The organism is Actinophytocola sp. (genome assembly GCF_035634895.1).
Classification (GTDB): domain Bacteria; phylum Actinomycetota; class Actinomycetes; order Mycobacteriales; family Pseudonocardiaceae; genus Actinophytocola.
On the sequence record NZ_DASQCC010000210.1, the window covers coordinates 55227 to 110914 of the forward strand.

Here is a 55688-nt window from a genome sequence, read left to right on the forward strand (position 1 = left end):
GGTGGCCGACGCGGGCGCGGTGACGATCACGGTCACCGACCAGGGCCCGGCGCCGATGGAGCTGCGCAGAGCCGGTCAGCCGGCGCCGGCCAGGGAGGACGCCGGCGGGCGTGGGCTCGCGCTCGTCGCCGGGCTGGCCGATGCGTGGGGCAGCCGGCACGACCGCCACGGCCACCACATCTGGTTCACCCTCGGCCTGCTGGCGGACCCACCGCCCACCCGGCCCACCGAGCCGCCGCCGTCCTGGCCGGACCCGGACGTGTCGCGCTGGCTGCTGCACCTGTCGGCGGCCGACGAGCTGCCGCTGTCGGTGGCGGTGACCGAGCTGGTCCGGCGCCTGTGCGACGTGCTGGGCGCGGCAGGCGCGACCGTGCTGCTGGAGACCGGGACCGGCACCGAGGTACTGGCCGGGTACGGCAACCGGACCAGGGACGCGGTGGTCGTCACGCCGCTGCCGCTCACCCCGCCGAGGACCGGCCGGCTGGTGGTGCACGGCGACGAGTCGCTGGTCTCGCGCACCTCGTCCGACCTCGCCCAGCTCACCGCGCTGCGAGTCACGCTCGCCGTCGAGGCCGACCAGCAGCACAGCGCCGACCGCGAGCGCTGGCTGTGGATGACCTACCTGGCCGAGGCCACCGAGATGTTCTCGAACTCCCTCGACGTGCGGCTCGCCGCGGCGATCGTGCCGCAGGTGCTGGTGCCACGGCTCGGCCGCTGGTGCGCGCTGCACCTGCTCGACCAGCGCGGCCGGCTCAACCTGCAGGCGCTGACCCATGTCGACGAGGACGTGCTGGGTGTCCTGCGGGACGAGCTGGCGCCACTCGCCGAGCCGGACGGCGCGCTGGGCGTGCTGCTCGCGGACGGCGCCGACGCCGCGGCGCTCGGCTCGCCGTTCGACGGTGTCGCCATGCCGCTGCGGGTCGGCGGGCGGCCCCTCGGCACGATCAGCGTCGGTCGCCCGTCCGACCGCGCGCACCGGCCGGAGGAGATGCTCATCGTCACCGAGCTGGTCCGGCGGGCGGCGCAGGCCATCGACAACGCGCAGCGGGACAGCGCGCACGTCGCGACGTCACAGGCACTGCAACAGGCGCTGCTGCCCAGGGCGCTGCCGCAGGCCGCGGGCATCGAGTTCGCGGCGGCCTACCTGCCGGAGAGCACGGGCGCGGACGTCGGCGGCGACTTCTACGACGTGCTGGCGCTCGGCCCGGACCGGTGGCTCGCGGTGGTCGGCGACGTGTGCGGCAAGGGTCCACGCGCGGCCGCCCGCACCGGGCTCGTGCGGGACGTGCTGCGGGTGCTGCTGCGGGACGGCCAGCCACTCGAACGGACCTTCGACCTGCTCAACGAGATGATGCTGGAGGCGGGCGACCCGTCGCAGTTCGCGACCGTCGCGCTCGCGATGATCACCCGGCAGCGCACCGACCCGGCGTCGGTCGACGTGGAGCTGGTGCTGGCCGGGCACGAGCAGCCGGCACTCGTCTACTCCGACGGCAACGTGTCCTACCTCGGCACCCACGGCAGCGCGGTCGGCCTGGTGCGCAAGTTCGCGGTGCACCCGACCCGGCACGTACTGCTGGCCGGCGACACGCTCGTGTTCTACACGGACGGGGTCACCGAGCACCGGCGCGGCGTGGAGCTGTTCGGGCAGGGCAGGCTCGCCAAGGCGTTGCGGCGGGCCGGCAACCGCACCGCGGACGGGCTCATCACGGCCGTGCGGCAGGCGGTCGAGGACTTCTCGGTGGAGCCGCATCGCGACGACATCGCGATCGTGGCGGTGCGGGTGCCCCCCGACGAGAAGAACGGCCGGCTGCCATAGGCTCTCGGCCGTGTCCAACCCAGTCGAGCTGCGGACCGAGCGGCCGGCGCCGAACTGCGTCGTCCTGTCGGTGCTGGGTGAGATCGACCTGGTCACCGTGCCGGGTCTGGAGACAGCCATCGCGGAGCACGTGGCCGCCGCGCCCGTGCTCGTGATCGACCTGTCCGAGGTGACCTTCTTCGGCTCGCTGGGCCTGACCGCCCTGCTGCGCGCGACGACCCTGGCCGCGGACCGGGGCACCCGCCTGCTGCTGGTCATCGGTGACCGGGTCCGGCGCACGATGGAGGTCACCCAGACCGCCTCGCTGTTCACCCTGCACGACTCGGTCGAGGATGCGTTGAACTCCTGTTAGAAAACTTTGCCTCGACGGTGTTTCCGTCCGACGATGTGGGGTAGTCCCGATCGGCGAAGTAGGCAGGGCCGGCACGGCTCCGCCGTTGAGACGTGGGGGGTCACCATGCTCAGCCACGACGAGGACCGCGAGCTCAGAGCGATCGAGCAGTGGTTCGAACAGTCGGATCCGCGCCTGTCCAGGATGTTGCGTGAGCATGAGCCACCGGAACGCAAGCGGCAACGCAAGGCGGGCCGGATCGCCGTCGACCTGACGGGCGGGCTGCTGCTGGCCTTCGGCATCGTGGCCGCCGCGGTGATCCTGATGGTGCTCGGCGTGCTCGTTCTGGCGGCGGGCGCGTGCCTTCATCTGGCGGCACGCGGGTGAGCGGAGCGCGACCGTAGGACCACGGCCGGCAACCGCTCTCGGCGCCTGTTCGTAGGCAAGAATGGTGGTCATGGATCTCCGCATCATGACCGAGCCGCAGCAGGGCGCCTCCTACGACACGCAGCTGGCGCTGGCCAAGGCGTCCGAGGCCGCCGGTTTCAGTGGCTACTTCCGCTCCGACCACTACCTGACCATGTCCGGCGACGGCCTGCCAGGGCCGACGGACGCGTGGGTCACGCTGGCCGGGCTGGCCCGCGAGACGTCCACGATCCGGTTGGGGACCATGCTGACCGCGGGGACGTTCCGCCTGCCCGGCGTGCTGGCGATCCAGGTCGCGCAGGTCGACCAGATGTCCGGCGGGCGGGTCGAGCTGGGCCTTGGCGCGGGCTGGTTCGAGGCGGAGCACCGGGCGTACGGCATCCCGTTCCCGTCCGCGCGGCTGGGCCGCCTGGAGGAACAGCTCGCGATCGTGACGGGCCTGTGGTCGACCCCGCCCGGCGAGACCTTCAGCTACGACGGGAAGTACTACCAGCTCACCGACTCCCCCGGCCTGCCGAAGCCGGCCCAGTCCCACGTCCCGATCATCGTCGGCGGCAACGGCCCGACCAGGACCCCGGCCATCGCGGCCGCGTACGCCGACGAGTTCAACGTGCCGTTCCAGCCGGTCGCGAACACCGCGGCCCAGTTCGGCCGCGTCCGGGAGGCCGCGGCCGGCCGCGACCTGACCTACTCGGCGGCGGTCACCACGTGCGTCGGCAAGGACGACGCGGAGGTGGCCCGCCGCGCGGCGGCCATCGGCCGCGAGGTCGACGACCTGAAGACCAACGGCGCCGCCGGCACCCCGGCCGAGGTCGCCGAGAAGCTGTCCCAGTTCGCCGAGGCCGGCGCGTCACGCATCTACCTACAGCTGCTCGACATGACCGACCTGGACCACGTCGACCTCATCGCGTCGGACGTCCGGCCACAGCTGGGTTAGGCAGCGTCCAGCGCCCGCAGGAACGGTGGCATCAGGAGCGCCGCGGGACCTCTGCGGTACAACGCGGCCGGGCGTCCCGTGGCGGCCATACGGAAGTCACCGGTCGACTCGAGTAGCCCTTCCGCGCGGGTGAGCTTGCGCCGGAAGTTGCTGGGATCAAGGCTGATTCCCCAGATCACCTCGTAAACCCGGCGCAACTCGCTGATCGTGAACGGCTCCGCGCAGAACACCGTGGCAATGCTCGTGTACTCGAGCTTGGACCGAGCGCGTTCGAGACCGTCCCGCAGGATCGCCCCGTGGTCGAACGCGAGCGTCCCCTCCCCCAGGGCCTCACACACGGGCACCCAGTAGGCCTCCCTGGCGTCGGTACCCGCGACCGGCGCCGGGAGGTCGGCACCCAGCGCCAGGTAGGCGGAAGTGACCACCCGACCTCTCGGGTCCCGATCCGGGTCGCTGTAGGTCCGCAGCTGTTCGAGGTGCAGGCGGCTACCGTCGAGGTTGGTCTCCTCCCGCAGCTCGCGAAGTGCCGCCTGGTCCAGGGTTTCCCTGCCGCGCAGGTAACCACCGGGCAGCGCGAGCCTGCCTCGGTACGGCTCGTTGCCCCTTTCCACCAGCAGCACCCGCAACTCGTCCCCGCGGACGGTGAAGATCACCAGGTCGACCGTCAACGACACGACGGCAGGATCACTTGTCATGCACACCCCCTAAAAGTCGCATTGACCTAAAGCCCTGTCCCTACTTATGGTCAGTACGACCTAAAGCTATCAGGGTTCCTTGGGGGCAAGGTGACAGCAACACTGAAGATCCCATTGAAGGTCCCATCACCGACGAAACCACCGACCGCAGAACCTGACCAACATTCCCAGCTGACGGCGACGCGCCACCTTTGCACCGCTGTACACATGGATCGACCCTTCCGGAACCTCGTGATCCGGAAGGTGCACAACGACTCCCGGCGGCGGGTCGCGCCGTCGTACGGGTTCGACCTCGTGCCGGTCGTGCGACAGGCGTGGCGGGCGTGGCTGCTCGAGGTCGGACAGCACACCGCCGCACTCGCGGTACTGACCGCGGGACTCGTGTCCCACCAGGTGCTCGCGGTTGTGATGGTGCTGTGCGCGTGCGCCACGTACGTCCTGCTGATCATCGGAGTCCGAAATCTCGCTGCCTTCCTTCGAGTCCGCGCGGCGAACGAGGCGACTCGTTGGTCGGACAGGCAGAACCAGCTGCCCCGCGAGGATCAGGAAAAACGGAAGCGGCGGTTCAAGGCCTCGTCCGCTGGCTGCGCCATGCTCGTCCTCGCGCCGTTCTTCGTGGCGAGGAAGCTGGACACGACGCCTCACGCGGCCATGCCGGCAGCGGTCGTTCTGGCGAGCGCGCTCCTGTTGTGCGGGGTGCTCGCCGGCGTCATCCGCCAACTCCAGCTCAACGCGAACCACCACGCGCGCTCGCTTCGGCCGCCGAACCTCACGCGTAGGGAGGAAGCGATCGACGAGCAGCAGAACCACACATGCGTCGCCTATCTGCGACCACCCCACAGGAAGGACGCGGACCTGATCGACCTCATGCTCGACCAGAAAGGCTCGTCCTCACCGTTCGTGGGCAGCGGCACGCTCGTCAACCGCTGGCTGCCGCCGACGACGGTCCAGCTCATCCGACCTGATCCGTTGAGCAATGGCGCGCTGGCGCAGCGCGAGCACCTCACGCCACCGTTCAGGGCACACGAACTGGTCGACTGTCTGAGGTCGGCACTCAGGCAGCTCACCCACGACACCGGAACCGAGAACCTGCCCGGACTTCGGGTACGCGACCGGCTGTACGTGCCCGAGTCCGATATCTCGGCGGACCGGACGCTGCTGGGTGGTGACGCCGAAACAATGATCAACGAGGTGATCGACGACCCGCGGTATCCCGCGCATCACTTCCTCGAGACGAGTGTGCCGATCGCAGGTGGTGAGCTCGTCATGACTGTGCTGATCCGGGTGAGTTTGAAGGGGCGCTGTCTGAGTCTCGACGTCGCGACCTGCGCACTGACCAGGACACCACAGCGCTTCCAGGTCATTGACCGGTACGCGGAGCATGGTTTCGGCGCCGTGGTCCGAGCCGCCGTCCGGGACCTGTTCAGGCAGCCCGGCAACGTTCTGCGTATGTGGCGACTGGTCGAGGCCCCGGTCGTGGCGGGCCGTGCCTGGTGGGCGATCAAGGACCGCACTCACAGACCACGCCGTCGCATACCGGTCTGTGCACGCGTGGCGGTCCGCGAGTCCGTGGCCGACGACTGGCTGAACGCGCAGTTGGACGAGACGACGATCTACGACCACATGAAGATCATCGAACAACGCATTCTCCGGATCGTGGTCGACTTCCTCAGAGCACACGACGTCGACACGTCCGATTTCGAGCGGCAGGCCATGAACATCATCAGCAGCGGCGTCCTGAACATGGGCCATCACAACAACAACATCGTCGCCAACAACGAGATCAAGTCGACCACCAACGTCACGACCGGCAGCCAGCCGAAACCGCGGACAGCCACGAAGGAGCCGTCGACATGAACGTGTACAGCGGCATAACGAGCATCGGCGACGGCAGTACCAGCGTCGTCACCGGCAATGAGGTGGACTCAAGGGTGTACGTCGGGCATGCGGAACCCACCGAACCCGAGCCTGCGGACGCGGGCGACAAATGGCACTTCGGAATCGTCACCGTGCTGGCCGAGGAGACACGGGCCGTGCTGGACGTTCTCGAGCTGACCGATGACGGTGCAACCGGGCAACGGTTCTACACGGGCCGGCTCGACGTGCCCGGCGGCACCGTCAACCTGGTGGTTACCCAGCCGTCCGTGCAGGGGCAGCGAGCGATCGCTCCCGCACTGACCAACCTGCGGGACCGGTACGACCCGGCCGTCATCGCGCTCGTCGGGATCGGGGGCGGAGTCCATGGTCGGGTCGCACTGAACGATGTCGTGGTCGCCACCCGCGCTGTGTACTACGAGGGCCGCAGGCTTCTCCCTGGTCGGACACTGCGGCGTGGACAGGAGCTCCAGGCGCCGTCGGTGATCACACACTCCGTGAACGCCTTTTTCACCGCTTCGGGCGAACCGGCGAGGCTGTCGGAGGCGTTCAATGTGTACAACGGGTTGATCGGCACTGGAGAAGCGGTGATCGCCGACGCGGAGAGCGATATCCGTCGCTATCTCAGCTATTACAACGAAAAGGTCATGGTCGTCGAGACGGAGGCCGGTGGGCTGGCCCAGTTCTGTCATGACGCCACCACACGCTCGGGCGCGCCGGTCGGCTGGGTGGTGGTCCGCGGGATCTCCGACCACGCGGACGTGGCCAAGAACGAACAGCACCATGACTCCGCAGCTAAGAACGCGGCGCAGACCCTGCGGTACCTGATCCCCTACATCCGGCCCCGACTGTGAGTCGGCCCAGGGGGTCGGCGGCGGTCGGGGACGGGTGGCATGTCGGGATCGTCACCGTTCTGGCAGGAGAGACCGGTGCGGTGCTCGACGTGTTCGGGATTGCCGGTGGGCGGCGGTTTCACACCGGGCGGATGGCGGTGCCCGGGGGCGTGACCTACCTGGTCGCCAGTCCGCCCGCCGGGCCCGGGGGTGTGTTCGCCGCGCTCGGCGGGCTCTGCGCGCGGTACGACCCGGCCGTCGTCGTGCTCGTCGGTGGTGGGCACGATCATCCGACCGCCGCCAACGACGTCCTGGTCACGGGTGGGCGGGAACCCGTCGACGGGGCGGTGACCACGTTCTTCGCCGCCGCCGGGGAACCCGCCGCGCTGCCGGGTTTTGGTGGAACCGTCCCCTTTCGGGTCCACCGAGGGCTCACCGGGGACGACGATCTCCCGCGATTCTGCGCGTCCGCCACCACCCGGCGCGGCAAACCCCTTGCCTGGGCGGTGATCCGCGGCGTCACCGGGGACGCCGCGGATCGGAATGCCGCGCAGACGTTGCGGTACCTGATTCCTTACCTGCGGCCGCGGTTATAGCGTGCCCGCCGCCACGGTGAGGATCGCGCGGACCTGGTTGATGATGTCCAGCTGGTTGGCCTCGAAGGTCGGGTCGGTCAGCTCCGTGGTGTTGCCGGCGCCGAACTCCAGCACCGGCGTGTGCACGTGGCCGCCGGGAATGCGCAGTCCCAGGGCGTCGCGGAGCAGCGTGGCCCGGTACGCGATCTCGTTCGACAGGTAGTTGCCGCCGCCGCCCGCGCGGGCCACCGAGCCTGGGGTCGGGCCGGTCGGGGAGGCCACGGGAGTTGTCTGGCCCGCGGGGATCTCCGTGACGTCCGTGTGGTCGAACACGGGGAAGCGGCCGGTCTGCGCGGCGACGATCGCGGCGTAGGGCAGGGTGGTCGGGACGAACTCGGGGGCCGGCGTCACCGTCGGGACCCCGGCGGGGATGGGGATCACCTCGGTGCGGGACAGGTTGTCGTTGTCCGGGAAGCCGCCGCGCCAGCGGCCGTTGTACCGCTCAACGTCGAACCTGCCGACGCGGCCCTGGCTCACGGTCGTGAACATGTCCACGTGCGGCAGCACGGGCGCGAACGTCCGCTCCACCACGCCCGCCGCGAACGGGTCCCACAGCACCGGGAACATCGCGGTCTCGATGCGTGCCCGGCCCGCCGGTGTGTCGATCACCGTGCCGTCCAGTGCCAGGGCGGTGGCGCCGGACGGGTTGCTGCGCCGGATGTCCACGTCGAGCTGGAACGGGTCGAAGCCGCTCACGAGGATCCGCAGCGTGTGCCCGGGGTAGCGGATCGAGTCCTGGCCCCGGGACGACTGCTCCAGCACGTCGACCAGCCGCGCGCGTGCGTCGGCGTTCAGCGGGAACCTCGGCGTCCACTGCCGCAACGCCTTCGTCAGCTGTAGTCGTGCCCAGTACAGCGGCCGGTCGTCGGTCACCGGCAGTGTGCCGGCCGGCAGGCGGCCCTGTGCCCGCGCGACGGCCGCCGCCCACAGTGCGCGGCCCTGTGCCTTGATCGCGAGCGTCGCGACGTGGGCGTTCGGCAGGGCACACAGCGACGGCGTGAACAACCGCTCGAACCGGTCGAAACCACTGCGCTGCAACACTTCCTGCGGCTTGGGTTGGGTGAGTCGCTGTTCTTCGACGGTGAGTGGCACGGCGGCATCCGCGCAGGTGGGGGTCGCGGCGGCGGAGGCGGTCGACACGAGCGTGCCGGCCAGTCCGAGCAGGGCGGCCGCGAGCAGGGTGCGGGCTCTCATGTCGGCCATCCTCGCGAGAGCCGGCGCACCCGGCAAGGTTTCCCGGCCAACCGCGCGAGGCGAAACATCCCCACGGCGCGCCGCCGGGACTCCCGGACGGTCACACCTCATACTTGATCTTCGGACGACCGAAGAGGGGGATGCGGCCGATGATGGGGCGCACGCACGCGCTGACCGGCTGGTGCGCGGGTCTTGGGGTAGCACAGTTCGTTGGCCTCACATCGATCGAGCAAGCCGTGCTGTTCGCCGTCACCACCTCAGGGTTCGCGCTGTTACCCGACCTCGACCACCCGCACGCGCGTGCGTCGAAGCTGCTCGGCCCGCTCTCCCGCGCGCTGTCGTGGCTGCTGCGGCACGCGTCCGCCCTGATCTACCAGATCACCAAGGGTCCACGGGACGAGCGCCGCAGGGGCACCCACCGGCACCTGTCGCACACGATCCTGTTCGCGGTGGGGCTCGGGTTCGCCGCGAGCGCCGGCACGGAGGCGGGCGGCCCGTACGCGGTCGCGGCGGTCGCGGTGCTGGGACTGCTGCTCGCGGAGGACGCGCTCGGCGACTGGATGCTGGTCGTCACGGCGGTCGGGGTGGTGTGGTGGCTGCGGGTCGCCGGGCCCGATCCGCTCGCGGAGTTGGGGCACATGTCCGGGATCATGGGCATCGCCGTCGCGGTCGGCTGTTTCACGCACTGCCTCGGCGACGCGCTGACCGAGTCGGGCTGCCCGTTCCTGTTCCCGATCCCGATCGCGGGCGAGACGTGGTACGAGCTGCGCCCACCCAGGCCGTTGCGGCTGCGGACGGGCAAGCGGGTCGAACGCCTGGTGATCTTCCCGCTGTTCGCGATCCTCGGCCTGCTGCTGATCCCCGGCGCATGGCAGTTCGGCGTCGACTTCGTGACACGCATGTTCGTGCCGCCGGCCACCGCCGCACAGTGACCCATCTCAACTCACACGCGTGCACGGCCGGATCCGTGCCATCCTGATCGGGTGACGACGAAGTACGCGCTTCTGGTGCGGGGCGGTTGGGTTGGCCACGATCCGGTTGCGACGACCGATCGGTACGCGAAGTTCCTGTCCGGCGAAAGTTTCGAGGTCTCCACATCGGACTCGCTGGACGTCTACCTCGGTGACCTGTCCGGTGTGGACCTGATCGTCCAGTGCTGGACCATGGGCCAGATCACGTCCGAACAGCTCGCGGGGCTGCGGGCGGCGGTCGCGGCGGGCACCGGGTTCGCCGGCTGGCACGGCGGGATCGTGGACTCGTTCCGCGACCAGCCGGAGTACCACCTGCTGACCGGCGGCCAGTTCATCCACCATCACAAGGAGTTCGTGACCTACCCGGTACGGGTGGTAGCCGATCATCCGACCGTGGCGGGGCTGGGCACGTTCGAGGTGCACAGCGAGCAGTACTACGTGCACGCGGACCCGGGCAACGACGTGCTGGCGACCACCGACTTCCTGCCGGACCCGGACCGCCCGGAGATCGGCACGCCGACGATGCCGGTGACGTGGGTGCGGCACCACGGCGCCGGCCGGGTGTTCGTGACGACAATCGGCCACCGCATGGCGGACCTGGAGCTGCCGGCGGTGGACGAGATGATCAGGAGAGGGCTGCGGTGGGCGACGCGCTGAGGGTCGGGCTGGTCGGGATCGGCAACATCAGCGGGCAGTACCTGGCGACGCTGCCGGGACTGTCCGGCGTGTCCCTGGTCGCGGCGGCCGACCTGGACCCGTCGCGCCAGGTGCCGGACGTGCGGATGATGACGCCGGCCGCGCTGTACGAGGCCGACGACGTCGACCTGGTGCTGAACCTGACCATTCCGCGGGCGCACGCGGAGGTCGCGCTGTCGGCGATCGCGGCCGGAAAGCACGTGTACAACGAGAAACCACTCGCTCTGTCCACTGTGGAGGGACAAGAGGTGCTGGCCGCGGCGTCGGCGGCCGGGGTGCGGGTCGGCTGCGCGCCGGACACCGTGCTCGGCACCGGCACGCAGACCGCCCGGCGGTGCATCGACGACGGCCTGATCGGCGAGCCGGTCGCGGCGACGGCCTTCATGGTCACGCCGGGTCACGAGCGCTGGCACCCGGCGCCGGAGTTCTACTACCAACCGGGTGGCGGCCCGCTGTTCGACATGGGCCCGTACTACCTGACCGCGCTGGTCACGCTGCTCGGTCCGGTGCGCCGGGTGAGCGGCATGTCGTCGACGCCACACCCCGAGCGGACGATCGGCAACGGTCCCCGTGCCGGCACGACGTTCCCCGTTGCGGTGCCGACGCACATCACGGGCACGCTGGAGCACGCGAACGGCGCACTGACGACGCTACTGATGAGCTTCGACGTGTGGGAGGCCAACCTGCCGCGCATCGAGGTCTACGGCACGTCCGGGTCACTGTCGGTACCGGACCCGAACAACTTCACCGGCGAGGTACGCGTGTTCCGCCCGGAGACGGCGGGCCGCTCGGATTCGGCGGCGTGGACGACCGTGGCGCCGTCGGCGGGTCACCGGCACGCCGGCCGAGGCACAGGCGTCGCGGACCTGGCAACAGCCCTCGCGACAAACACCGACCACCGCGCGAACGGCACACTCGCCTACCACGTCCTGGACGTCATGGAGTCCCTCCTACGCGCCGCCGAAACCGCCACAACCCAAGACATCACCAGCACCTGCCCCCGCCCCGCCCCAGTCACCTAACCCCCGCGAGTCCCGCGTTCAAACACCGCGAGTCCCGCGTTCAGACATAGCGAGTCGCGGTTTCGTGCACACCCAGATCTGGCCCGGCACGCCAGGACCTGCACGAAACCGCAACTCGGTGCGCGCCAACACGCGACTCGGTATGCGCCAACGCGGGACTCGCGGGGCGCGAACGCGGGACTCGCGAGGGTTACTTCAGGTTGGCCAGGGCGGTTTCTATGCCGCGGTGGAAGGTCGGGTACGCGTAGATCATCTGGCGGAGGAGCTTGGTCGGGACCTCGGCGTGTACCGCGACCACGAGGGCGCCGAGTACCTCGCCGCCGTTGGGGCCGGCGGAGGTCGCGCCGACAAGGACGCCGCGGTCCGCGTCCTCCACGACCTTGATGAAGCCCTGGTTGCCGACCTTGTGGATGAAGCCGCGCGTGGTGTCGGTCGGCAGCTGGGCGACGCCCGTCCGGACGTTGAGGCCCTGGGCGCGGGCGGCCGCCTCGGACAGCCCGACCGAGCCGACCTCGGGGTCGGTGAACGTGACGCGCGGGGTGGCGCGGTAGTCGGCGGTCTCGACTTCGTCCGTGCCGCGGGCGTCGTCCGTGCCGCGGGCGTCGTCCGAGCCGGGGAGGTTGGCCGCGGCGAGGATGTCGGCCGCGGCGATGCGGGCCTGGTACATGGACATGTGCGTGAACGCGCCGTGGCCGGTGATGTCGCCGATGGCCCACAGGCCGTCCGTGGCACGCATCCGCTCGTCGACGGTGACGCCGCGGGCGGTGTCGTCGAGGCCGACCGCGCCGATGCCCAGTGCCTTCATGTCGGTGCGCCGTCCGACGGCGACGAGCATGCGGTCGGCGGCGATCACCTCGCCGTTGTCGAGCTTGACGTGGAACTGGCCGGTCTCGTAGCTGACCCGCGCGGCGGACAGCCCGGTGCGCACGGTGATGCCCTCGTCCCGGAACGCCGTCGCGAGCAGCTCGCCGGCCTCCGGCTCGTCGGCGGGCACGAGCCGGTCGGCGTGCTGGACGATCGTGACCGCGGCGCCGAACCGGGAGAAGACCTGCGCGAGCTCACATCCGACCGGCCCGCCGCCGAGCACGACCAGCGACGCGGGCACGGCCTCGACGGTGACGGCGTCGCGGTTGGTCCAGTAGGGCGTCTCGGCCAGGCCGTCGATCGGCGGCACGGCCGGTTCGGTGCCGGTGTTGAGCACGACACCCCGCCGCGCGGTGATGACCTCCTCGGTCCCGTCCGGGCGGGCGACGGTGACCTCGCGGGGCGCGGTGAGCCGCCCCCAGCCGCGGACGAACGTGCCGCCGGCCTCCTGGAACCGGTCGACCGCGGCCTGGTCGTTCCAGTTGTCGGTGATCTCGTCGCGGATCCGGGTGGCGACGAGCGACCAGTCCGGCGTGACGTCGGCGGCGCCGGCGAGGCCGGGGACACGGCGGGCCTCCTGGAGGGCGTCGGTGGCGCGGATCATCGCCTTGGTGGGGACGCAGGCGTAGTACGGGCACTCGCCCCCGACCAGCCGACCGTCGACGCCGACGACCTCGAGACCGGCACGCGCGAGCCGGGCGCCGACGTCCTCTCCGCCGGGTCCCATCCCGATCACGACCACATCGACCTCGGTACCCGGCATGAACGATCACTCCCAGCGACAAAGTATTGGCAACGCGGCGTTGACGATGCCGTATCGGACACCGGTCCGGCTAGTCGGCACGCCTGAAGGGGGTACTCGGGATGCCGGGGACGGGCACGCGTGCCGCACGGCGGTCCCGCGGCTTGACCTTGGAGCACGGTCCAGGGTTTACCGTCGAGGACATGCGTGTGGCTGAGCTTGCCGCGGCGGCCGGGGTCGCCCCGGACACCGTGCGGTACTACGAGCGCAGCGGGTTGCTGGCCGCGCCGCCGCGCACCTCCGGCGGTTACCGGGCCTTCCCGCCGTCCGCGGTCGACCGGTTGCGGTTCATCCAGGGTTGCCAGCGCCTGGGGCTGCGGCTGAAGGAGATCGGGGAGCTGCTGTCGGTGCGGGACACCGGCGAGTGCCCCTGCGAACCGGCGGCTGAGCTGCTGCGCAGACGCATCGAGGAGATCGACGCCGAGGTGGCCCGCCTGGGTGCGTTGCGGGCCGACCTCGTGCGGATGGTCGACTCGGTGCCGGACGGGCCGTGCCAGGACCCCGTGCCCGGCACGTCATGGTGCGCACCGGAAGGGAGGTGATTCTCATGGGCGACGACTGCTGCGGCACCGACTGCTGCTGAGCCGACCGACCACCGGCGAGGCGCCCGCCGGTGGCACTTACGGCACGAGTACCGCCGCGCCGGTCACCCGGCCGGCCGCCAGATCGTTCAGTGCCTGGTCAGCGGCGTTGAGCGGATAGTCCGTCGTGGACACCCGCAGCCGGTGCTCCGCCGCGAGGGACAGGAACTCCCTGGCCTGTGCGCGCGTGTTCGCCGTGACGCTCCGCAGCTGCCGGTCCTGGAACAGGTGGGTCTGGTAGTTCAGTGGGGGGACATCCGTCAGGTGGATGCCTGCCACCGCCAGTGTGCCGCCGCGGTCGAGGGCCGCCAGCGCACGCGGCACCAGCGTTCCCGCCGGGGCGAAGATGATCGCCGAGTCCAGTGGTTCCGGCGGCGCCAGAGCCGACGCGGACGCCGCGCCCAACGACAGCGCGAGCTCCTGTGCCGCCGGGTTGCGGGTCACCACGTGCACCGTCGCGCCCCGCGCCAGCGCCACCTGCGCCGCCAGGTGCGCGCTCCCGCCGAAGCCGTACACCCCCAGCCGGCCTCCCTCGGGCACCTCGGCGCGCGACAGCGCGTGGTAGCCGATGATGCCCGCGCACAGCAGCGGCGCCAGCTCGCTGTCGGTGTAGCCGGTCGGCAGGGGCAGGGCGTACGCGGCCGGCACCACCGCGTGCTCCGCGTAGCCGCCGTCCTCGTCCCACCCCGTGTACCGCGACCAGGGACACAGGTTCTCCCGGCCCCGCACGCAGAACCGGCACGTCCCGCACGTGTGTCGCAGCCACACGATCCCCACCCGGTCGCCGGCCCGGAACTCCCCCGCACCCGCTACGACCTCGCCCACCACCTCGTGCCCGGGGACCACCCCGGCCCGGTGGACGGGCAGGTCTCCCTCGGCCACGTGAAGATCGGTCCGGCACACGCCGCACGCACGGACCCGCACCAGCAGCTCGTCCGGCGCGGGCTCGGGTGCCGGCACGTCCCGGAGCGTCAGCGGGCCGGTCGCCGCCGGGCCCGGGCGTTCCACTCGCCACGCACGCACCCGACCCACGGTAGGGCAGACCGCCCCGCGACGGAACCTGACGCGACTACGACTCGGCCGAGGAGGCCCTCACTTGACGCCGACCCGGGCGACGATCGCCGCGGTGTCCACTCCGGACGGCAGGGTGCCGAACGCCACGCCCCAGTCGCCGCCCAGCCGTGAGGCACAGAACGCGTCCGCCACCGCGGGGTGTCCATTCCGGACCAGCAGCGACCCCTGCAGCACCAACGCCATCCGCTCCACCAGCCGGCGGGCCGACGCCTGGTCCGGGCCAGCCGCCAAACGCTTGCGCAGGTCCGCCACCGCCGCGTCCAGCCGTGCGTCGGCGCCGGCCGCCGACCCGAGCTCGGCGAAGAACGCCTCGGTGCCCCCGGAGGCCATGGCACGCAACACGTCCAGCGCGGCCACGTTCCCCGAGCCCTCCCAGATCGAGTTCAGCGGCGCGTCCCGGTACAGCCGCGGCAGGACGGACTCCTCGACGTAGCCGTTGCCGCCCAGGCACTCCAGCGCCTCGTTCGCGTGCGTGGCCGCGCGCTTGCACAACCAGTACTTGCTCACCGCCAGGCCCAGCCGGCGGAACGCGGCCGCCGACTCGTCGCCGGCGAACGCCGCGTCGGTCGCGGCCGCCAGCCGCATCGCCAGCGTGGTCGCGGCCTCGGACTCGATCGCCAGGTCGGCCAGCACGTTGCTCATCAGCGGCTGGTCCACCAGGTAGTCGCCGAACGCCTGGCGGTGCGTCGCGTGGTGCACCGCCTGCACGACGCCGGCCCGCATGCCGGCCGCCGCCCCGATCACACAGTCCAGGCGGGTCATGTTGACCATCTGGATGATCGTCCGGACGCCGTGGCCCTCCTCGCCGACCAGCCACGCCACCGCCTCGTCGTACTCCACCTCCGACGACGCGTTGGACTTGTTGCCCAGCTTGTCCTTCAGGCGCTGCAGGTGCATGCGGTTGCGGGTGCCGTCGGGCAGCACCCGGGGCAGCAGGAAGCACGACAGGCCACCGGGTGCCTGCGCCAGCACCAGGAACAGGTCACACATCGGCGCCGACGTGAACCACTTGTGGCCGGTGAGCAGGTAGCTGCCGTCCGGCCGCGGCAGCGCGCGCGTGGTGTTGGCGCGGACGTCCGAGCCGCCCTGCTTCTCGGTCATCGACATGCCGGCCAGCAGGCCACGCTTCGCCGAGGGCACCCGCAGGCCCGGGTCGTACACCGGCACCGCGAGCAGGGGCTCGTACCGCTCGGCCAGCGCGGGGTCGTGCCGCAGGGCGGGGACCACGGCGTAGGTCATGGAGACCGGGCAGCCGTGACCGGCCTCGACCTGGGCCCAGGTGTAGAACTTCGCCGCGCGGGCGGTGTGGGCGCCGGGCCGGTCGTCCCGCCACGGCGCGGCATGCAGGCCGTGCCGCACCGCGACCGTCATCAGCTCGTGGTAGGACGGGTGGTACTCGACCTCGTCGATACGGTTACCGAAGCGGTCGTGCGTGCGCAGGACCGGCGGGTAGGCGTTCGCGAGCCGGCCCCACTCCTGGGCCTGGTCGGAACCGGCGAGCTGTCCCAGCTCGTGCAGCTCGGCCTCGGCCCAGCCTGCGCCGTGCCGGTGCAGACCGTCGAGAAGGGCCGCGTCGGCGGCCACGTCGTGCCCGACGAGCGGAGGGACCTGGTTGGTGACCACATGAGTAGCCGGCATGAGGTCGATGTTACATTTCTTGGACACGCGACACCAGGACGTAAGACGATGATCTTGGGGCTGCGGCCGCTGACCGCCCGCTCGGCGGTGCTCAGCACGTTGCTCGGCATGCACCCGCCGCGACTGCCGGCGCGCACCCTCGTGCGCGTCGGTGAGCTGTTCGGCATCGCCGAGGGCACCATCCGGGTCGCGCTGTCCCGGATGGTCGGGGCCGGTGAGCTCACCCAGGTCAACGGCGACTACCAGCTGACCCGCCGGCTGCGGAACCGGCAGGCCCGGCAGGACCAGAGCCGGTCGCCCTCCACCCGTCCGTGGGCCGGTGACTGGGAGATCGCCGTGGTGACGGCCGCCCGCCGCTCCCCCGCCGAGCGCACCGCGTTCCGCACCGCCATGACCGAGCTCCGGCTGGCGGAGCTGCGCGAGGGCACCTGGCTCCGGCCGGCCAACCTCATCCGCGAGCGCCCCACGCTGGTGACCGAGCAGTGCACGTTCCTCACCGGCCGGCCCGAGACGCCGGGGATCGCCGAGTCGCTCTGGGACCTGCCCGGCTGGGCCGCGCGGGCCCGCGAGCTGGACGAGGCACTGGACGAGGCCGCCGACCTGCAGACGACCTACCTGCTCGCGGCCGCGGTGCTCCGCCACTTCCTGGCCGACCCGCTGCTGCCACCGGAGCTCCTGCCGGCCGGCTGGCCCGGCCCCCACCTGCGTACCCGCTACGAGGAGTACGACGACCGGTTCCAAAAGGTGTTGAGGGCCCACCTGGAAATCGATTAGCTACCCACATGCGGATCAGAGCGGCCCGGCCGGACGAAGCGGCCTTCATCAGCGACCTCGCCGTCCGATCGAAGGCGTACTGGGGCTATGACGACGACTTTCTCGCCGGCAGCCGGATCCAGCTGGCCGTCCGGCCGGACGAGGTCGCACGGCGCCGGGTGACCGTCGCCGAGCGGGACGGCGTAGTCGTCGGTTTCTACGCGCTGGAGGGCGACCCGCCCGTCGGCGTGCTCGACCTGATGTTCGTCGACCCCGACCACCTCCGTGCCGGCGTGGGGCGGCAGCTCTTCGCACACGTCGTGGCCACCGCGCGAGCTGCCGGGCTCACGGCCTTCACCATCGACTCCGACCCGTTCGCCGAGGACTTCTACCTCACAATGGGCGCGATTCGGACGGGCGAGACGCCGTCGCCGGTCCGCGCCGGCCGAAAACTGCCGCGACTCACGTTCGCCGTGGCCAGCGGTTGACCTTCGGTTTCGGTACCGTGCAAGCCGTGCTCGGACTGCCAGACAACATCACCGCCCTGTTGTTCGATCTCGACGGTGTCCTCACCGGTACCGCCGCGATCCACCGTGCCGCGTGGAAGGAAACGTTCGACCCGTTGCTCGCCCAGCGCGGCCAGCAGCCCTTCACCGACGACGACTACAACAACTACGTCGACGGCAGGCCGCGGTTCGACGGCGTCCGGGAGTTCCTGCGCTCACGCGGCATCGACCTGCCCGAGGCGTCGCCGGACGCGGCTCCCTCCTACGACTCGGTCCAGGGCACCGGCAACCGCAAGAACGCGCGGGTCCAGGAGATCATCGCCGAGCGGGGCGTCGCGCCCTACGCCGGTTCGCGGCGGTACGTCGAGGCGGCCAAGGAGGCCGGGCTGCGCATCGCGGTCGTCACCTCCTCCGCCAACGCGGTGACCGTGCTCGATGCCGCGGACCTGACGAAGTTCGTCGAGGCCCGCATCGACGGCGTGGTGATCGCCGACCGGAAGCTCCACGGCAAGCCGGCGCCCGACTCGTTCCTGGCCGGCGCCGAGGCGCTGGACACCGCCCCCGCCAACGCGGCCGTCTTCGAGGACGCCCTGTCCGGGGTGCAGGCCGGCAAGGCGGGACACTTCGGGTACGTCGTCGGCGTCGACCGGGTCGGCCAGGCGGCGGAGCTGACGGCGCACGGCGCGGATGTCGTGGTGGAGGACCTGGCCGAGCTGCTGGAGGAAGCGTGAGCGGCGCCTGCGGAGCGAACCACGGACACCCGCGCACGAGCGAACCCGGCTCGACGCCCGCGCGGAGCGGGGTGAGCCGGCCGTGAAGCACGGGTTTCGGACCGCGCCCTGGGAGCTGCGGTGGGACACGCTCGACCTCGACGCGCTGGAACGCACCGAGTCGATCTTCGCGCTGTCCAACGGGCACATCGGCATGCGCGGCACGCTGGAGGAGGGTGAGCCGCGCGTCCTGCCCGGCACCTACCTGAACGGCTTCTACGAGCAGCACCCGCTCCCCTACGCCGAGGCGGGCTACGGCTACCCCGAGGACGGCCAGACGATCGTCAACGTCACCGACGGGAAAATCATCCGGCTGCTGGTGCAGGACGAGCCGCTGGACATGCGGTACGGCCGGGCCGTCGAGCACCACCGCGTGCTCGACTTCCGCTCCGGCACGCTGCGGCGCGACACCGTGTGGGAGTCGCCGACCGGCCGGCGGGTGCGGGTGCGCACCGAGCGGCTCGTGTCGTTCACCCAGCGCGCGGTCGCCGCGATCCGCTACGAGGTCGAGCCGCTCGACGGCGGCATCCAGCTGGTCCTGCAGTCCGACCTGCTCGCCAACGAGCCCGTCGAGTCGGCGACCAAGGACCCGCGTGTGGGTGCCGCGCTGGACGCGCCACTGGTCGCCGAGGACGCCACGGGCGGGGAGCTCTACGCGGTGCTCATGCACCGGACCCGCCGGTCCAACCTGCGGGTGGCGGCCGCGATGAACCACGAGATCCAGGCCGACGACGGCCTGCAGTGCGACATGCACATCGAGGACGACCTGGCCCGGCTCACCGCCGCCGTGGACGTGCCGAGCGGGTCGCGCCTCGTGGTCACCAAGTACATCGGCTACGGCTGGTCGTCGCGCCGGTCCGCGCCCGCGCTGCGGTCGCAGGTGTCGGCCGCGATGGCCGGCGCCAAGCAGACCGGCTGGCAGGGCCTGCTCGACGAGCAACGCGCGTACCTGGACGACTTCTGGGCCACCGCCGACGTCGAGATCGATGGCGACGACGAGTTGCAGCAGGCGGTGCGGTTCGCGCTGTTCCACGTGCTGCAGGCCGGGTCCCGCGGCGAGAGCAGGGCGATCCCGGCGAAGGGCCTGACCGGGCCAGGGTATGACGGGCATTCCTTCTGGGACAGCGAGACGTTCGTGCTGCCGGTGCTGACGTACACGGTCCCGGAGGCGGCCCGCGACGCGCTGCGATGGCGGCACGCCACCCTGCCGGCGGCCCGCGAGCGCGCCGCGGCGCTGGGGTTGCGGGGCGCCGCGTTCCCGTGGCGGTCGATCGACGGCGCCGAGTGCTCGGCGTACTGGCCGGCCGGGACCGGGGCGTTCCATGTGTCGGCCGACGTGTCCGACGCGGTCGCCCGGTACCTCGCGGCGACCGACGACGACGACTTCGAGCGCGAGCACGCGACGGAGATCCTGGTGGAGACCGCGCGGCTGTGGTCGTCGCTGGGGCACCACGACGTGCACGGCGGGTTCCGGATCGACGGGGTGACCGGACCGGACGAGTACTCGGCGGTCGTGGACAACAACGTGTACACGAACCTGATGGCACAGCGGAACCTGCTCGAGGCGGCCGCCGTCTGCGAACGGCAGCCCGACGCGGCCTCGTCGTTGGGGGTCACCGCCGACGAGCTCGCGGCCTGGCGGGAAGCCGCGGCGAAGATGGTGCTCCCGTTCGACAGGATGCTCGGGGTGCACCCGCAGTCGGAGCGGTTCACCGAACACGCGCGGTGGGACTTCGAGGGCACGCCGGCGTCGAACTACCCGTTGCTGCTGCACTATCCGTACTTCGACCTGTACCGGAAGCAGGTCGTGAAGCAGGCGGACCTCGTGATGGCGATGTACCTGCGGGGCGACGCGTTCACCGCGGAGCAGAAGGTCCGCAACGTGGACTACTACGAGCCGCTGACCGTGCGGGACTCGTCGTTGTCGGCGTGCGTGCAGGCGGTGATGGCGGCGGAGGTCGGGTATCTGGACCTGGCGTACGACTACTTCGCCGAGGCCGCGCTGACCGATCTGCACGACCTGCATGCCAACGTGCGCAACGGTTTGCACATCGCGTCGCTGGCCGGGGCGTGGATGGTGGCGGTAGCGGGCTTCGGCGGGATGCGGGACCACAACCGGTCACTCACCTTCGCGCCCCGGCTGCCGGCGGCGTTGACGCGGGTCGCGTTCCGGTTGACCTACCAGGACAGCAGGTTCGCGGTGGAGATCGACCAGGACGGGGCGAGTTACACGTTGCTGGACGGGCCCTCGCTGACCGTGCGACACCACGGGGAGGCGGTCGAGCTGACGAAGGGCGCGGCCGAGCGGCGGACGATTCCCTCGCTCGAACCACGGAAGGCCCCCGGACAGCCGAAGGGCCGAGAACCACGCCGCCGCACTCCGAAGTTCGCCGACCGCGACTGAGGCCGGGCGTCCCACACCGGCAATGCCTGCCGGACCTACCCGCGGGAAACGACTTTGCCGGGGTCCGGCCTGGGCTCCGGCAAAGTCACGGAACTCGTGGACCAGCGGGCTCACAAAGGCCCGCCTCCGGGTTCTCCCCGGTCCGCTATGGCGGGTTGGCAACTCGACTTTGCCGTGGGCCTGGAGGTCCCCGCGGGAGCCGCCGGGAGCCGCCGGGAGCCGCGGGAGCGGCGCGCGGGTCGGCGGAGTGGGCGAGTTCCGCGCTGGAGGTTTCCGGGGTGTCCTGGAAGGCGTATTCGGGGCGCTTTTCGAAGCCGCCTTCCAGGACGTAGGGAGATCCCGGGTCTTCGTCAGAGAAGAACCACTTCCCTGGGGCCGTCTGGTCCGTTCAGAAAGATCTGTTCACCGCGTTCGCGGACGGTGCGGTAGACGAAGTCGCCATAACCGATCAGGCGGCGTAGCGCCTCGGTGAGAGTCACCCCTTCGTGCTCGATCACCTGTTGTAGGGCACGGACCGTGTCCGGTGAGATGGCGACGTTGATGCGCCTCGGCTCATCAGTGGTGAGGCGGCCAGGGAGAGCTTCCTCGACGTCCGTGCGGTTACCCAGCATGACCACATCACTTCCTGCCTTGTGAGCTCGTCCAACAAGTCTTACACGTGGAATACACATAAGCAACAGCATCTAAACACGCTTTAGACATTGTTATTGTGGCTCTCCGGAGTTAAGCTGACACCAGAGAGTGACGTTCGCAATACGAACGCCGTGCTCCGGACCCACGGAGGACGCAGGTCATGAGAGATACCAGGACACCCCGCGACGACGAGCAGCGGCGCGGCCGCGCGTCGGACGACGACTCGCGGAAGGACACCTGGTATGACGACTGCAAGCGTCAGCCGGTGGACGAGCCGCTCATCGCCACGATTCCGCTGCCGGACGGGCAGTGATGCGGCGGCCGTTCTCGCGGCCGCGCCCCCCGGCCGGCGGCGAGGTGACCGTCGACGGCACGTGGGTCGACCGGTCCCTACCAGGCAACAAGGCGCTCATCGCGCGCGGCAGGGAGCTGGAGCTGCGTGAGCGGCAGGCCGAGATCGACGCGAGGACGGCCGCGCGAAGCCATTATCTGCGAATGCAGAAGTGGGTGCTGCTGGGAGTGGGCGCGCTGATTCTGCTCACTGTGCTCACGCTCGTCGTCGGCCTGTGGGTCGGCGCGATCCCGACCTCCTTCGCGACCGAACTGGCGCGCACCATCCTGCCGATCCTGCTCGGCGCCGCCGCGACCATCGTCGGCGCCTTCTTCGGCGCCGGCGCGATCGTCAATCCGAACCGCTTCGATCGAGATCGCGATCGCGACCAGTGAGTGGGGACACCGGGATGAGCCCGATGAGCGGCAGGTCCGCGGGTGGTTCGTCACCGGTTTCGAACCAGGTCCCGTCCAGGGGTTCCAATCCGCTGACGCGCAGCGGGGGTCGCTCCGCATGCCGGCGGGCGGAGCTGGTATCAGGCATTCGTTCGTCCCTCCCTGGCGGTCCGGCGCTCCCTCGCCGCGCCGGCGCCGCCACGGGAAGTCCCTGCAGGTCAGCAGGGCTATCCCGCCCTGAGCGTAACCTTCCGAGCACGGGATGACAACACTCGGTAAGTGTCGATTACGTGTAGCTCTTGTGTTGCATCCGCACCAGCAGCACACATACACTTAACCCGATTGCCCGAACCTCACGCACAGGATGTGACCATGTCGGCTAAGGGCGCACGGACCGAGTCCGCTGGGCAGCCAAACTCCGCGAAGGCAGAACCGAAGAGGATCAATGTTGCCGTTTCGCCGGATACTGTCAGTGCTCTTGAGAATGTCATTGAGCGTGAGGGGGTGACGTTGACCGAGGCGTTGCGGCGATTGGTCGGGTATGGGGATTTTGTGTATCGCGCGGTTCGGGAGCAACGGGAACAGCTGATAGTCAAGGGGTCCGAGGGGTCTCGGGAAGTCGTTCTTCTCTGATCTTTCCCCGGGGTTCCGGGGCTGGTTGGGGACGGGGGCGCGGTACGGGCAAGCTCGGCAAAGGGACTGGCTGGGCACGACGGCTCGTACCGGGGTGAGACGTAGGCAATGGCTCAACCGCAGGATCGGCCGAGCAGGTCGGCTTTTGCTTTTTCGCGCTTTCGAGCCCCGGCTCTGTCGAGCCGAGGCTCTTTTTCTGTTGCTACTCCGCGGTGAAGCTCGTACCCAGGGCCTGCCAGTCCAGAACCGGAGCCGCCAGATTTCTGATCGCGGCCAGAAGGCCAAGGCGGGCCGCCCGGATTTCCTTGTCCTCCGCCATTACCAGAATGTCGTCGAAGAAGGTGTTGATTGGCGTGGTCAGTGGGGTGGCCGTGAGTACGAAGTCCGCCAGGGACGTGTTGCGCATTACCTTCCGCACCTTTACCAGCGCCTGGTGCAGTGCCGTTTCCGCCGGTTCCGTCAGCCTTGCCGGGTCGTAGGTCGCCTCGGTGTCCGGCGGGACGATGCGGCGGACCCGCTGCAGGGCTGCCACCAGGGCCGCGAAGTCCTTGTCGCCGACTCGTTGTTCGATCTCCCGGAGGGTCGACTCGGCCGCCGCCGGGGCCGTCGCCAGCGGCAGGACCGCTGCCACGTGCCGGTGGTCGTGGCCCGCGTCCAACAGCTGCTGTTCGTAGCGGCGGGTGACGAAGTCCGCCACCTCGTCCAGCGTCTTCTCCGGGACCTCGATGCCTTGTGCGCGAACCTCTTCCGCCGCTGCCGCCAGGCCCTTTGTCAGGGTGATGCCCGACAGGGCCGGGTGTGCGCGCAGGATGGTGAGCACGCCCGCCGCTGCCCTGCGCAGGCCGAACGGGTCCGAGCTTCCCGTGGGAGCCGCGCCGACCGCGAACAGGCCCACCAGCATGTCGAAGCGGTCCGCCAGGGCCAGTACCGCGCCCGGGACCGTCGCCGGGGGCCGGTCGCCCGCCGACCTCGGGCGTTCCATGTCGAACAGGGCCTCGGCCACCGCCTCGGGTTCGCCCGAGCGGGCCGCGTACTCGCGGGCCATCACGCCGGCGAGGCTGGTCAGCTCGATGACCATCTGCGAGGCCAGGTCGAACTTCGCCAGTGCCGCCGCACGTTCCAGCGTCGACCTGTCCGATGTGGACAGACCGCCGTCCAGGGTCGCCGCGACCGCGGCGATTCTGGCCGCGCGGTCGGACATGGAGCCCAGTCGCTCCTCGAAGGCCAGGCGGCTCAGGCCTGCCTTCATGGTTTCCGGGGCCACCTTCAGGTCGGCTCGCCAGAAGAAGCTCGCGTCCTCGTAGCGGGCACGCAGCACCGCCTCGTTGCCGGCGCGGACGGCGTCGTGGTCGCAGCCGCCGTTGGCCACCGCCACGAAGTGCGGGAGCAGGGCGCCTTCCGCGGTGCGGACCGGGAGGTAGCGCTGGTGCTTGCGCATCACCGTGGTCAGGATCTCCTGCGGCAGCTCCAGGTAGGTCTCCGAGAAACCGCCCAGGATCGCGTTCGGCTCCTCCACCAGGTTGGCGATCTCGTCGATGAGCGCCGCTTCCGCGTCCACGTCGATCGTTCCGCCGACGCTCGCGGCCAGCCCACCCGCCGCCTCGACGATCGCCTCGCGGCGGGCCACCACCGACGCCACGATGTCGTGCGCGGCCAGGAAGTCCAGGTAGCCGGCCGCCGTCGGGACCTCCACCACCGGGGTGTCCGCGGTGCGGTGCACCCTCGTGGTGCGGCCGGCCGTCAACGTCGACGCCGCTACCGGGACCACCTCGGTGCCCAGCAGCGCCACCAGCCAGCGGACCGGGCGGGTGAACGACAGCTTCCGGTCGTTCCAGCGCATGTTCTTGTCGGCGCGGAGCTCCGTCACCACCTCGCCCAGCAGGCCGCTCAGGACCTCGTTCGCGCCACGGCCCCGATCGGTCCTGGTGACTCCCACGTACTCGACACCGTCGACGTCCACGCGTTCCAGCGCCGTCGCGTCGATTCCCTGGCCGCGGGCGAAGCCCGCCGCCGCCTTCGTCGGCTCACCCGCGGCGCCGAACGCCGCCGACGCCCGTGGGCCGCGCACGAAACGCTCCGCGTCGGGTTCCGCCGGGGCCACCCCGTCGATCAGGACGATGATGCGGCGCGGTGTGGCGTGGACCTCGATGTCGCCGTGGGACAGGCGGGTCGCCGCCAGCTTCGACCGGACCGCGTCGCGGACCGCCGCCGCGCTGCGGGTCACCTCGTGGGGCGGGAGCTCCTCCGTGCCGATCTCGAACAGCAGCGGCGCGGGCTCGGTGACCGTGGCGAACGTGGTCGGCGCCGCGGCCGCCGGCGGCAGCTCGGACAGGCCGAGCGGGTGGTCCAGCTCGCCACGGCGTTCGGCCCACAGCGTGGACACCTCGCGGGCCAGGCCACGCATCCTGGCGAACGCCTTCGCCCGCTCGGTCGTCGACACGGCGCCCCGGGCGTCCAGGACGTTGAACGTCTGCGAGCACTTCAGCACGTGGACGTGTGCCGGCACGGGCAGGCGCAGGTCCAGCATCCGCCGTGCCTCGTTGGCATAGTCCTCGAACAGGCGCTTCTGGGTGTCGACGTCCGCGTCGTCCAGGTAGAAGCGGCTCATCTCGTACTCGGCCTGGCCGAAGGCCTCGCCGTAGGAGATGCCCGGGGCGTAGGCGATGTCCTTGAAGTGGCTCACGTTCTGCAGCGCCATCACGATGCGCTCCACGCCGTAGGTGATCTCCACCGACACGGGGTCGAGGTTCTGGCCGCCGGCCTGCTGGAAGTACGTGAACTGGGTGATCTCCAGGCCGTCCAGCCACACCTCCCAGCCAAGGCCCCACGCCCCCAGCGCGGGCGACGCCCAGTTGTCCTCGACGAACCTGATGTCGTGGGCGTGGATGTCGATGCCGAGCGCCTCGAGGCTCCGCAGGTACAGCTCCTGCGGGTTGCCGGGGTCGGGCTTGAGGATCACCTGGAACTGGGTGTGCGTCTGCAGCCGGTTGGGGTTCTCGCCGTACCGGGCGTCGTCGGGCCGCACGCTCGGCTCGACGTAGGCCACCCGCCACGGCTCCGGACCGAGCACACGCAGGATGGTCGCCGGGTTGAGGGTGCCGGCGCCGACCTCGGTGTTGAACGGCTGCACGATCATGCAACCCCGGTCGGTCCAGTACTTGGTCAAGGCGAGCAACGCGTCCTGCATGGTCAGCACACCGTAAAACCCTAATGACCGGCACATCGGGAAGACTGGGCGGGTGCCACGATGGCTGGTGTACGGCGCCGCGACGATCGTCGTCTTCCTTCTCGCGGTGGTCGCGCTCGCCTACCTCTTCCAGCGGCGGCTCGTCTATCTCCCGAGCCGCGGCGCGGTTCCGCCGGCCGCGCGGGTGCTCGCCGGGGCGACGGACGTGCGGTTGACGGCCGCCGACGGGGTCACGCTCGGCGCCTGGTTCGTGCCCGCCGCAAGGGGTGACCTGGGGTTCACCGTGCTGGTCGCCAACGGGAACGGGGGCAACCGGGCGGACCGGGCCGGGCTGGCCTCCGCACTGCGGGACGCGGGTTTCGACGTGTTGCTGTTCGACTACCGTGGGTACGGGGACAGCTCCGGCGAGCCGAGCGAGGCGGGGCTGGCGCTCGACGTGCGGGCCGCGCGTTCCTACCTGGTCGACGACCTTGGGGTGCCTTCGTCGAGGCTGGTCTACTTCGGGGACAGCATCGGTGGCGGGGTGGTCACCGAGCTGGCCGTCTCGTACCCGCCTGCCGGGCTGGTGTTGCGGTCGCCGTTCACCCGGTTGGCTGACACGGCTGCCGAGCACTACCCGTTCCTGCCGGTACGGCTGCTGCTTCGCGACCGGTATCCGGTGGTCGACCACGTGCGGCGGATCCGGGTGCCGACCGTGGTGGTCTACGGGTCGGCCGACTCGATCGTGCCGCCCGCCCAGAGCAGGGCCGTCGCCGAGGCCGCCGCGGGGCCCGTCACGGTGGTGGAGATACGTGGCGCCGACCACAACGATCCGGTGTTGCTGTCCGGGTCGCGGGTGGTCGGCACCGTGGCCGGTCTGGTCAGCTGACCTGGAGGTTCTTGCGGTGGGCGTAGGCGGCTCGCCGCTCGGTCTCGTCGAGACCGCCCCAGATGCCGTACGGCTCGTAGACGGTCAGCGCGTGGTGGCGGCACTGCACGATCACGGGGCACTGCCGGCAGATCTCCTTCGCCCTGGCCACGCGCTCTTCCCGTGCCTGGCCGCGCTCGGCACGCGGGTGGAAGAACATGTCGCTGTTCTGACCGCGGCAGGCGGCCAGCCGTTGCCAGTCCCATGTTTCAGCGATCGGACCGGGCAGCCGGGAAACGTCCACCATGGCAGGGCTCCTCCATCAAGCTCGCTTGGCTCTACGTCGTGGTGGTACCCGGCTGTTCTGGCAGGCAAACACGCGCCTTGCGTTCCCGGTGGGCTGGTGCATCGTCGCTGGAAGGGGCCATGATGACCACCGGGACTCATGGGAGGGCAGTACCGTGGCGAGACCTATCTGGAGTGGAGCCATCAACTTCGGGTTGGTGACCATCCCCGTCGAGCTGTACAGCGCGACCGAGGATCACACCATCAGCTTCCGCCAGTTCGAGCGGGGCACGTCCGACCGGATCCGTTACAAGCGGGTCAACGAGCGGACCGGCAAGGAGGTGCCCTACTCCGACATCGTCAAGGGCGCCGACCTCGGCGGTGGCGAGTACGTGATCATCGAGCCGGAGGAGCTGGACGCCATCGCGCCCGGCCGCTCGCGGACCATCGACATCAACTCGTTCGTCGACCTGGAGGAGATCGACCCGATCCACTTCCAGCGGACGTACTGGCTGGCGCCGGCCAAGGAGGAGTACGGCAAGTCGTACAGCCTCCTGTTGCAGGCCATGGAGAAGACCAACCGGGCCGGCATCGCGTCGTTCGTGATGCGGGGCAAGGAGTACCTGACCGCGGTGCGGGCCGGTGACGGGCTGCTCGTGCTGAACACGCTGCTGTTCCCGGCGGACATCCGCGACCCGGCGCAGGAGCTGAAGTCCCTGCCGGAGGTCGCCACCGCGCGGGGCAAGGAGCTCGAGATGGCGGTCAGCCTGATCGACTCCATGTCCGACGAGTGGCGCCCGGAGGACTACCACGACGCCTACACCGAGCAGGTCGAGAAGCTGATCGACACCAAGCGCGAGGGCCGCGAGGTAGTCGCGTCGGAGGAGCCTTCGGAGCCGACGAAGGTCGTCGACCTCTTCGAGGCGCTGTCGCGAAGCGTCGAGAGCCGCAAGAAGGGCCGCACACCGTCCCCGTCCCCCGCCCTCGACGACCTGAGCAAGGCCGACCTGGACAAACTGGCCAAGGAACTGGACATCAAAGGCCGCTCCAAGATGAACCGCGACGAACTGGCCAAAGCAGTAGCCGAAGCCCAAACCTCAGCCGCCGCCTCCTAACTCCCCCAAGCCCCGCGAGTCCCACGTTCACGCACATCGAGTCCCGCGTTCACGCACACCGAGTTGCGGTTTCGTGCACACGCCCCCCGGCCATGATCTGCACGAACCCACAGTTCGGCATGTCCGAACACGCGACTCGCGGTGTTTGAACGCGGGACTCGCGGGGTTAGGGGCGTTTGTAGAACGGGAGGTTTACTACCGTGACCGGGGTGGCTTTGCCTCGGATGTCTACCGTCAGCTTGGTGCCGGGTTCGGTGAGGGTCGGGGGGACGTAGGCCATCGCGATCGGGTGGCCCAGGGTTGGGGACAGGGCGCCGCTCGTTACCGTGCCCACCTGGGCGTCGCCGTCGAGGACCGGGTAGCCGTGGCGGGCGGCGCGGCGGCCGTCGCCCACGAGTCCCACGAGGACCTGTTCCGCGGCGCCGGACTCGTCTCGGCGGCGTTCCAGGGCGGCGCGGCCGACGAAGTCGGCCGTCTTGTCGAACTTCACCACGCGGCCGAGGCCCGCGTCGAACGGGGTCATGTCCGCGGTCAGCTCGTTGCCGTACAGCGGCATCCCGGCCTCCAGCCGCAGCGTGTCCCGGCACGCCAGACCGGCCGGGACCAGGAAGTCGAAGGCCGACACCGTCGCCCACACGTCCTCGGCGTGCGCGGACTCCGCGTACACCTCGAAGCCGTCCTCGCCCGTGTAGCCCGTGCGGGCCAGCAGCACGTCGTGGCCGCCGATCACGGTCGGGACGCAGCCGTAGTACGGCAGCGCGGCCAGGTCCGCGTCCGACACCGCGCCGATCACCTCGACCGCGCGCGGGCCCTGGACCGCGATCAGCGCGCACGCGGTCGACCGGTCCACCACCTCCACCGCGAAGCCCTCGGCCCTCGACCTCAGCTCGGCGAACACCACCGCCGAGTTGGACGCGTTCGCCACCACCATGAAGTGGTCCTCGCCGATCCGGTAGACGACCAGGTCGTCGAGCACGCCGCCCGCGCCGTCGCAGATCATCGTGTAGCGGGCGCGGCCCGGCTTCACGCCGGACAGCTTGCCGACCAGCGCGTAGTCCAGCGCACGGCCCGCCACCGGCCCGGTCAGCTCGATCTCCCCCATGTGCGACAGGTCGAACAGGCCCGCGGCCTCCCGCACCGCCCTGTGCTCTCCCAGTTCGCTGCCGTACCGCAGCGGCATCGACCAGCCGGCGAAGTCGGTGAACGACGCACCGAGCTTGGTGTGCACGTCGTCAAGCGGCGAGAGTGTGCTCATGGCCCCGATCCTGCCTGTTGGGACGCCCGCCCGGAACAACGGGGGGTATGGCACCCGGGCCCGGAGCCGGCTCAGGTGGCATACCCCCCGCGGGGCGACCTACGGGAAGAGCGTCAACCCGGGGTCGATGCCGATGGCGGCCACCTGGTCGACACCAAGTGGCGGTGTCGCGACGGTCGGCGCGTCGCCGAACTTGACGTCGGTGCCGATGTTCGAGGACTCGACGATGACCGAGGTGCCGTCCGCCCGGGTGATGTCCACCCGGTTCATCGTGGTGCCGCCCTCCAACACCCGGGTCTGCCTGAGGATGGTCTCGCCGTGCGGTCCCGTCACGACCTCGCAGTAGGTCTGCTCCCCGCCGTTGCCTGGTGGGTCGCACCGCTCGCCGGAGTTGCCGTTGCGGTAGGCCGGGGCCAGGAGGACCAGGATGTTGCCGGTCCCCGTCGGCAGCTGGACGGTCGCCCGCGTCAGGAAGTAGCTGTCCGCGTCACAGATCGGCTTCTCGGCCGGTTTATCCCCCGTGACCTGGTACAGCTCGAACGGCCCGTGCTGCACACCGTCGGGATACTGGTTCACCGGGTTGGCCACGAACTGCGCGGTCGGCAGCTGGGCGTGGAACAGGGTGTCCAGCACCGGGCTGATGCGGGCGATGACCGCCGCGGGCGACTCCACACCGGGTCGGGAACACTGCGCCGGCGGCGTTCCCGTCGGCCGGTTCGCCGGGTGGGAGCTCAACGTGGACGGTGGTGCTGACGGCGATTCCGCCGACGTCGGGCCGCCGACCCGGACCCCGCCGCCGCCGTCATCCCTGGTCGTGGCGTACGCGACCACGCCGATTCCCAGCACCACCGCCACGCCGGCCGCGACCATCGGGTTCGCCACCCGGCGCACCCGGTCCGCGCGGCGGCCGCGGGTGATGACCGCCGCCACGTCGACCGTGGACGGCGGCACCTCCCCGATCGCGTCATCGAAAAGTTGCTTGTCCATTTCTTCCCCGCACCTCTCCGGTTAGTCGGCCTCGGCTGCCCTGGCACGCAACGTGTCGAGCCCGCGCGCGGTCTGGCTCTTCACGGTGCCCACAGAGCAGCCGAGGATCTCGGCGGTCTCCTCCACCGAGAGATCGAGATAGAGGCGCAACACGACGGCGGCCCTGCGCCTGGGCGGCAGCCCGTCGAGCAGGTCCAGCAGCTGGGCGCGGCTGACCACGGCGAACTCCGTCGGCGACGGCAGCTCGGGCAGCTCCTCGACCAGTTGCTCACGGCGGTGCCACGGCCGGCGCTTCTCGTCCAGCCAGGTACGCAGCAGCGCCTTGCGGACGTAGGCGTCCAGGCTCTGCGCGCCGCCGACCCGCGACCAGTGCCGGTACAGCTTGCCGATCGTGATCGACACGAGGTCGTCCGCGGTGTGCCAGTCCCGGCACAGGAGGTACGCGGTGCGCCGCATGACCTCCATCCGTGCCGTCACGTACTCGCGGTACGCGTTCTCCTCGGACTGTTTCACCCGCGACCTCCCCGTGTCGTGCCTCTTACACGGGCTGGAACGCGCGCTTTGCCGTGCGGGGTTGCTCAGTCCAGGCGAAAACCGTAGGGAATCTCCAGACGGTGCGCGGCGAGCAGGTCGGCGTCGGCCAGTAGCTCGCGGGTCGGGCCGTCGGCGACCACGACGCCGTCGTCGATCAGGACGCTCCGCGGGCAGAGCTGGAGGGCGTACGGGAGGTCGTGGGTGACCATCAGCATGGTTCGCCCGAGCGACAGGAGGACCTCGACCAGCTCGCGGCGTGCGACCGGCTCCAGGTTCGCGGACGGCTCGTCCAGCACGAGGATCTCCGGGTCGCAGGCCAGGACCGTGGCGAGCGCGACGCGGCGGCGCTGCCCGCCGGACAGGTGCAGCGGCGAGCGGTCGGCGTGCGCGGCCATGCCGACGGCGTCGAGCGCCTGCGTGACCCGGCGGTCCAGCTCCGCGCCGCGCAGCCCGAAGTTCGCCGGGCCGAACGCCACGTCCTCGCCGACGGTCTGCATGAACAGCTGGTCGTCGGGGTCCTGGAACACGATGCCGACGCGGCGGCGGATCTCGTGCAGGTTGGCCTTCTCGACCTTGAGACCGGCGACCTCGATGTGCCCGGCGCCCGCGGTGAGCACGCCGTTGAGGTGCAGGACGAGCGTGGTCTTGCCGGCGCCGTTGGGGCCGAGCACGGCGACCCGTTCCCCCGGCTCGACCCGCAGGTCGACGCCGTAGAGGGCCTGGTGGCCGTCGGGGTAGGCGAAGGCGAGGCCCTTCACCTCGAGCGCGGGGGTCACGTGAGCACCGCCGTGCCGAGGACCGCGGCCGTGGCCAGGACCGGGGTGAGGCCGGCGAGCCAGGTGGCGGGGCGGGCGGCGGTGCCGCGGTCGGGCATGGCTCCGGTCCAGCCGCGCGAGAGCATCGCGAGGTGGACCCGTTCGCCGCGCTCGTAGCTGCGGATGAACAGGGCGCCGATGCCGCGTGCGGTGGCGCCGACCTGCCAGAGGAAGCGCGGGTCGTGGCCGCGGGAGATCCTGGCGAGCCGCATCCGCCGCGCCTCGCCGGCGATGACGTCGAGGTAGCGGAGCATGAGCGTAGCGATGGTGGTCAGGGCGGCGGGTGTGCGCAGGCGTTGCAGGCCGACGATCAGGTCCCGCGGGGTGGTGGTCGCGGCGAGGGTCAGCGAGGTGAGGACGCCGAGGGTGCCCTTGGCGAGGATGTTCCAGCCGGCGAGCGCGCCGGCCGCGCCGCCGAGGAGGGGCATGAGGATCGCGACCAGGACGAACGGGATCTCGATGAAGGCCCGCCTGGCGAAGTGGCCGGCGGGCACGCGGGCGATCCGCCCGACGGCGACGACCATGACGAGGTAGACGCCGAACGCCCAGAACTCGGTGCGCGGCGTGGCGACCACGCAGAGGACTGTGAGCAGCGCCGCGACGATCTTGACCTGGGCGGGGAGGCGGTGCACGGGCGAGTCGGCGGGGTGGTGGAGGAGATGGGCGTGGCCGGCACTCACGGCTGGCTTCCTGGGTCGGCCGCGCTCGGCCCGCTGGTCGGCTTCTTGCCGGTCGGACGCCGGCGGAGCAGCCAGAACAGCCCGCCCGCGAGCACCGCCGTGGCGAGCACCCCCAGTACCCCCGCCACACCGGTGAAGCGGCTGTCGCCGCCGACGGTGTAGTCCGCGAGCGGGCTGTCCTTCATGTGGTGGTCACCCGAACGCTGGGCGATGCAGTCCCCCTCTAGCTGCTCGCCCTGGTCGGACCGCACCACCTGGCAGCCCTTGAGGGTCGCGCTGTCCAGGCCGTCGGGGTCCGAGTCGGCGAAGTACGACAGCACGCCGGCGCAGATCAGCGCCACCAGGGCGAACCCGGCGAGGAAATGCCACCGCTTCATGCCCGCACCTCCAGCGGTGTGGCGGTCCCGCGCAGCAGGTGCACGAGGTCCGGTCGTACGGCGGCCACCGCGGTCACCGTCAGTGCCGTGATCACGCCTTCGCCGATCCCGATCAGGGCATGCAGGCCGATCATCGTGCCGGCCACGCCACCCAGGGAGAACGCGGCGTCACCGCCGAGCGCGAACTCCAGCACGAAGCCGAGGGACGCGATCACGGTGTTGCAGAACGCGGCGACGAACGCCGTCGCGAACAGGCCGGAGCGTCCTCGGGCAGCGAGCGGCCGCAGCGCGAGCGCCACCAGGTAGCCCGCCGCCGTGCCGATCAGCGCCATGTTCGTGATGTTCGCGCCGAGCGCGGTCAGGCCGCCGTCGGCGAACACCAGTGCCTGCACGACCAGCACGATCCCGACGCACAGCGCGCCGACCCACGGTCCGACCAGCATCGCGGCCAGCGCGCCGCCGAGCAGGTGACCGCTCACGCCGGGCAGGATCGGGAAGTTCAGCATCTGGGTGGCGAACACGAAGGCCGCGACCAGCCCGGCCATCGGCGCGGTCCTGTCGTCGAGGTCGCGACGGGCGCCGACCATCGCGGTCGCCATGCCGAGCACGGCGACGCCACCGAAGATCAGCGACGTCGGCGCGTTGATCAGGCCGTCGCTCATGTGCATCGCTACGGGTTGGGACACGGACCCAGCCTAGATAGCAACGACGGGCAATCACCAGGTATTTGCAACAACGGATTTGTGCCCGAGCCGGGCCTGTGACGGCCGACACTCGGCACCTACCGGCGCTGGGGACTGCTGACCCACAGCGAAGCCTGTTCGACGAACTCCTTCATCGCCACGTCCACCAGCTCGACGCGGTCGGGCACCAGCGGCGCGTAGCCGGGGGCGACCTCACGCTGACCCGGGTCGAGCACCAGCACCGCGAGGTCGGCCGCCGGGTTCTCGGCCACCGCGCGCCGCAACGGCTCGCTGTCCACCAGCCGGCTGATGTTCACCACCAGCGGCCCGGCGAACCCGTGGCCGCCGGCGGCCACCGGGCCGGTGCCCACGGCCATCCGCAGCCGGATCCGGTCGCCGGACGCCGCGTTGTCCTCGGCCAGCCGCCGCGCGACCGAACGCAGCAACACGGGCAGCCGGTCGGTCGGGTCGTCGCCGGTGGCCAGGAGCACCACCGTGCTGTCACCGGCGCCGCTGTCCCGGTCGACCTCGTCGAAGTCGTCGCCGACGTCGGCGACCACCGTCCGCAGCAACGCCAGCAGCCGGGTCTCGACGTGCTTCTGCTCCTGCTCGTCACGCTGCCCGTAGCTGACCACGTCGACCACGAAACCCAGCCGGTTCGCCCGCCTGGCCGCGAGGACGGGGGCCCACCAGCCGCTTTCCATCAGGACGCCACTCTCGTGAGGTACATGCCGCCGCTCGCCACGATCGCCGCCTGCCGCGCCAGCGCGGTGACCTCGTAGCCGGACTCGTCCAGCACCTCGACGAGCGCGCCCGTGAGCCGGCTCTCCAGAACCTTCAGGTAGCGGCCGCGGTCGGCCAGCTGGAAGTAGTTCTGCACGTCCGTGTCCGCCGCCAGCTCACGCAGGCTGTGCGCGACGCCGTACATCTCCGGCGTGGGCCGGCCGGCCCGGGGCCGCTCCGGGCGGATCACCGAACAGACCCCGCGCAGCCGGGCGGGCATGGTCAGCGGCAGCGTGAGGAACCGCCGCACCGCCCGCTCGACCGGCCAGAGCGGCGAGTCCGGCAGGGCGTCGATGGCGCGGTACTCCTTCCGGACCGGCAGCAGCACGCACGGCGTCCACTCGACATAGAGGGTCGTGCCGCTGACCGCCAGGTGCAGGAACGCGGACACCACGAAGTCCCGGTCCCACGCCTCGACCTGGAAGCGCAGGTAGTACCTGGCCCACTCGAGCGGCTGCTCGCGGAGCTCCCGTACCCGTTGCCCCCTCAGCAACGGGTACGGGGCCGTGTTCGGCCGGGCGATGAAGTCGCCGGCCCGGTCGAGGTTGTCGAGGTTGTCGAGGTGGCCGACCAGCTCCTCGGCGGCGACCACGACCTGCTCGGTGACCCGCAGGTCGGCGAACCGCCCGCCGGGGCCGAGGCACGCCGCGTCGCGGAGCGAGCCCATGGCGTGGGTGACGCGCTCGTAGAGGCACTCGGCGGACAGCGGCGCCACCCGCTCCACGTGCGCGCGCGGCCGCAGCGGCACGGCGAGCGACCAGGGCGCGTACGGCCGGCCGGCGCCGATGAACACGCGGTAGCCGCGGGCGACGATCAGGGGCGCGGCCGCCTCGACGTCGGCCTCGTCGCTGGACTCGTCGCCGGCCTCGGCGGGCGCGGCCATGCGTACCGGCGCACGCAGCTGCCGGCGCAGCTGGGTGAGGAAGTGCCTGGCGCCGAAGAAGTACACGCGCCGATCCTGAGGCGACAGTTGCGCGGGCTCCGGGTCGGGGACCCGGCGGCCCCGCGTGAAGCGGTCCCCGAGGTGGTGCCACACGACGAGCTCGTCGACGACCAGCACCACGAGCATCGCGCCGAGGAGGCCGGCCGCGAGCAGCGAGGCCGGAGCCAGGTCCGGGGCGGCGCCGTAGCTCGCCGGCGACCCACCGGTGAGGAGCAGGACGGTGAGCAGCGCGCCGGCGACCAGCCCTCCGCTGACCGCCGGCAGCAGCCGCCGTACCACCCCGGGTCTTTCGGCGCGGTCGCCCCGCGCCAGGCCGACGAAGACGATCACCGCGACGACCAGCCACGCGGTCACGATGCTCAGCGAGAGCGTGCCGAGCAGGCTTGCGAACAGGATGACCAGCAGGGTGTCCCGGAACTTGCGCCGGGCGCGGGCCGCGACCGCCTCCGCCAGGACGGCGCCGGCCCGCACCCCTGCGACGGGCGGCGCCGTGCGGGTTGGTTGAGTGAGAAACTCCCGAATCACCCGATCGGTGAACCGGTCGTCGAGGTGCGCCGCGGCACAGAGGTACCGCGTCGTGTCGTCGCGCTCCCTCAACATCCCCACGCCCCCACGATCGGCCGAACCCGTAGTTTTCGACGGTAGCGGTACGCGTTTTCGCCGGGGGCTCTCGCGCGTATTTGTCAAAGATATGTCCCACGTTCGGACTACCGACAATTATCGGACAGTACGCCGGTGGACTTGACAATCGCCAATCTGTAACGATGTTCAGATGACGGCGAGCACCTTCGACGAGCTCCAGGAAATACCGCGGGGGCGGGGCATGCAGGCCGGGGACGTCGCCGACCGGATCGGCCCGGGACTACGCAGAGCGTGCGGGGTGACGACCGCCGACGCCCCCGCGACCGTACGGCGCAAGGTCGGCACGCGGCTCACCGAACTGTGTGACCGGCTGCCCCACGACCTGCGGATCTCCGTGCTCGCCGGGCTCGCACTGCACCCGCAGGCAGATCATCAGTTCATGCAGGACAGGATGAGCTGGGCGGCCCACCAGATCAACCGGGACCACCCGCGTGCCGCCGTCCGGCGGATGAAGATCGGCTTCCGGATCCTGGCCGAGCAGCTCGACGAGCTGGTCGAGGCCCCCGAGCTGTCGCAGGGCTGGCACGTGTGCTCGCTGCGCGCCCTGTTTCGAATGGACGTCGAGCCGCCGCAGCTGACGGAGGACCGCGTGATCATCGCGTCGGTGGACGACCTGAGCGAGATCGAGCTGCGGCTCTCGGCGCCGGCGTCCGGCCAGACCGCGGACAGCCCGATCGTGGCGAGCGTGCTGTACGGCGGGGAGATCACCGACACCGAGCGCATCACCCCGAGCCACCGGAAGTTCTCGGTACGGCTGCCGAAGCCGTTGCTGGCCGGGGAGAAGCACGAGTACGGGGTGCGGTTCAGCGCGTTCCCCCGCGCGCTCATGCCGCCGTTCTACGTGATGACGCCGCTCCAGCCGTGCGAGCGGTTCACCGTGCGGGTGCGCTTCGGCACCGACGTGCCGGACCGGATCTGGCGCCTGGACGGCATCCCTCCGCGCGCCATCGACGACTTCGAGCCGGCGGACGGGCTGCTCCAACCCGACCGGCTCGGCGAGGTGTCGCTGGAGTTCTCCAAGCTGCACCAGGGGTTGAGCTACGGCATGCGCTGGTCGGGCTAGTGACGAGGGAGCCGTTGGTAGGCGGGTCCTTCCTGCACTACCTCGCGCCCCCGGACCGTGACTTCCTGCTCGGTCGCGGCATGATCCACGTCCGTTCGGCCGGCCGGACGCTCATGCACGAGGGCGACCCCACCGACCACGTGCTTGTCCTCCTGTCGGGGTGGGTGCGCGTCTACACGACCGCCCGGAACGGGCAGGTGGTGCTGTACGCGTTGTGCGGTCCCGGCGAGGTCATCGGCGACCTGGCGGCCCTGCACGGCTGGCCACGGACAGCGACCGTGGACACGTTGCAGGAGACGGAGTTCGCGCAGTTCACCCACGACGGTTTCCTGGCGTGCCTGGAGGATCGGGCCGCGCTCGGCGTAGCGCTGCTGCGGCAGATGGCGGTGCGGTTGCGTAAGGCGGAAGGGGCCAGAGTCGACTTCGCGACCATGGGCGTGGCCCAGCGGGTCGCGGCCTTCCTCGTACGCATGGCCGACCTGCACGGCCGTCCGTCGCCCAACGGCGTGCTGGTCGGCATGCCATTGACACAGCAGGACATCGCGAACAGCATTGGGGGGTCACGGCGCGCCGTGGCCCGCGCGCTCCAGACATTCCGGGAGCGCGGCATGCTCGTCACCGGCCGGCGGATGTTCGTGGTGTCGGCACTCGACGTGCTGCGCGGGCTGGCCGGAAGTGCGCCAGATGGCACATAGCGAGTGTGCCATCGTTCGTCGTATCTAATTCCGATTCATCCGACCCTATTGATGCCCGGGAGAACACGGGAAGAGGGACGGGGAGTCGGTCATGAGGTACATAGTCACGGTTTCCGCCGCTGCACGACTGGGTTTCTGGTTGTTTACCATCGGCGTAGTGCTGGGCCTCTTTCTCGGACTCCGGGTCTGATTCCGAAGTGGACTTTTCGGGCGTTCCTGTTACCCGGATGAAGAGGGAGGCTGGTCATGGAAAGCCATCTAATCTGGCTCGGCCTGCTGGGCTGAGCCTGTCCCACTGAGGTGTCGGGGGACCGCGGCGCCGCCGGTTTCTGGGGGTTCGGCGGCGCCGTGGTTGGGGTCAGACGAAGGCGTTGATCCCGGTGAGCCTGCGGCCGATGAGGAGTTTCTGGACCTGGCTGGTCCCCTCGTACAAGGTCATCACGCGGGCGTCGCGAAGAATTTTCGATACCGGGTACTCATCCAGATAACCGTAACCACCGAATACCTGGATGGCGAGGTTCGCGGCGGTTACCGCGTTCTCGCTCGCGTACAGCTTGGCCATCGAGGCCTCCGTCGAGAACGGCTGGCCCCGGTCGACGAGGTCGGCGACCCGCCAGACGAGCAGCCGCGCCGCTTCGGTGCCGACGGCCATGTCCGCCAGCATCTCCTGCACCAGCTGGAACCCGGCGATGGGCCTGCCGAACTGCTGACGCTCCCCCGCGTACTTCGTCGACGCCTCGAGCGCCGCCCTGGCCAGGCCGACGCATCCGGAGGCCACGGACATGCGGCCCTTGTCGAGCGCCGCCATCGCGATCTTGAAGCCCTGGCCGAGGTGCCCGAGCACGGCGTCGTCACCGACCCGCACGCCGTCCAGGACCAGCTCACCGGTCGACTGACCGCGCAGGCCGAGCTTGCCCTTGATCTCCCGGTGCGTGAAGCCGGTCGAGTCGGTCGGCACGAGGAACGCGGTCACGCCGCGCGGCCCGTCCTCGCCGGTGCGGGCGAAGATGAGGGCGAGGTCCGCCCAGGTGCCGTTGGTGATGAACATCTTCGAGCCGCTGATCACCCATCCGTCGCCGTCGCGGACGGCCTTGGTGGCGAGGTTGCCGGCGTCGGAGCCGGTGTCCGGTTCGGTGAGCCCGAAGCAGGCCAGCGACTCCCCGGAGCACAGCCGGGTCAGCCACCTCTGCTTCTGGTCTTCGGTGCCGTAGCTGAGGATGGTCTTGCCGACGAGCCCGAGCGAGACGGACACGATGCCGCGGATGGCGGAGTCGCCGCGGCCGAGTTCCTCCATCATCAGGCAGTACGCCAGGTGGTCCCCGCCGGAGCCGCCGTACTCCTCCGGCACGGTCATGCCGAGAAACCCGACCTCGGCCAGCTTGCCGACGATGGCGCGGTCGACCTGCTCGGCCCGGTCCCAGTCCCGTGTGTGCGGTACGACCTCACGGTCGATGAAGTCCCGCGCCATCTCGCGTAGCGCGGCCTGCTCCTCGCTGAGCGACAGATCCATACCAGCAGGCTAACGCGGCGCGAGCCAGGTTCTACCGTCGAGTAGCTCGCGTTCGAGGTAGGCGGGGCCGGCGGCTAGAAGATCGCGATCAGTACCAGGATCACCACGACCACGACGATGATCGCCACCAGGGGCGAGCCGCCGGGGTTCCTGCGGTAGTGGCTGCGGACCGTGGTCGAGCGGCCCCAGCCGTACGGGGTGCGGCGGCGGTGTCGGCGAACCCAGGCCATTGTCTGCTCCCAACGTGTGTCGTTCTCCGGCCCACGCATACCCCGATCCCCGGTGGTGTATGCCTTCCAGCCGCGGTTCGGTCGCCCGCGCCGTCAGGACGCCGGACGCCCGCGGTGCCCGGTTGTCCCGACGTCCACCAAACACGTTGAGGCGTAACCTCCCCGCGGCACCGGGCGATAGAGCCGGCAACATCCGGCCATACTGGGGGGATCATCGTGCTGTCAGGAAGACGTGTGCTCGCGGCCGTGCTGTCGGCCCTGTGCGTTTCGGGGGCGGTGGTCCCGGTGGCGGCCGCCGAGCCGTCCACAGGCGACTATCCGGTCGTCCGCGGGGTGGTGCGGGACAACGTGGACAAGCCGCACAGCCCGGTCAGCGGCGAGGCCAGGTACGCGGGCGACCAGCCGCGGGCCGCGGCGGCCGCCGACTACGTGCGCGGCATCGACGTCGCCAAGTTCCAGCACGGCACCCCGATCAACTGGACGCAGGTCGCCGGCAGCGGGATCCGGTTCGTCGGCGTCAAGGCGAGCGAGGGCGACTACTACACGAACCCCTACTTCGCGGGTGACCAGGAGGGCGCGCAAGCGGCCGGGATGTACGCGTTCGCCTACCACTTCGGCACGCCGAACGACACGGACGGCGTCACGCAGGCCGACTACTTCGTCGACCGCGCCGGCTACTCCCCCGACGGCAAGACGCTGAACCCGGTGCTGGACGTCGAGCACAACCCGTACCTCCAGTACGCCGACCGCTGCTACGACAAGACGGCGCCGGAGCTGGTGACGTGGATCCGCGACTTCATGACCGAGGTCAAGCGGCGCCTCGGCGTGACCCCGACGCTGTACACGACGCCGTTCTTCTGGAGCGAGTGCGTCGGCAACAGCACCGCGTTCGCGTCGTACCCGCTGTGGATCGCGCACCACGACATCGCGGCACCGAGCGTGCCGAGCGCGTGGGCGGGCAACTGGACGATGTGGCAGTACAGCGACACCACGACGGTGCCGGGCATCTCCGGCGACGTGGACGGCGACTACGTCAGCGGCGGCGAGGCCATGCTCGACTCGCTCGCGACCAAGGCCGGCGGCTACACCGCGACGTCGCCGGTCCGGGTGCTCGACACGCGCGACGGGAACGGCCCGCTCGGGCCGGGCGGCGTGGTGACCGTCGACCTGTCCGGGCAGCTGCCGGCGGGCGCGACGTCCGCGGTGCTGAACGTCACCGGCAGCGCGACCTCGTCGACGGTGGTCACGGTCTGGCCGACCGGGCGGCCCCGGCCGCTCTCGTCGAACCTGAACCTGGCGGCGGGCGACGTGCGGTCGAACCTCGTGACGGTGCAGGTCGGGGCGGACCGGAAGGTGTCGCTGTACAACAACACCGGCAGCACGCATCTGGTGGCGGATCTGGCCGGGTACTACGCGACGAACGCGACCGGGTTGTTCAACGCACGCTCGCCGGAGCGGGTGCTCGACACGAGGTCGGGTTCGGCGGTCGGGCCGGGCGGAACCATCACGCTCACCATGCCCGCGTCCGTGCCGTCGACGGCCACCGCGGTGACGCTCAACCTGACGGGCGTCGGCGCGACCACCGGGACGTACGTGGTCGCGTGGCCGACCGGCCAGACCCGGCCGAACGCGTCGAACCTGAACCTGGCCAACGGGAACCCGACACCGAACCTGGTGACGGTGAAGCTGGGGACCAACCGGTCGGTCGACCTGTACAACAACACCGGCTCGGTGCACCTGGTGGCCGACCTGGCCGGGTACTACGCGCCCGACACGGGTGCGAAGTTCGTCGCGCTACCCCCGACACGGTTGCTGGACACCCGCAACGGCGGGGTCTCTTGGCTGCCCGTGCCCGGCGGCGGCCAGGCGATCGCACTGTCGATGGCGGACACCCTGCCCACCAACGCGACGGGCGTGGTCCTGAACGTCACCGGCGTCGCGCCGACGACGGACACGTTCGTGGCCGTGTACCCGAAGACGGCGACAACGCCGAGCCGGCCGGTGGCCTCGAACCTCAACCTGGTCGCCGGCCAGATCGTCCCGAACCTGGTGACGGTCGGGGTCGGCTCCGCGAACGACGTGTGGCTCTTCAACAACGCCGGCACGATCAACCTGGTGGCCGACCTCGCCGGCTACTTCGCCCCGTAACCCGGCCATCCGGGGACGCCGTGTGGACGCGGTGTCCCCGGACGCGCCGGCACGCACCTCTACGGCGTTGACCTGCGAAACTCTTGTTGCTGAAATCAGCCTGGGGATGGAGATCAGGCAGCCCCCACCCGATCCCAGGGCCTCGGCAGAGTCACAGAGCCGATGGTCAACGGGTGTGCGAAGGCCCGGGCCGGGGCTCTCCCCCGTCCGCTATGGCGGGTTGACACCACGGGAAGTTGCCGAATTGCACGCGTTGCTTCGGTGCGCCGGGGTGCCCACAGGGGTCGATACGCGAGCCGAAAGTCTGCCTCGTACCGCAGGATTTGCCGGGCCCCTTACCCCAATCCCAGCGCCCCGCCGGCCATTCCACCGCGTTGACCTGCGAAAACGATTTTTGCTGAAGCCAGCCCCAGAATGGAGATCAGGCAGCCCCCACCCAAACCCGGGGGCCACCCCGCCGACCATTCTACCGGGGTAGGACGACAGCACGCCGCAAAACCCCTGGTCAGTGGGGGCTGTGGATGACTTTCACCCGGTCGGGTCGAGCGAAGGCGCCATTCGCTCAGTCTTGTGGGCCGTTCCAGGACCATCGCGGGATTCGTAGGTCGTCGGGGACGTCGGCGGCGGAGTGGTGGTAGCGGGACATGGTGGTCGTCGTGGTCCAGGTGAAGTAGTCGTGGAGGGCCTTCCCCAGCGGGGCGGTGTCCAGGCCGACGTCGCGGAGGGCGTCGTCGAAGCAGGCGATCGCGCGGCGGTCCATCTCGTCGTGGGGGCCGTTTCCGCTGTGCATGCGGACCACCTCGGTCTCGGTGCCGTACTCGTCCGAGTACGTCGTCGGGCCGCCGAGGGCCTCCGCCCAGTACGCCGCGAGCCGCTCGCTGTGTCGCGGATGGAAACCGTGACTGAAGGCGTGGCTCACGACCTCGTCGGCCATCACCCGCGTGTGCCAGGCCTCGGCCAGGCGGAGCAGGGCCGCGTGGCCGCCCGCGGCCGCGTAGACGCTTTCCATGTCGGCTCGCTTTCACATGTTATCGTCATCTGGATTGTCAGGGCATTCCAAGGGGTGGCAAGGGGTGACGATGGTTCGGTTGACCCGAGCACAGCAGCAGGAACGCAACCGTGCCGCCGTGCTCGCCGCGGCGCGGGACGAGTTCGCCGAGCGCGGGTACGCCGATGCCAAGGTAGACCGGATCGCGGAACGTGCCGAACTGACGCGCGGCGCGGTCTACTCCAACTTCCCGAGCAAACGCGCGCTCTACCTGGCCGTCCTGCTCGACTCGCTCGACCCGCCCGAGGTGACCGGCCGCGGCTCGACCCTGGCCGACGGGCTGGGTACCTTCGCCCGCGGCTGGCTCGAACGCCTGCCGCTCACCGGCGACTCGCCGGCCGGCGGGCACCTGCGGTCGCGATCGATGTCCGGCGTGTTCGACGACGAGCCAGGACGCGCCGCGTTCGCGCAGGTCGCCCGGCTGGAGGCGATACTGCTCGGCCTCGCGCTCGAGTCCCGCCCACCGAACGTCGTGCGCCGGGTTCGGCTGGCCGAGCTGGTCCTCACGGTCCTGAGCGGCACCGGCCACCTCGCCGAGAAGGCCCCCGGTTTCGGTGACCCCTTCGACGTCATTCGCGCCTGCCAGCACCTGGCCGCCCTCGACCTCGGCGACGCCTGGGATCCGCCGCACCTTCCGTTCGTCCCGCCCGCCCAGGCGGTTCGGGAGGCGTGGACGCCGCCGGGCACGCTGCCGGACCTGCTCACTGGCGAACCGGCCGCCTTCGGCGGGGACGGGGTGATCGCGGTGCTCGGCACCGGCCGGCTGAGCGCGGCCGAGGAGGCGGTGCGGGCCGCGGAGCACGTCACGGTCGTCGTGGTCACGAACGACCACGCCGAGCTGGGCCGGCTCGTGCGGTTGCGGCTCGGGGACCTCGCGAACTGCCTGCTGCCGGTGTTCGGGCCGCCGCGGCCGCGGGTCGTGCTCGACGACGGCCGCGTCGCGTCGGCGGTCCAGGTCCGGGATGACGACGACACGGAGGCGGCCGTTCGGGTCGAGGCCGGTGAGATCGTCGCCAGGGCGGCCGGGCGCGGTGCGGCGCACGCGGTGGGTGGCTCGACCAGGGCACGCCGGTGAACGTCGTGCTGCATGCCTTGCGTTGCATGGGGTTCACCGGCACGAACCGGGTCGCCACGGCGACCGGGCTCTCGGCGTCCACCGTGGAGTCCGAGCTGATCGACCTCGCGGTGGCCGGGCTCGTCACCCACACGCCGGGCACCTTCGGCGGCTGGGGCCTCACGGAGACCGGCCGGGCCGCGGACGCCGAGAACGTTATGTCCGAAGTGGACGGTGTGCGGGACGCGGTCGCCGGCTGCTACGACGACTTCCTCGTGCTCAACCCCGAGCTGCTCGACATCTGCGCGGCGTGGCAGACGAGGCCGGGCGAGCAGGTGCTGACGGTGCTGACCGGCTTCCACACGCGCGCCGACGCCGTGCTCGCGAGGCTTTCCGTTGCCCTGCCACGGTTCGGCCGGTACCGGGAGCGGTTGACCACCGCGCTCGGCCGGGCCTCGGCCGGCCGGCCGGAGTACGTGACCGACGATGTCGAGTCCTACCACGCGGTGTGGTTCCAGCTGCACGAGGATCTCCTCGCCACGCTGGGCATTCCGCGATGATCTACCCGCTCGCACCGGAGGTCACCGCGACCGCGGACGTGCTCGGTGCGAAGGCCCACGGCCTGATCATGTTGCGGCGACTCGGTTTGCCCGTGCCGCCCGGGTTCGTCATCGGCACGCCCGCCTGCCGGGAGTTCCTGCGGGACGGCCGGCTCCCGGACCTGACGGCCGCGGTGCGTGCGCTCGCCTCGTCGCACGGGGACCGGACGGTGTCGGTCCGCTCGGGTGGGCGCGTCTCCATGCCGGGCATGATGAACACCGTCCTCGACGTGCCGCTCACCGTGTCACGGCTGGCGCCGGCCGTCGAGTCGGTGTTCTCGTCGTGGCACACGCCGCGGGCCAGGACCTACCGTGAGCTGCACGGCATCCCGCACGACCTGGGCACCGCGGTCACCGTGCAGACGATGGTGTTCGGCGAGCGGGGCGGGTCCGGGGTCGCGTTCAGCCGCGACCCCAACACCGGCGAGCACGTCCCGTTCGGCGAGGTCCTCTTCGGACACCGCGGCGACGACGTGGTGTCCGGGCGGACGGTGACCCGCCCGCTGCGTGACCTGGCCGACCGGGAGCCCGCGATGTGGGCGGAGCTGCTGGCCGCGATGGCGCGCATCGAGGAGCACTGCCGCGACGCGTGCTCGGTGGAGTTCACGTTCGAGTCGGGTCGGCTGTGGCTGCTGCAGGTTCGCGCCGGCGGGTTCGTCGGCGCGGCGGCGGCACGCGTCGCGGTCGAGCTGGCGGACGCGGGCCTGATCAGCCGAAGCGAGGCCGTCGGCCGGGTCCCCGCTTCCGTCGACACGGCACGGATCGACGCCTCCGGTGCGGATGTCCTCACGCGTGGGCTCGGCGCGTGCCCGGGCGTCGCGACAGGACGGGTGGCGACGACCGCGGACGCGGCGGTGCGCATGGACGGACCGGTGATCCTGTTCCGGCCGCACACCTCTCCCCTCGACATGCACGGCCTGGCCGCGGCGGCCGGCGTCGTCACGTCGACGGGCGGCCCGGCCAGCCACGCCGCGATCGTGGCCCGCGCCATGGGGAAGCCGGCGGTCGTGGCGGCGACGGCCCTCACGGTCGAGGAGTCGCGCATCCGAGCCGGGGACCGCACACTGCCGGCCGGCACCGTCGTCACCATCGACGGAACCAGTGGCGTCGTCGTGCTCGGCAGCCCGCGTGTCGTCACGGGCACGTCCGCCCCGTACTCAGGCGGTCGCTGAGCTCGTCACTTCGTTGTGGGCGGCTGGAGCCGATCGGTCAGTCGGGTCAGCACCTCGACGAAGGTGCGGCGTTCGGCTTCCGGCACCGCGGCCAGGAACTTCTCCTCCATGGCGCGGATGGCCGTGCGGCAGGCGTCGAGCACCACGCGGCCGTCGTCGGTCAGGGCGATCACCCGGTTGCGGCGGTCGGCCGGGTCGGGAGTGCGGGTGAGCAGACCGCGGGCCTCCAGGCGGTCGAGGATCGGGATCAGGCGGGTCTTGTCCCGCTGCACCGCGGCCGCCAACTCGGACTGGGTCGGCGCCGCCTCGTCCCGCAGTGCGCTCAACACGGCGTAGTCCCACATCTCGACGTCGTGCGCGCGCAGGATCGGCGTCTCTGCGTCGAACATCGCCCTGGTCAGGCGGGCGAACGACGCGCCAAGGTCGTGGCGCTGCCCCGTCATGCGACGACGATACCGGTTGACCAATCGTCTACCGTGGTAGATAGTCCACCTATGCAGAACATTCGAGACCTTCACCGGCGTTCGTTCGAGGCCGTCCGGCCCGTGGTCGCGCGAGTTCGGGCCATCGACCTGGATCGGCCCACGCCCTGCGCGGAGTGGGACCTGCGGGCGTTACTCGCACACATGACCGGGCAGGACCGCGGATTCGCCGCGGCGGCCCTGGCCGACGTGCCGGCCGAGGCGTTCGCGCCCCGCGACCCGGCCACCTGGGAGGCCGGCGCCGCCGTGGTGGTCGCCGCCTTCGCCGCCGCCGACCCGGACCAGCAGGTGCTGATGCCGGAGTTCGGCGGCATGCGGTTTCCGCTCGACACCGTGATCGGCTTCCACCTGATCGACACGTTGGTCCACGGGTGGGACGTCGCGGCGTCGATCGGCGCCGAGGTCGACTACGACGACGACCTGCTCGCCGCCGCCCGGCGAACAGCCGAGGCCGTGCCCGACGGGGACGCACGCACGGCACCCGGCGCGCCGTTCGGTCCCGTCCTGTCCACGGTGGACGGAACGGACGGGTGGGCGCGAACCCTGGCCCTGCTCGGCCGCGACGCGGACTGGGCGCCGCCTCCCCGGGACTCCTGAGCGCGGGGCCTCAGATGCTCGCGTCGTGGATGGCCGCCCCGTGTTCCATCGAGTACTCGACCATCGTGATCAGGGTGCTCTTCACCGACTCCCGGTCGCGGGCGTCGCAGGTGACGATCGGGACCGACTCCGCCACGGAAAGGGCGTCGCGGATCTCGTCGATGCCGTGGGTCTGCCGGCCGTCGAAGCAGTTCAGGCCGACGACGTAGGGCAGGCCGCGGTCCTCGAAGAAGTCGATCGGCGCGAACGAGTCCGCGAGCCGGCGCGTGTCGGCCAGCACGACCGCGCCGATGGCGCCGCGCACGAGGTCGTCCCACATGAACCAGAAGCGTTCCTGGCCGGGCGTGCCGAACAGGTACAGGACGAGGTCGCGGCCGAGCGACACGCGGCCGAAGTCCATGGCCACGGTGGTGGATCGCTTGCTGGGAATGGCGTCCAGGTCGTCGACCCCCACGCTGGCGTCGGTCATCACCGCCTCCGTGGTCAGGGGCACGATCTCGGAGACCGCGCCGACGAAGGTGGTCTTGCCGACGCCGAAGCCACCGCCGACGACGATCTTCACCGACGTCATCGCCTGGCCGGCGCTGTTCGGGTCAAAGCCGACGGAGTCCACTCAGAACCCTTTCCATCAACATGAGGTGTGCTTTGTCGTCGCCGACGGCGGCGGTCCTGTGCACGATGACCAAGCCCAGCTTGGACATGTCGCCCAGCAGCACCTTGGCCACGCCGAGCGGCACCGACAGCAGGGTGGCGACCTCGGCGACCGACCGCGGCTCGGCACACAGACCCGCGATGGAGCGGTGCTCGGTCTGTCTCAGTGCCTCGATGCGCTCGCCGTGCTCGCTCGTGGACACCATCGTCTCGATCTCGAAGTCCACGGTGGACTTCGTGCGCCCACCGGTCCACGCGTAGGGGCGGACGATCGACGCGTCGGAGAGATCCTCGTCCGCCGTACCCGCCGGGGTCACGCCCGCCGACGAGAACGGACCCGCCCACGACCAGTCCGCCCGCGGATCGGGCTCCTCGTCATGACGTGCGTCCTGTTCCTTGTGCCGCTTGTGCTTCCCGCCACCCAGCGCAAGCCCGTTGAGCACCTCGGCGAAACCGTCCTCGTCAGTCACGCCGACGTCCCAACCATGTTCCCGGCGGCGCCCTGGAGCTGCGCCCGGAGCTCCGGCGTCAGGATCTGCCCGACGCGGTCGACCAGCAGGGTCATCTCGTACGCGACCTGCCCGATGTCACACAGCGGCGAGGCGAGCACGGCCAGGGAGGACCCGTCGCTGATGGCCATCAGCAGCATGATGCCGCCGTCCATCTCCACGATCGTCTCCTTGACCCCGCCCGCCTCGAAGCAGCGGGCCGCCCCGTGCGTGAGGCTGATGAGACCGGACGCCACCGCGGACAGCTGGTCCGCGCGGTCGACCGGCAGCCGGGCCGACGCGGCGAGCAGCAGCCCGTCCGCGGACACGACGACGGCGTGTGCCACGCCGGGGACACGCTCGGTGAAGTCGTCGACCAACCAGCCGAACTGATGTGGCTGAGCCTGCGGCGAGGTCATTCGGTCTCCTGTTGACTCGTGCTGTGTGCTGAATGGGCTCCGCTCATCCGCGGGCCGCCTCCTTCGCTTCGCTCCTGTGCACCCCGTTCGGCGAGGCTTCTCCGGCCCCGCGACAGTCCCTTCTGGAAGCTCCCCAGCCGGCCACGCAGCTCCTCGGCGGAGCTGGGTCGCGCGGGGCCGGCGCCATTGCCGTGACCGGAGTGCGAGACGCTGCCCGGCACGAGGTTCTGCCGCGGGCTGCGCCGGGGCAGCCCACCCGCCGTGTGGTCCACCGGGTTCGCCGTGGACACCTGGTTCGCGGCGTGCCGGCCGATGTCCGCGGCGAACCGCCAGGCACCGCCGAGCAGGTCGAAGGTCAGCGAGGTGGACGAGGTGGCGGGTTGGGACGGGACCACCGGCGCGGCGCTGGGGGTGGGGGATTCGACGCCGGGCCGGTGGTCCCGTGCCCTGCGGACGCCCGACCGGTAGTCGCTCAACCGGTCCCGTACGACGTCCGCGTCGCGCCCGTGTCGAGGCTGCTGCCCGGTCGCAGCGCCCGGAGTGGCACTGCCGGGGACCAGGTTCCGCCTCGGACTTCGGCGCGGCAGCCCACCCGAGGTGTAGTCGGACGGCTCGGCTTTCGACGCGGCACGGGCGCCGTCGAGGCCGGTGTCGTCGGCGAAGCTCCAGGCGTCGCCGACGACGGTCTCCTCGTCCTGACTCGGGGGCTGAGGCTGGAGTTTCCTTTCCATCGGTGGGTTGACGGCCACGCGGGGCGGGGTGACCGGCCCCCACTGCCCGGGGTCACGCTGGGCCGGCACCCGGTCGCCGGGTGCCCGGCGCGGCAGCCGGGTGTCGTCGGCGGCCGGTCCGGTGGGCCGGTCCTGGCTCGGCAGCCGGACGTGCTCGCCGGTCGCCGAGGCAGGCCGTTCCTGGCGTGGCAGTCGGATGTGCTCGGCAGGGGGCGAGCTGGGTTGTTCCTGGTGTGGCAGCTGGATGTACTCGGTGGCCGGCGGGGTGGGCCGTTCCTGGCGCGGCAGTGACGCCTGGGGGAGCGTGCCCTTGATGACCTCGGCGGTGTGGCCGTTCGACCGGCCGTTGAGGTGCCCGCCGTTCGACCGCCCGCTCAGCGAGAACGGTGCGAGCGGGCTCGTCTCGGCCCCCGTCCTGCGTATCCGGACCGGCTCGGTCGGGTTCTCCCGCTGGATGATCATCTCGGCCGGCACGATCACGGTGGCCCGCACGCCCTTCGCGTCGTGACCGCCGTCGAGGCTCACCTCGATGCCGTGCCGCCCGGCGAGCCGGCCGACCACGAACAGGCCCATCCGCCGCGACGTCGACACGTCGACCAGACCGGCGTCGGCGAGCTTGTCGTTGGCCTCGTCCAGCTCGTCCCAGGTCATGCCGATGCCCTCGTCGAGCACCTCGACGCACAGCGCGCCGTCCTCGAGCAGGGCGCTCGCGATGGTCACCTGCGTGTCCGGCGCGGAGTACGCGGTGGCGTTGTCCAGCAGCTCCGCGACCAGGCGCACGAGGTCGCCCACCGCGTAGCCGACCGCCTCGACCGACGGCGGCGGCAGCAGCTCGACCCGCTTGTACTGCTCGATCTCCGACACCGACGCGCGGAGCAGGTCGGTGAGGGTCGTCGGCCGCTGCGAGCGCCGGCCGACCTCGCCGCCGGAGAGCACCATGAGGTTCTCGTTGTTGCGGCGCATGCGGGTCGCGAGGTGGTCCAGCTGGAACAGCGTCGCGAGCTGCTCGGGGTCCTCCTCGTCGCGCTCGAGCCGTTCGAGCAGCTGGAGCTGGCGCTGCACGAGACCCTGGCTGCGGCGGGACAGGTTGACGAACATGTCGGAGTACTTGGCACGCAGGCCGGCCTGCTCGGTGGCGAGCTTGAGCGCCTGTCGCTGCACGGCGTCGAACGCGCGGGCCACCTGGCCGACCTCGTCCATGGACGTCACGGCCACCGGCGGCAGGTCGATGTCCGCCAGGTCCTCACCGCTGTCGCGGATGCGGGCCACCGCGTCGGGCAGGGCGTTGCGGGCGACGTCGAGAGCGCCGCGCCGCAGCCGCGCGAGCGAGGTCAGCAGGTGGCGGCCGACGAAGAACATGACGGCCAGCGCGATCACCAGCGCGAGCAACAGGATCACCGCCGCGAGGCCGGCGGCGTCGCTCGCCTCGTCCTGGAGGGCGGCGGAGCGGTCACGCAGGTCCGTGGCGAACGCCCGGGAGACCTCGCCGATACGGCTGACCGTGAGCGCCGAGCCGTCGCGCCAGCCCTGTGCGGTGGCGGGGACCGGGGTGCCGGCGGGCCGGGAAGCGGCGGCGGCCACGACGTTGTTGCGGCTGGCGATGCCGGTGCCGCTCAGCGTGTCGTCGTAGAACTGCCCCCGGGCGGCGCCGGTGACGGAGTAGTAGTCGGACAGCCGGTCGGCCTGCCGGTTCATGGACTCGCCGAGCGCCTCGACCTCGGGACCGGTGAGGCCGCCGCCGCGCACGATGCCGACCGCGATCACCGCCTCCTGGTAGGAGACCTCCTCCCTGATCTCCTCGAGGTCGTGGAGCGCGGAGGCGGTCGACGCGAGCGTCGGGTCGATGGTCTCGGCCGACATGGTCCGGTCGAACCGCAGCAGAGCGTCGACGACCGCCGAGTAGCGGGTGACCGCGTTGGCGGCGTCGAAGCCGGGCTCCGCGGCCTGCTCGCGCACGTCGGTCAGCTCGTCCAGCCAGGTCAGCACGTCCGCGTAGCGCGCGGCGCCCGCCTCGTGGTCGAGCGTGACGCGACCGGTGGCACGGAGGAACTCCTCCTTCGCGTGGTCGGTGACGCGTTGGTCGGGGACGAGCCGCGCGGCGACCTCACCGGCGCCGAGCGCGAGCAGCACGCCGGCGTCGCCGCGTTCCTCCTGCAGGGCCGCGACCAGGTCGCGCAGCTTCTCGTTGACCGCCACCAGCCGGTCGACCCGCCGGTAGGCGTTCGCCTTGTCGACCTGGTCGGAGATCTGCATGATGCCCAGCACGCCCGCGAAGACGACCGGCACGAGCGTGACCGCGGCGAGCTTGACCGGGATGTTCCAGTCCCGCCAGTTCGCGAGCAAGCCGCACAACGCCGACCAAGGGGACCTGGGTTCCGAAGCCTTCAAGACAGCGCCTCATTCCAAGTAATGAGGAGACGACATTTCCGGTCGAGTGCCGCACGGGGTGCCGTCGCGACGAGAACTGAGAGTAGAGCGTACCGCAGCTAAAAGCTCTCTAAAGAGTTCCGAAGCGAGTGCGTTGACCTGCGAAGACCAGTCTTAAATCGTTTGATTTAGGCGACCCTCACCGCGCCGGCGCCGTATTTGATCTTGCCCGTTCTACTGTAAGTCTGAATTGTGCTTACTTGATAGCCCGAACGGGTACCATTCCACCAACACTCTCGGGTCATCGTCACCCAGTTGCCTCGAGAACCGGGCAACCACTACTTATCAGGCACTTTGCGCCGGTCAGACCATTCGGGACGAACACAAAGGGTCAAAATGTTCGTGCGTCATGCAACTCTCGCTACGCAAGGTCACGCGTAGGTTCACCGAGAGGTGTGAATGCCTTGAGGTCATTTCTCGGGTAGTGTCTACTTCGGCCTGGGGGACTGCTGCTGATTTCATCGCACCCCTGTATCTGAATTTCCGGACGCGAGCGTACAACGTATCAAGCGGCCGTCTTCAGCGGAGGAAACATATGCCCCGGGTGGTTCACACACCGATATCTGCCCGCACGCCGGGACGGGTGACCGTGGCCTTCGGCGGAATCACCGACGAGCCGCCCCCTCCCCCACCCGCGCCGGGTGAGCCGGACTTCGCCGCGATCTACGACAGCCCGGAGTTCACGGCGCTGCGCCGGCGTTTCCGGGCGTTCGTGTTCCCGATGGCCGCGCTGTTCCTGCTCTGGTACCTGACCTACGTGCTGCTCGCGGCCTACGCGCGCGGCTTCATGAGCCACCGCCTGTCCGGGCTCGTGACCGTCGGACTGGTGCTGGGCCTGCTCCAGTTCGTCTCGACCGCGGCCATCACCTTCGGCTACGTGCGCTACGCACGGCGGCGGCTCGATCCCGGAGTCGCCGCGATCCGCGCGGCCGTGGGGGCCGACGGGAGATGACCGTCGGCTCAGCGACCATCCTCGCGACCACCTCCACGGCGCCCGCCGGCGAGGTCGGCAGCCCGCTGCTCAACCTGTTCGTGTTCGGCGGTTTCGTCGCGGTCACGCTGCTCCTGGTGTACCGGGCGAGCACCCGCAACACGTCCACGGCCGACTACTTCGCGGCCAGCAGCTCGTTCACCGGCCGCAAGAACGGCGTCGCCATCACCGGCGACTATCTCTCCGCCGCGTCGTTCCTCGGCATCGCCGGCGCGATCGCCGTGCACGGCTACGACGGCTTTCTGTACTCGATCGGGTTCCTCGTCGCGTGGCTGATCGCGCTGCTGCTGGTCGCCGAGGGCGTACGCAACACCGGCCGGTTCACGATGGGCGACGTGCTGGCGTACCGGATGCGCCAGCGCCCCGTGCGTGCCGCCGCCGCCACGTCGACGCTCGTGATCTCGTTCTTCTACATGGTGGCGCAGATGGCCGGCGCCGGCGGGCTCGTCGCGCTGCTGCTCAACGTGCACGGCAAGGGCGGGCAGACGCTGGTGATCTGCGTCGTCGGTCTCGTGATGATCTTCTACGTGCTGGTCGGCGGCATGAAGGGCACCACGTGGGTGCAGATCATCAAGGCGGCGATCCTCGTGACGGCCGTCGTGCTGATGACCGTGTTCCTGCTCGGCAAGTACGGGTTCAGCGTGTCGACGCTGCTCGACGAGGCCGCGGCGAACAACGCGAGCGGGCAGCGGGTGCTGGAGCCGGGCGCCCAGTACGGCAAGAACCCGCTGGACTTCATCTCGCTGTCACTGGCGCTGGTGTTCGGCGCGGCGGGGCTGCCGCACGTTCTGATGCGGTTCTACACCGTGCCCAACGCCCAGCAGGCGCGGCGTTCCGTGGTGTGGGCGATCGGCTGCATGGCCGTGTTCTACCTGGCCACGCTGGTGATCGGGTACGGCGCGTCGGCACTGGTCGGGTCGGACCGGATCCTGTCCTCGACCGGCAAGGAGAACTCGGCCGCGCCGCTGCTCGCCTTCGAGATCGGCGGCACGCTGCTGCTGGGCATCGTGTCGGCGGTCGCGTTCGCGACGATCCTCGCCGTGGTGGCGGGCCTGACGTTGACGGCCTCGGCGTCGTTCGCGCACGACGTGTACGCCAACATCTTCCGCAACGGCAGGGCGGAACCGGCGGCCGAGGTGCGGGTGGCGCGGCTGACGGCCGTGGTGGTCGGCGTGCTGGCGATGGTCGGCGGCATCCTGGCGAACGGCCAGAACGTGGCGTTCCTGGTGGCGCTGGCGTTCGCGTTCGCCGCGTCGGCCAACCTGTCCACGCTGCTGTACTCGTTGTTCTGGAAGCGGTTCAACACCACCGGGACGTTGTGGGGCATGTACGGCGGGCTGGGTTCGTGCCTGCTGCTGGTGTTCTTCTCACCGACCGTGTCCGGCGCGCCGACGTCGATCTTCCCCGAGGTCGACTTCCACCTGTTCCCGCTTGGCAACCCCGGCATCGTGTCCATTCCGGTCTCGTTCCTGGCCGCCTACCTGGGCACGGTGCTCAGCAGGGAGAAGGCCGACGAGGCGAAGCACAAGGAGATGGCCGTCCGCGCGCTGACGGGCATCGGCTCGGGACACTGACGGCCGAAAGGCCGGCGGGGAGGCCGCTGACCACCGACTGTGCACATGAACTGAACGTAAAAGCTCAAGTAAAGTTGAGGTCAAGTGGAGCACCGGGCCGTCGATCGGGTAGAAACGTGGTGTGCGTGACCCTCTAGTGGGCCTGGCCGATGTGCCGTGGCGGCAGTTGCATCATGCTCACGGCGTGGCGGCCGACGTGCCGGACCGGTTACGGATGCTGCGCTCGCCGAACGCGACGACCCGGGACGGCGCGCTGTCCTGGCTGTCGGGCGCCGTGTACCACCAGGGCTCGCGCTGGCCGGTGAGTGCCGCCGTGGTGCCGTTCCTGGTGGCGCTGGTGGACGATCCGGACACGCCGGAACGCGAGTCGCTGGTGAGCCTGCTGCGTGGGGTGGTCCTCGGTGACGCGGCGCTGCCGTTCACGCCCGACTTCGCCGCGGGTGACGAGCTGTCGCCGGACGACCTCGCCGAGGTGGCCCGGCTGCTGTTCGAGTCGGAGAACCCGCACGACGAGGCCCCCGCGGAGTACTTCGAGGCGGCGGCCGTGCGCTGGGCGGCGGACGCCTACCGGGCCGGGCAGGCCCACGTGACGTCCTACGCGGCCTGGCTGTCGGACCCGGCCGTCGCGGCGCAGGCGGCGGAGCTGCTGGCGTACTTCCCCGCGGACGAGGCGATCGTGGACGCGCTGCTCGCCTCGGTCGCGCCGGCGAGCGCCAACCTCACGCTCGGGTACCTGTCCGGCTTTCCCGCCGTGGACAAGCATCTGACGGCACTGCTGGACGCCGAGGCGCTGGACATCCGGATGACCGCGGCGGTCGCGCTCGCGTTCCGGCTGGGCCCCGACCTGCCGGGGCCGGCACTGGACCTGCTCGTGGACGAGAAGCCGCCGCCCGCGCCGGCAGGCTGGGACCGGTCCATGCGCGGGTTCGTCGTGCTGGCGCTGCGCCGCGTCGGCCTGTAGGGAAACCGGGCCTTAGGGGCTCGCACGGCCAGACGAAGTCCACACGGGCCGTTGTCCGGTGGCCGCGGGCTGGTCAGAGCTTCTGGCCCCGCTGGACCCGGCGGGTGACGGCGCGCTCGGCGAAGAAGGAACCGACCGGCACGACGCCCGACAGCATGACGAGGATCGTGCCCTTCACCGACCAGCGGGCCTTCAACGCGAGGTCGGCGATCGTCAACAGGTAGACGATGTACAGGAAGCCGTGGACCGGGCCGACGACGGCGCTGTACTGGGGCTGGTCGAAGGCCAGCTTCATGGTGAAGGACACGCACAGGGCGAGCAGGCCGACGCCGACGATGTAGGCCATCACGCGGAAACGTGCCAGCGCGCCCCTCACCCCCGTGTCGCCGACGGCCTGGGCGGGGTTCTCCTCGTCGGTGACTGGGGAGTCGGCGGTCATCGCGTCTCCTGCTGGTCGAGTGCGTTGAGCTGGGCGAGCATCCGGTTGTACGCGGCCAGCTCGGGATCGTCGTCGCCGACATCCTGTCGGACGGCCGGTCCGGCCGGAGCACGCGGGGGCGGCGGCTGTGACTCGGCTCGCGCCGGCCCGGGCTCGGGTTCGGGCTCACGTGGCTGCGTGCGGAGCTTGCGGAGCCGCCAGAACATGAAGGCGGGGAACAGCCCGAACAGCGGCCACTGCAGGACGTAGCCGAGGTTCTGCCAGGTCCCGCCGTTCTCGAAGCGCTGCCACTGCCACCAGGCCAACCCGACACACGCGACAAGGCACACCGCACAGAGCGCGATGATCCCCGCACGGCGAGCCAGCACTCCGCCCTTCACACCGACGACGCTAACACTGTGGCCGCGCTCACTCGCGACCCGCCAGGGCGCGCGACCTGACGCGATGACGTCCAGGACAAT

The 55688-nt window shown here is 70.6% G+C and carries 56 protein-coding genes (1 of these 56 only partly in view); 29 read left to right on the forward strand and 27 right to left on the reverse strand.

Going from position 1 to position 55688, the window contains the following annotated elements:
* The 4 genes from VET29_RS31685 to VET29_RS31700 all read left to right on the forward strand — a co-directional run.
* Nucleotides 1-1816: the 3' portion of an ATP-binding SpoIIE family protein phosphatase gene (locus VET29_RS31685; protein ID WP_324927502.1), read on the forward strand. The gene continues 185 nt to the left of window position 1, outside the view; the window shows 1816 of its 2001 coding nt (coding positions 186-2001); the start codon falls outside the window, past its left edge; its stop codon occupies nucleotides 1814-1816.
* Between the two features lie 10 nt (nucleotides 1817-1826).
* Nucleotides 1827-2168: an STAS domain-containing protein gene (locus VET29_RS31690; RefSeq protein ID WP_324927505.1), complete on the forward strand. Its 342-nt coding sequence runs from the start codon at nucleotides 1827-1829 to the stop codon at nucleotides 2166-2168.
* 105 nt (nucleotides 2169-2273) lie between these two features.
* Nucleotides 2274-2534 carry a DUF3040 domain-containing protein gene (locus VET29_RS31695; RefSeq protein ID WP_324927507.1) on the forward strand — a complete coding sequence of 87 codons (261 nt, stop codon included), beginning with the start codon at nucleotides 2274-2276 and terminating at the stop codon, nucleotides 2532-2534.
* A 70-nt stretch (nucleotides 2535-2604) separates the two neighbouring features.
* Entirely contained in the window at nucleotides 2605-3510 is a 906-nt protein-coding gene (locus VET29_RS31700) for an LLM class F420-dependent oxidoreductase (protein WP_324927509.1), read from the forward strand.
* On the opposite strand, the gene VET29_RS31705 is transcribed toward VET29_RS31700, so the two are convergent.
* Nucleotides 3507-4205 (reverse strand): NUDIX hydrolase, encoded by a 699-nt coding sequence (locus VET29_RS31705; protein WP_324927511.1) that lies wholly within the window; start codon nucleotides 4203-4205, stop codon nucleotides 3507-3509. The two genes, VET29_RS31700 and VET29_RS31705, sit on opposite strands and share 4 nt — an antisense overlap.
* 207 nt (nucleotides 4206-4412) lie before the next feature.
* On the opposite strand from VET29_RS31705, the gene VET29_RS31710 reads away from it, so the two are divergent.
* From VET29_RS31710 to VET29_RS31720, 3 genes are all read left to right on the forward strand, one after another.
* Complete coding sequence (locus VET29_RS31710) at nucleotides 4413-6062, forward strand: hypothetical protein (protein WP_324927513.1); 1650 nt, start codon at nucleotides 4413-4415, stop codon at nucleotides 6060-6062.
* Nucleotides 6059-6934 (forward strand): hypothetical protein, encoded by an 876-nt coding sequence (locus VET29_RS31715; protein ID WP_324927515.1) that lies wholly within the window; start codon nucleotides 6059-6061, stop codon nucleotides 6932-6934. The genes VET29_RS31710 and VET29_RS31715 overlap by 4 nt, the downstream gene beginning before the upstream one ends.
* Nucleotides 6935-7065: 131 nt before the next feature.
* Nucleotides 7066-7509, forward strand: a complete 444-nt coding sequence (locus VET29_RS31720; RefSeq protein WP_324927517.1) for a hypothetical protein — start codon at nucleotides 7066-7068, stop codon at nucleotides 7507-7509.
* Here VET29_RS31720 and VET29_RS31725 read toward each other — a convergent pair.
* A complete protein-coding gene (locus tag VET29_RS31725) occupies nucleotides 7504-8742 on the reverse strand; it encodes a pyroglutamyl peptidase (RefSeq protein ID WP_324927519.1) in 1239 nt (412 codons plus the stop codon). The two genes, VET29_RS31720 and VET29_RS31725, sit on opposite strands and share 6 nt — an antisense overlap.
* Before the next feature lie 149 nt (nucleotides 8743-8891).
* Here VET29_RS31725 and VET29_RS31730 point away from each other — a divergent pair, with 149 nt between their 5' ends.
* The 3 genes from VET29_RS31730 to VET29_RS31740 are packed head-to-tail and all read left to right on the forward strand — an operon-like array spanning nucleotide 8892 to nucleotide 11431.
* Nucleotides 8892-9674 (forward strand): metal-dependent hydrolase, encoded by a 783-nt coding sequence (locus VET29_RS31730; protein ID WP_324927521.1) that lies wholly within the window; start codon nucleotides 8892-8894, stop codon nucleotides 9672-9674.
* A 51-nt stretch (nucleotides 9675-9725) separates the two neighbouring features.
* Nucleotides 9726-10370 (forward strand): ThuA domain-containing protein, encoded by a 645-nt coding sequence (locus VET29_RS31735; protein WP_324927523.1) that lies wholly within the window; start codon nucleotides 9726-9728, stop codon nucleotides 10368-10370.
* A complete protein-coding gene (locus VET29_RS31740) occupies nucleotides 10355-11431 on the forward strand; it encodes a Gfo/Idh/MocA family oxidoreductase (protein ID WP_324927525.1) in 1077 nt (358 codons plus the stop codon). Before VET29_RS31735 ends, VET29_RS31740 begins: the two co-directional genes overlap by 16 nt.
* 190 nt (nucleotides 11432-11621) lie before the next feature.
* Here VET29_RS31740 and VET29_RS31745 read toward each other — a convergent pair whose 3' ends face one another.
* Entirely contained in the window at nucleotides 11622-13058 is a 1437-nt protein-coding gene (locus tag VET29_RS31745; protein ID WP_324927527.1) for an NAD(P)/FAD-dependent oxidoreductase, read from the reverse strand.
* Between the two features lie 182 nt (nucleotides 13059-13240).
* On the opposite strand from VET29_RS31745, the gene VET29_RS31750 reads away from it, so the two are divergent.
* Entirely contained in the window at nucleotides 13241-13639 is a 399-nt protein-coding gene (locus tag VET29_RS31750) for a MerR family transcriptional regulator (protein WP_324927529.1), read from the forward strand.
* A gap of 78 nt (nucleotides 13640-13717) precedes the next feature.
* Here the strand turns inward: VET29_RS31750 and VET29_RS31755 are convergent, their stop codons facing one another.
* Together VET29_RS31755 and VET29_RS31760 are read right to left on the reverse strand one after the other, a co-directional pair.
* Entirely contained in the window at nucleotides 13718-14701 is a 984-nt protein-coding gene (locus VET29_RS31755; RefSeq protein WP_324927531.1) for a zinc-binding alcohol dehydrogenase family protein, read from the reverse strand.
* A gap of 69 nt (nucleotides 14702-14770) precedes the next feature.
* On the reverse strand, nucleotides 14771-16390 hold the full coding sequence (locus VET29_RS31760; RefSeq protein ID WP_324927533.1) for an acyl-CoA dehydrogenase family protein: 1620 nt from the start codon (nucleotides 16388-16390) through the stop codon (nucleotides 14771-14773).
* Between the two features lie 48 nt (nucleotides 16391-16438).
* On the opposite strand from VET29_RS31760, the gene VET29_RS31765 reads away from it, so the two are divergent.
* The 4 genes from VET29_RS31765 to VET29_RS31780 all read left to right on the forward strand — a co-directional run bounded on the left by VET29_RS31765 (nucleotide 16439) and on the right by VET29_RS31780 (nucleotide 20823).
* Entirely contained in the window at nucleotides 16439-17164 is a 726-nt protein-coding gene (locus VET29_RS31765; protein ID WP_324927535.1) for a PaaX family transcriptional regulator C-terminal domain-containing protein, read from the forward strand.
* Nucleotides 17165-17172: 8 nt separating this feature from the next.
* A complete protein-coding gene (locus VET29_RS31770) occupies nucleotides 17173-17631 on the forward strand; it encodes a GNAT family N-acetyltransferase (RefSeq protein WP_324927537.1) in 459 nt (152 codons plus the stop codon).
* 26 nt (nucleotides 17632-17657) lie between these two features.
* On the forward strand, nucleotides 17658-18380 hold the full coding sequence (locus VET29_RS31775; RefSeq protein ID WP_324927539.1) for a beta-phosphoglucomutase family hydrolase: 723 nt from the start codon (nucleotides 17658-17660) through the stop codon (nucleotides 18378-18380).
* A gap of 82 nt (nucleotides 18381-18462) precedes the next feature.
* The gene (locus tag VET29_RS31780; protein WP_324927542.1) at nucleotides 18463-20823 is read left to right on the forward strand and encodes a glycoside hydrolase family 65 protein; all 2361 of its coding nucleotides are present in this window, start codon (nucleotides 18463-18465) and stop codon (nucleotides 20821-20823) included.
* 350 nt (nucleotides 20824-21173) lie between these two features.
* On the opposite strand, the gene VET29_RS31785 is transcribed toward VET29_RS31780, so the two are convergent.
* Nucleotides 21174-21440, reverse strand: coding sequence for a hypothetical protein (locus VET29_RS31785; protein WP_324927544.1), 267 nt, complete (start codon nucleotides 21438-21440; stop codon nucleotides 21174-21176).
* Between the two features lie 176 nt (nucleotides 21441-21616).
* Between VET29_RS31785 and VET29_RS31790 the strand changes: the two genes are divergently transcribed.
* A complete protein-coding gene (locus tag VET29_RS31790) occupies nucleotides 21617-21769 on the forward strand; it encodes a hypothetical protein (protein WP_324927547.1) in 153 nt (50 codons plus the stop codon).
* A gap of 44 nt (nucleotides 21770-21813) precedes the next feature.
* Nucleotides 21814-22182, forward strand: a complete 369-nt coding sequence (locus VET29_RS31795) for a hypothetical protein (protein ID WP_324927550.1) — start codon at nucleotides 21814-21816, stop codon at nucleotides 22180-22182.
* Nucleotides 22183-23017: 835 nt separating this feature from the next.
* Here the strand turns inward: VET29_RS31795 and VET29_RS31800 are convergent.
* Nucleotides 23018-26002 carry a glycine--tRNA ligase gene (locus VET29_RS31800; RefSeq protein ID WP_324927662.1) on the reverse strand — a complete coding sequence of 995 codons (2985 nt, stop codon included), beginning with the start codon at nucleotides 26000-26002 and terminating at the stop codon, nucleotides 23018-23020.
* A 52-nt stretch (nucleotides 26003-26054) separates the two neighbouring features.
* On the opposite strand from VET29_RS31800, the gene VET29_RS31805 reads away from it, so the two are divergent.
* On the forward strand, nucleotides 26055-26870 hold the full coding sequence (locus VET29_RS31805) for an alpha/beta hydrolase (protein ID WP_324927553.1): 816 nt from the start codon (nucleotides 26055-26057) through the stop codon (nucleotides 26868-26870).
* Here the strand turns inward: VET29_RS31805 and VET29_RS31810 are convergent.
* Nucleotides 26863-27156, reverse strand: coding sequence for a WhiB family transcriptional regulator (locus tag VET29_RS31810; protein ID WP_324927557.1), 294 nt, complete (start codon nucleotides 27154-27156; stop codon nucleotides 26863-26865). The genes VET29_RS31805 and VET29_RS31810 overlap by 8 nt on opposite strands.
* 154 nt (nucleotides 27157-27310) lie before the next feature.
* Between VET29_RS31810 and VET29_RS31815 the strand changes: the two genes are divergently transcribed.
* Nucleotides 27311-28249, forward strand: a complete 939-nt coding sequence (locus tag VET29_RS31815) for a Ku protein (RefSeq protein WP_324927560.1) — start codon at nucleotides 27311-27313, stop codon at nucleotides 28247-28249.
* Nucleotides 28250-28415: 166 nt separating this feature from the next.
* Here the strand turns inward: VET29_RS31815 and gcvT are convergent, their stop codons facing one another.
* From gcvT to VET29_RS31860, 9 genes are all read right to left on the reverse strand, one after another.
* Complete coding sequence (gene gcvT, locus VET29_RS31820; protein WP_324927563.1) at nucleotides 28416-29504, reverse strand: glycine cleavage system aminomethyltransferase GcvT; 1089 nt, start codon at nucleotides 29502-29504, stop codon at nucleotides 28416-28418.
* Nucleotides 29505-29603: 99 nt separating this feature from the next.
* Nucleotides 29604-30491 (reverse strand): hypothetical protein, encoded by an 888-nt coding sequence (locus VET29_RS31825; protein WP_324927565.1) that lies wholly within the window; start codon nucleotides 30489-30491, stop codon nucleotides 29604-29606.
* A gap of 21 nt (nucleotides 30492-30512) precedes the next feature.
* Entirely contained in the window at nucleotides 30513-31004 is a 492-nt protein-coding gene (locus VET29_RS31830; RefSeq protein ID WP_324927569.1) for a SigE family RNA polymerase sigma factor, read from the reverse strand.
* 65 nt (nucleotides 31005-31069) lie between these two features.
* On the reverse strand, nucleotides 31070-31801 hold the full coding sequence (locus VET29_RS31835; protein WP_324927571.1) for an ABC transporter ATP-binding protein: 732 nt from the start codon (nucleotides 31799-31801) through the stop codon (nucleotides 31070-31072).
* A complete protein-coding gene (locus VET29_RS31840) occupies nucleotides 31798-32520 on the reverse strand; it encodes an energy-coupling factor transporter transmembrane component T (RefSeq protein ID WP_324927573.1) in 723 nt (240 codons plus the stop codon). Before VET29_RS31840 ends, VET29_RS31835 begins: the two co-directional genes overlap by 4 nt.
* Complete coding sequence (locus tag VET29_RS31845) at nucleotides 32517-32897, reverse strand: PDGLE domain-containing protein (RefSeq protein ID WP_324927575.1); 381 nt, start codon at nucleotides 32895-32897, stop codon at nucleotides 32517-32519. The genes VET29_RS31840 and VET29_RS31845 overlap by 4 nt, the downstream gene beginning before the upstream one ends.
* Nucleotides 32894-33583 carry an energy-coupling factor ABC transporter permease gene (locus VET29_RS31850; protein ID WP_324927577.1) on the reverse strand — a complete coding sequence of 230 codons (690 nt, stop codon included), beginning with the start codon at nucleotides 33581-33583 and terminating at the stop codon, nucleotides 32894-32896. The genes VET29_RS31845 and VET29_RS31850 overlap by 4 nt, the downstream gene beginning before the upstream one ends.
* A 95-nt stretch (nucleotides 33584-33678) precedes the next feature.
* A complete protein-coding gene (locus VET29_RS31855; protein WP_324927579.1) occupies nucleotides 33679-34284 on the reverse strand; it encodes a hypothetical protein in 606 nt (201 codons plus the stop codon).
* Nucleotides 34284-35912 carry a hypothetical protein gene (locus VET29_RS31860; RefSeq protein ID WP_324927581.1) on the reverse strand — a complete coding sequence of 543 codons (1629 nt, stop codon included), beginning with the start codon at nucleotides 35910-35912 and terminating at the stop codon, nucleotides 34284-34286. Before VET29_RS31860 ends, VET29_RS31855 begins: the two co-directional genes overlap by 1 nt.
* 166 nt (nucleotides 35913-36078) lie before the next feature.
* On the opposite strand from VET29_RS31860, the gene VET29_RS31865 reads away from it, so the two are divergent.
* Both VET29_RS31865 and VET29_RS31870 read left to right on the forward strand, forming a co-directional pair.
* A complete protein-coding gene (locus tag VET29_RS31865) occupies nucleotides 36079-37011 on the forward strand; it encodes a hypothetical protein (RefSeq protein WP_324927583.1) in 933 nt (310 codons plus the stop codon).
* The gene (locus tag VET29_RS31870; protein WP_324927585.1) at nucleotides 37011-37706 is read left to right on the forward strand and encodes a Crp/Fnr family transcriptional regulator; all 696 of its coding nucleotides are present in this window, start codon (nucleotides 37011-37013) and stop codon (nucleotides 37704-37706) included. Before VET29_RS31865 ends, VET29_RS31870 begins: the two co-directional genes overlap by 1 nt.
* Before the next feature lie 358 nt (nucleotides 37707-38064).
* Here the strand turns inward: VET29_RS31870 and VET29_RS31875 are convergent, their stop codons facing one another.
* Together VET29_RS31875 and VET29_RS31880 are read right to left on the reverse strand one after the other, a co-directional pair.
* Nucleotides 38065-39216 carry an acyl-CoA dehydrogenase family protein gene (locus VET29_RS31875; RefSeq protein ID WP_324927587.1) on the reverse strand — a complete coding sequence of 384 codons (1152 nt, stop codon included), beginning with the start codon at nucleotides 39214-39216 and terminating at the stop codon, nucleotides 38065-38067.
* A 74-nt stretch (nucleotides 39217-39290) separates the two neighbouring features.
* Nucleotides 39291-39446, reverse strand: a complete 156-nt coding sequence (locus VET29_RS31880) for a hypothetical protein (protein ID WP_324927590.1) — start codon at nucleotides 39444-39446, stop codon at nucleotides 39291-39293.
* 216 nt (nucleotides 39447-39662) lie between these two features.
* Between VET29_RS31880 and VET29_RS31885 the strand changes: the two genes are divergently transcribed.
* The gene (locus VET29_RS31885; RefSeq protein ID WP_324927594.1) at nucleotides 39663-41594 is read left to right on the forward strand and encodes a GH25 family lysozyme; all 1932 of its coding nucleotides are present in this window, start codon (nucleotides 39663-39665) and stop codon (nucleotides 41592-41594) included.
* Between the two features lie 562 nt (nucleotides 41595-42156).
* On the opposite strand, the gene VET29_RS31890 is transcribed toward VET29_RS31885, so the two are convergent.
* Nucleotides 42157-42603, reverse strand: coding sequence for an oxidoreductase (locus VET29_RS31890; RefSeq protein ID WP_324927597.1), 447 nt, complete (start codon nucleotides 42601-42603; stop codon nucleotides 42157-42159).
* Nucleotides 42604-42673: 70 nt separating this feature from the next.
* On the opposite strand from VET29_RS31890, the gene VET29_RS31895 reads away from it, so the two are divergent.
* Genes VET29_RS31895 through VET29_RS31905 form a run of 3 tightly spaced genes read left to right on the forward strand, consistent with a single transcriptional unit; the run spans nucleotide 42674 to nucleotide 45467 of the window.
* On the forward strand, nucleotides 42674-43717 hold the full coding sequence (locus VET29_RS31895) for a helix-turn-helix domain-containing protein (RefSeq protein WP_324927599.1): 1044 nt from the start codon (nucleotides 42674-42676) through the stop codon (nucleotides 43715-43717).
* Nucleotides 43714-44256 (forward strand): transcriptional regulator, encoded by a 543-nt coding sequence (locus tag VET29_RS31900; RefSeq protein WP_324927603.1) that lies wholly within the window; start codon nucleotides 43714-43716, stop codon nucleotides 44254-44256. The genes VET29_RS31895 and VET29_RS31900 overlap by 4 nt, the downstream gene beginning before the upstream one ends.
* Nucleotides 44253-45467, forward strand: coding sequence for a PEP/pyruvate-binding domain-containing protein (locus VET29_RS31905; RefSeq protein ID WP_324927605.1), 1215 nt, complete (start codon nucleotides 44253-44255; stop codon nucleotides 45465-45467). The genes VET29_RS31900 and VET29_RS31905 overlap by 4 nt, the downstream gene beginning before the upstream one ends.
* Nucleotides 45468-45472: 5 nt before the next feature.
* On the opposite strand, the gene VET29_RS31910 is transcribed toward VET29_RS31905, so the two are convergent.
* Nucleotides 45473-45910 carry a MarR family winged helix-turn-helix transcriptional regulator gene (locus VET29_RS31910; protein WP_324927607.1) on the reverse strand — a complete coding sequence of 146 codons (438 nt, stop codon included), beginning with the start codon at nucleotides 45908-45910 and terminating at the stop codon, nucleotides 45473-45475.
* A gap of 51 nt (nucleotides 45911-45961) precedes the next feature.
* On the opposite strand from VET29_RS31910, the gene VET29_RS31915 reads away from it, so the two are divergent.
* Entirely contained in the window at nucleotides 45962-46546 is a 585-nt protein-coding gene (locus VET29_RS31915; RefSeq protein WP_324927609.1) for a TIGR03086 family metal-binding protein, read from the forward strand.
* 10 nt (nucleotides 46547-46556) lie between these two features.
* On the opposite strand, the gene VET29_RS31920 is transcribed toward VET29_RS31915, so the two are convergent.
* From VET29_RS31920 to VET29_RS31935, 4 genes are read right to left on the reverse strand one after another with little or no spacing between them, the layout of a single operon-like run.
* A complete protein-coding gene (locus VET29_RS31920; RefSeq protein WP_324927612.1) occupies nucleotides 46557-47159 on the reverse strand; it encodes a GTP-binding protein in 603 nt (200 codons plus the stop codon).
* Nucleotides 47140-47667, reverse strand: a complete 528-nt coding sequence (locus VET29_RS31925; protein ID WP_324927614.1) for a DUF742 domain-containing protein — start codon at nucleotides 47665-47667, stop codon at nucleotides 47140-47142. Before VET29_RS31925 ends, VET29_RS31920 begins: the two co-directional genes overlap by 20 nt.
* Nucleotides 47664-48104, reverse strand: a complete 441-nt coding sequence (locus tag VET29_RS31930) for a roadblock/LC7 domain-containing protein (RefSeq protein WP_324927616.1) — start codon at nucleotides 48102-48104, stop codon at nucleotides 47664-47666. The genes VET29_RS31925 and VET29_RS31930 overlap by 4 nt, the downstream gene beginning before the upstream one ends.
* Entirely contained in the window at nucleotides 48101-51178 is a 3078-nt protein-coding gene (locus tag VET29_RS31935) for a nitrate- and nitrite sensing domain-containing protein (protein WP_324927618.1), read from the reverse strand. The genes VET29_RS31930 and VET29_RS31935 overlap by 4 nt, the downstream gene beginning before the upstream one ends.
* A 619-nt stretch (nucleotides 51179-51797) precedes the next feature.
* On the opposite strand from VET29_RS31935, the gene VET29_RS31940 reads away from it, so the two are divergent.
* From VET29_RS31940 to VET29_RS31950, 3 genes are all read left to right on the forward strand, one after another.
* The gene (locus VET29_RS31940) at nucleotides 51798-52214 is read left to right on the forward strand and encodes a DUF485 domain-containing protein (protein ID WP_414636673.1); all 417 of its coding nucleotides are present in this window, start codon (nucleotides 51798-51800) and stop codon (nucleotides 52212-52214) included.
* The gene (locus tag VET29_RS31945; RefSeq protein ID WP_324927622.1) at nucleotides 52211-53827 is read left to right on the forward strand and encodes a cation acetate symporter; all 1617 of its coding nucleotides are present in this window, start codon (nucleotides 52211-52213) and stop codon (nucleotides 53825-53827) included. Before VET29_RS31940 ends, VET29_RS31945 begins: the two co-directional genes overlap by 4 nt.
* Before the next feature lie 184 nt (nucleotides 53828-54011).
* Nucleotides 54012-54788 carry a hypothetical protein gene (locus VET29_RS31950; protein ID WP_324927624.1) on the forward strand — a complete coding sequence of 259 codons (777 nt, stop codon included), beginning with the start codon at nucleotides 54012-54014 and terminating at the stop codon, nucleotides 54786-54788.
* Nucleotides 54789-54861: 73 nt separating this feature from the next.
* On the opposite strand, the gene VET29_RS31955 is transcribed toward VET29_RS31950, so the two are convergent.
* A complete protein-coding gene (locus VET29_RS31955) occupies nucleotides 54862-55227 on the reverse strand; it encodes a DUF3817 domain-containing protein (RefSeq protein ID WP_324927626.1) in 366 nt (121 codons plus the stop codon).
* Nucleotides 55224-55607: a transcriptional regulator gene (locus tag VET29_RS31960; protein ID WP_324927628.1), complete on the reverse strand. Its 384-nt coding sequence runs from the start codon at nucleotides 55605-55607 to the stop codon at nucleotides 55224-55226. Before VET29_RS31960 ends, VET29_RS31955 begins: the two co-directional genes overlap by 4 nt.
* Nucleotides 55608-55688: the final 81 nt, after the last annotated feature.

What these genes read in the sequence shown, in the direction of transcription:
- VET29_RS31695 (WP_324927507.1), top strand. Translation starts at nt 2,274, where the DNA reads ATGCTCAGCCACGACGAGGACCGCGAGCTCAGAGCGATCGAGCAGTGG.
- VET29_RS31750 (WP_324927529.1), top strand. Translation starts at nt 13,241, where the DNA reads ATGCGTGTGGCTGAGCTTGCCGCGGCGGCCGGGGTCGCCCCGGACACC.
- VET29_RS31745 (WP_324927527.1), bottom strand. Translation starts at nt 13,058, where the DNA reads ATGCCGGGTACCGAGGTCGATGTGGTCGTGATCGGGATGGGACCCGGC.
- VET29_RS31865 (WP_324927583.1), top strand. Translation starts at nt 36,079, where the DNA reads ATGACGGCGAGCACCTTCGACGAGCTCCAGGAAATACCGCGGGGGCGG.
- VET29_RS31875 (WP_324927587.1), bottom strand. Translation starts at nt 39,216, where the DNA reads ATGGATCTGTCGCTCAGCGAGGAGCAGGCCGCGCTACGCGAGATGGCG.
- VET29_RS31810 (WP_324927557.1), bottom strand. Translation starts at nt 27,156, where the DNA reads ATGGTGGACGTTTCCCGGCTGCCCGGTCCGATCGCTGAAACATGGGAC.
- VET29_RS31790 (WP_324927547.1), top strand. Translation starts at nt 21,617, where the DNA reads ATGAGAGATACCAGGACACCCCGCGACGACGAGCAGCGGCGCGGCCGC.
- VET29_RS31930 (WP_324927616.1), bottom strand. Translation starts at nt 48,104, where the DNA reads ATGACCTCGCCGCAGGCTCAGCCACATCAGTTCGGCTGGTTGGTCGAC.
- VET29_RS31905 (WP_324927605.1), top strand. Translation starts at nt 44,253, where the DNA reads ATGATCTACCCGCTCGCACCGGAGGTCACCGCGACCGCGGACGTGCTC.
- VET29_RS31880 (WP_324927590.1), bottom strand. Translation starts at nt 39,446, where the DNA reads ATGGCCTGGGTTCGCCGACACCGCCGCCGCACCCCGTACGGCTGGGGC.
- VET29_RS31770 (WP_324927537.1), top strand. Translation starts at nt 17,173, where the DNA reads ATGCGGATCAGAGCGGCCCGGCCGGACGAAGCGGCCTTCATCAGCGAC.
- VET29_RS31825 (WP_324927565.1), bottom strand. Translation starts at nt 30,491, where the DNA reads ATGGACAAGCAACTTTTCGATGACGCGATCGGGGAGGTGCCGCCGTCC.
- VET29_RS31915 (WP_324927609.1), top strand. Translation starts at nt 45,962, where the DNA reads ATGCAGAACATTCGAGACCTTCACCGGCGTTCGTTCGAGGCCGTCCGG.
- VET29_RS31760 (WP_324927533.1), bottom strand. Translation starts at nt 16,390, where the DNA reads ATGCCGGCTACTCATGTGGTCACCAACCAGGTCCCTCCGCTCGTCGGG.
- VET29_RS31730 (WP_324927521.1), top strand. Translation starts at nt 8,892, where the DNA reads ATGATGGGGCGCACGCACGCGCTGACCGGCTGGTGCGCGGGTCTTGGG.
- VET29_RS31800 (WP_324927662.1), bottom strand. Translation starts at nt 26,002, where the DNA reads ATGCAGGACGCGTTGCTCGCCTTGACCAAGTACTGGACCGACCGGGGT.
- VET29_RS31955 (WP_324927626.1), bottom strand. Translation starts at nt 55,227, where the DNA reads ATGACCGCCGACTCCCCAGTCACCGACGAGGAGAACCCCGCCCAGGCC.
- VET29_RS31895 (WP_324927599.1), top strand. Translation starts at nt 42,674, where the DNA reads ATGGTTCGGTTGACCCGAGCACAGCAGCAGGAACGCAACCGTGCCGCC.
- VET29_RS31715 (WP_324927515.1), top strand. Translation starts at nt 6,059, where the DNA reads ATGAACGTGTACAGCGGCATAACGAGCATCGGCGACGGCAGTACCAGC.
- VET29_RS31855 (WP_324927579.1), bottom strand. Translation starts at nt 34,284, where the DNA reads ATGGAAAGCGGCTGGTGGGCCCCCGTCCTCGCGGCCAGGCGGGCGAAC.
- VET29_RS31940 (WP_414636673.1), top strand. Translation starts at nt 51,798, where the DNA reads ATGCCCCGGGTGGTTCACACACCGATATCTGCCCGCACGCCGGGACGG.
- VET29_RS31890 (WP_324927597.1), bottom strand. Translation starts at nt 42,603, where the DNA reads ATGGAAAGCGTCTACGCGGCCGCGGGCGGCCACGCGGCCCTGCTCCGC.
- VET29_RS31705 (WP_324927511.1), bottom strand. Translation starts at nt 4,205, where the DNA reads ATGACAAGTGATCCTGCCGTCGTGTCGTTGACGGTCGACCTGGTGATC.
- VET29_RS31720 (WP_324927517.1), top strand. Translation starts at nt 7,066, where the DNA reads ATGGCGGTGCCCGGGGGCGTGACCTACCTGGTCGCCAGTCCGCCCGCC.
- gcvT (WP_324927563.1), bottom strand. Translation starts at nt 29,504, where the DNA reads ATGAGCACACTCTCGCCGCTTGACGACGTGCACACCAAGCTCGGTGCG.
- VET29_RS31765 (WP_324927535.1), top strand. Translation starts at nt 16,439, where the DNA reads ATGATCTTGGGGCTGCGGCCGCTGACCGCCCGCTCGGCGGTGCTCAGC.
- VET29_RS31710 (WP_324927513.1), top strand. Translation starts at nt 4,413, where the DNA reads ATGGATCGACCCTTCCGGAACCTCGTGATCCGGAAGGTGCACAACGAC.
- VET29_RS31910 (WP_324927607.1), bottom strand. Translation starts at nt 45,910, where the DNA reads ATGACGGGGCAGCGCCACGACCTTGGCGCGTCGTTCGCCCGCCTGACC.
- VET29_RS31845 (WP_324927575.1), bottom strand. Translation starts at nt 32,897, where the DNA reads ATGAAGCGGTGGCATTTCCTCGCCGGGTTCGCCCTGGTGGCGCTGATC.
- VET29_RS31945 (WP_324927622.1), top strand. Translation starts at nt 52,211, where the DNA reads ATGACCGTCGGCTCAGCGACCATCCTCGCGACCACCTCCACGGCGCCC.
- VET29_RS31725 (WP_324927519.1), bottom strand. Translation starts at nt 8,742, where the DNA reads ATGAGAGCCCGCACCCTGCTCGCGGCCGCCCTGCTCGGACTGGCCGGC.
- VET29_RS31700 (WP_324927509.1), top strand. Translation starts at nt 2,605, where the DNA reads ATGGATCTCCGCATCATGACCGAGCCGCAGCAGGGCGCCTCCTACGAC.